At 73.4% G+C, this 54,204-nt stretch carries 55 protein-coding genes (1 of these 55 cut by a window edge); 33 read left to right on the top strand and 22 right to left on the bottom strand.

All coding sequences use genetic code 11. The annotated features are described in order from the left end of the window. Window positions 1-78, bottom strand: partial view of a hypothetical protein gene (locus tag ACZ6SQ_RS09015; RefSeq protein ID WP_469558306.1) — the start only. The gene continues 777 nt to the left of window position 1, outside the view; 78 of the gene's 855 nt are visible here — the first part of the coding sequence; it begins with the start codon at window positions 76-78; the stop codon falls past the left edge of the window. A gap of 241 nt (window positions 79-319) precedes the next feature. Here ACZ6SQ_RS09015 and ACZ6SQ_RS09010 point away from each other — a divergent pair, with 241 nt between their 5' ends. The 3 genes from ACZ6SQ_RS09010 (at window position 320) to ACZ6SQ_RS09000 (ending at window position 2,215) form a co-directional block, all read left to right on the top strand. Then, window positions 320-700 (top strand): anti-sigma factor antagonist, encoded by a 381-nt coding sequence (locus ACZ6SQ_RS09010; protein WP_469558301.1) that lies wholly within the window; start codon window positions 320-322, stop codon window positions 698-700. 193 nt (window positions 701-893) lie between these two features. Beyond that, complete coding sequence (locus ACZ6SQ_RS09005) at window positions 894-1,571, top strand: DUF4230 domain-containing protein (RefSeq protein ID WP_469558298.1); 678 nt, start codon at window positions 894-896, stop codon at window positions 1,569-1,571. Window positions 1,572-1,633: 62 nt separating this feature from the next. Then, a complete protein-coding gene (locus ACZ6SQ_RS09000) occupies window positions 1,634-2,215 on the top strand; it encodes a VanZ family protein (protein ID WP_469558296.1) in 582 nt (193 codons plus the stop codon). Here the strand turns inward: ACZ6SQ_RS09000 and ACZ6SQ_RS08995 are convergent. Next, window positions 2,196-2,432 carry a hypothetical protein gene (locus ACZ6SQ_RS08995; protein ID WP_386380048.1) on the bottom strand — a complete coding sequence of 79 codons (237 nt, stop codon included), beginning with the start codon at window positions 2,430-2,432 and terminating at the stop codon, window positions 2,196-2,198. The genes ACZ6SQ_RS09000 and ACZ6SQ_RS08995 overlap by 20 nt on opposite strands. 173 nt (window positions 2,433-2,605) lie before the next feature. Here ACZ6SQ_RS08995 and ACZ6SQ_RS08990 point away from each other — a divergent pair, with 173 nt between their 5' ends. Beyond that, window positions 2,606-3,637: a PHP domain-containing protein gene (locus tag ACZ6SQ_RS08990; RefSeq protein ID WP_469558293.1), complete on the top strand. Its 1,032-nt coding sequence runs from the start codon at window positions 2,606-2,608 to the stop codon at window positions 3,635-3,637. A 259-nt stretch (window positions 3,638-3,896) separates the two neighbouring features. On the opposite strand, the gene ACZ6SQ_RS08985 is transcribed toward ACZ6SQ_RS08990, so the two are convergent. Then, window positions 3,897-5,519 (bottom strand): helix-turn-helix domain-containing protein, encoded by a 1,623-nt coding sequence (locus ACZ6SQ_RS08985; protein ID WP_469558291.1) that lies wholly within the window; start codon window positions 5,517-5,519, stop codon window positions 3,897-3,899. Between the two features lie 173 nt (window positions 5,520-5,692). Here ACZ6SQ_RS08985 and ACZ6SQ_RS08980 point away from each other — a divergent pair, with 173 nt between their 5' ends. After that, window positions 5,693-6,721, top strand: a complete 1,029-nt coding sequence (locus ACZ6SQ_RS08980) for an SDR family oxidoreductase (protein ID WP_469558288.1) — start codon at window positions 5,693-5,695, stop codon at window positions 6,719-6,721. A gap of 45 nt (window positions 6,722-6,766) precedes the next feature. On the opposite strand, the gene ACZ6SQ_RS08975 is transcribed toward ACZ6SQ_RS08980, so the two are convergent. Together ACZ6SQ_RS08975 and ACZ6SQ_RS08970 are read right to left on the bottom strand one after the other, a co-directional pair. Beyond that, window positions 6,767-7,000 (bottom strand): hypothetical protein, encoded by a 234-nt coding sequence (locus ACZ6SQ_RS08975; protein WP_469558284.1) that lies wholly within the window; start codon window positions 6,998-7,000, stop codon window positions 6,767-6,769. Between the two features lie 99 nt (window positions 7,001-7,099). Continuing rightward, entirely contained in the window at window positions 7,100-8,389 is a 1,290-nt protein-coding gene (locus ACZ6SQ_RS08970) for an ROK family protein (RefSeq protein ID WP_469558281.1), read from the bottom strand. A gap of 293 nt (window positions 8,390-8,682) precedes the next feature. On the opposite strand from ACZ6SQ_RS08970, the gene ACZ6SQ_RS08965 reads away from it, so the two are divergent. The 4 genes from ACZ6SQ_RS08965 (at window position 8,683) to ACZ6SQ_RS08950 (ending at window position 12,898) form a co-directional block, all read left to right on the top strand. Continuing rightward, window positions 8,683-9,177, top strand: a complete 495-nt coding sequence (locus ACZ6SQ_RS08965; protein WP_469558279.1) for an FBP domain-containing protein — start codon at window positions 8,683-8,685, stop codon at window positions 9,175-9,177. A gap of 42 nt (window positions 9,178-9,219) precedes the next feature. Beyond that, on the top strand, window positions 9,220-10,491 hold the full coding sequence (locus ACZ6SQ_RS08960; protein WP_469558274.1) for an FUSC family protein: 1,272 nt from the start codon (window positions 9,220-9,222) through the stop codon (window positions 10,489-10,491). Between the two features lie 86 nt (window positions 10,492-10,577). Then, on the top strand, window positions 10,578-11,603 hold the full coding sequence (locus tag ACZ6SQ_RS08955) for a hypothetical protein (protein ID WP_469558272.1): 1,026 nt from the start codon (window positions 10,578-10,580) through the stop codon (window positions 11,601-11,603). Window positions 11,604-11,677: 74 nt separating this feature from the next. Further along, window positions 11,678-12,898 carry a lactonase family protein gene (locus tag ACZ6SQ_RS08950; protein ID WP_469558269.1) on the top strand — a complete coding sequence of 407 codons (1,221 nt, stop codon included), beginning with the start codon at window positions 11,678-11,680 and terminating at the stop codon, window positions 12,896-12,898. On the opposite strand, the gene ACZ6SQ_RS08945 is transcribed toward ACZ6SQ_RS08950, so the two are convergent. Next, a complete protein-coding gene (locus ACZ6SQ_RS08945; RefSeq protein ID WP_469558266.1) occupies window positions 12,866-13,591 on the bottom strand; it encodes a DUF2470 domain-containing protein in 726 nt (241 codons plus the stop codon). The two genes, ACZ6SQ_RS08950 and ACZ6SQ_RS08945, sit on opposite strands and share 33 nt — an antisense overlap. 384 nt (window positions 13,592-13,975) lie before the next feature. Further along, window positions 13,976-14,584 (bottom strand): TetR/AcrR family transcriptional regulator, encoded by a 609-nt coding sequence (locus ACZ6SQ_RS08940; RefSeq protein WP_469558264.1) that lies wholly within the window; start codon window positions 14,582-14,584, stop codon window positions 13,976-13,978. Window positions 14,585-14,693: 109 nt separating this feature from the next. On the opposite strand from ACZ6SQ_RS08940, the gene ACZ6SQ_RS08935 reads away from it, so the two are divergent. Continuing rightward, window positions 14,694-16,172, top strand: coding sequence for a cytochrome P450 (locus ACZ6SQ_RS08935; RefSeq protein ID WP_469558261.1), 1,479 nt, complete (start codon window positions 14,694-14,696; stop codon window positions 16,170-16,172). Window positions 16,173-16,301: 129 nt separating this feature from the next. Next, the gene (locus tag ACZ6SQ_RS08930) at window positions 16,302-16,502 is read left to right on the top strand and encodes a DUF5999 family protein (protein ID WP_386380035.1); all 201 of its coding nucleotides are present in this window, start codon (window positions 16,302-16,304) and stop codon (window positions 16,500-16,502) included. A 78-nt stretch (window positions 16,503-16,580) separates the two neighbouring features. Here ACZ6SQ_RS08930 and ACZ6SQ_RS08925 read toward each other — a convergent pair whose 3' ends face one another. The 3 genes from ACZ6SQ_RS08925 to ACZ6SQ_RS08915 form a co-directional block, all read right to left on the bottom strand. Beyond that, complete coding sequence (locus tag ACZ6SQ_RS08925) at window positions 16,581-17,501, bottom strand: sigma-70 family RNA polymerase sigma factor (RefSeq protein ID WP_469558258.1); 921 nt, start codon at window positions 17,499-17,501, stop codon at window positions 16,581-16,583. 30 nt (window positions 17,502-17,531) lie between these two features. After that, window positions 17,532-18,272 carry a PIG-L deacetylase family protein gene (locus ACZ6SQ_RS08920; protein WP_469558256.1) on the bottom strand — a complete coding sequence of 247 codons (741 nt, stop codon included), beginning with the start codon at window positions 18,270-18,272 and terminating at the stop codon, window positions 17,532-17,534. 135 nt (window positions 18,273-18,407) lie between these two features. Then, window positions 18,408-19,709 (bottom strand): alpha/beta fold hydrolase, encoded by a 1,302-nt coding sequence (locus ACZ6SQ_RS08915; protein ID WP_469558737.1) that lies wholly within the window; start codon window positions 19,707-19,709, stop codon window positions 18,408-18,410. Window positions 19,710-19,998: 289 nt separating this feature from the next. Between ACZ6SQ_RS08915 and ACZ6SQ_RS08910 the strand changes: the two genes are divergently transcribed. Genes ACZ6SQ_RS08910 through ACZ6SQ_RS08900 form a run of 3 tightly spaced genes read left to right on the top strand, consistent with a single transcriptional unit; the run spans window position 19,999 to window position 22,870 of the window. Then, window positions 19,999-20,754, top strand: coding sequence for a (Fe-S)-binding protein (locus ACZ6SQ_RS08910; RefSeq protein ID WP_469558254.1), 756 nt, complete (start codon window positions 19,999-20,001; stop codon window positions 20,752-20,754). Next, on the top strand, window positions 20,751-22,229 hold the full coding sequence (locus ACZ6SQ_RS08905) for a LutB/LldF family L-lactate oxidation iron-sulfur protein (protein ID WP_469558251.1): 1,479 nt from the start codon (window positions 20,751-20,753) through the stop codon (window positions 22,227-22,229). The genes ACZ6SQ_RS08910 and ACZ6SQ_RS08905 overlap by 4 nt, the downstream gene beginning before the upstream one ends. Then, entirely contained in the window at window positions 22,226-22,870 is a 645-nt protein-coding gene (locus ACZ6SQ_RS08900; protein WP_469558249.1) for a LutC/YkgG family protein, read from the top strand. Before ACZ6SQ_RS08905 ends, ACZ6SQ_RS08900 begins: the two co-directional genes overlap by 4 nt. Window positions 22,871-22,925: 55 nt before the next feature. Here the strand turns inward: ACZ6SQ_RS08900 and ACZ6SQ_RS08895 are convergent, their stop codons facing one another. Next, a complete protein-coding gene (locus tag ACZ6SQ_RS08895) occupies window positions 22,926-23,318 on the bottom strand; it encodes a winged helix-turn-helix transcriptional regulator (RefSeq protein WP_469558247.1) in 393 nt (130 codons plus the stop codon). Window positions 23,319-23,449: 131 nt separating this feature from the next. Here ACZ6SQ_RS08895 and ACZ6SQ_RS08890 point away from each other — a divergent pair, with 131 nt between their 5' ends. Together ACZ6SQ_RS08890 and ACZ6SQ_RS08885 are read left to right on the top strand one after the other, a co-directional pair. Continuing rightward, on the top strand, window positions 23,450-24,295 hold the full coding sequence (locus ACZ6SQ_RS08890) for an SDR family oxidoreductase (protein ID WP_469558245.1): 846 nt from the start codon (window positions 23,450-23,452) through the stop codon (window positions 24,293-24,295). Window positions 24,296-24,349: 54 nt separating this feature from the next. Next, entirely contained in the window at window positions 24,350-25,033 is a 684-nt protein-coding gene (locus tag ACZ6SQ_RS08885; RefSeq protein WP_469558242.1) for a VOC family protein, read from the top strand. 54 nt (window positions 25,034-25,087) lie between these two features. Here ACZ6SQ_RS08885 and ACZ6SQ_RS08880 read toward each other — a convergent pair whose 3' ends face one another. Further along, on the bottom strand, window positions 25,088-25,678 hold the full coding sequence (locus ACZ6SQ_RS08880; protein WP_469558240.1) for a TetR/AcrR family transcriptional regulator: 591 nt from the start codon (window positions 25,676-25,678) through the stop codon (window positions 25,088-25,090). Window positions 25,679-25,854: 176 nt separating this feature from the next. Here ACZ6SQ_RS08880 and ACZ6SQ_RS08875 point away from each other — a divergent pair, with 176 nt between their 5' ends. Together ACZ6SQ_RS08875 and ACZ6SQ_RS08870 are read left to right on the top strand one after the other, a co-directional pair. After that, on the top strand, window positions 25,855-26,712 hold the full coding sequence (locus ACZ6SQ_RS08875; RefSeq protein ID WP_469558238.1) for an AAA family ATPase: 858 nt from the start codon (window positions 25,855-25,857) through the stop codon (window positions 26,710-26,712). Beyond that, window positions 26,709-28,067, top strand: a complete 1,359-nt coding sequence (locus ACZ6SQ_RS08870) for a vWA domain-containing protein (protein WP_469558236.1) — start codon at window positions 26,709-26,711, stop codon at window positions 28,065-28,067. Before ACZ6SQ_RS08875 ends, ACZ6SQ_RS08870 begins: the two co-directional genes overlap by 4 nt. Window positions 28,068-28,131: 64 nt before the next feature. Here the strand turns inward: ACZ6SQ_RS08870 and ACZ6SQ_RS08865 are convergent, their stop codons facing one another. The 4 genes from ACZ6SQ_RS08865 to ACZ6SQ_RS08850 all read right to left on the bottom strand — a co-directional run bounded on the left by ACZ6SQ_RS08865 (window position 28,132) and on the right by ACZ6SQ_RS08850 (window position 31,301). Next, window positions 28,132-28,833 carry an SDR family oxidoreductase gene (locus ACZ6SQ_RS08865; protein ID WP_469558233.1) on the bottom strand — a complete coding sequence of 234 codons (702 nt, stop codon included), beginning with the start codon at window positions 28,831-28,833 and terminating at the stop codon, window positions 28,132-28,134. Between the two features lie 218 nt (window positions 28,834-29,051). Further along, a complete protein-coding gene (locus ACZ6SQ_RS08860; RefSeq protein WP_386384172.1) occupies window positions 29,052-29,417 on the bottom strand; it encodes a cupin domain-containing protein in 366 nt (121 codons plus the stop codon). 208 nt (window positions 29,418-29,625) lie between these two features. Further along, window positions 29,626-30,612, bottom strand: coding sequence for a threonine ammonia-lyase (locus ACZ6SQ_RS08855; protein ID WP_469558230.1), 987 nt, complete (start codon window positions 30,610-30,612; stop codon window positions 29,626-29,628). Continuing rightward, window positions 30,609-31,301 (bottom strand): helix-turn-helix transcriptional regulator, encoded by a 693-nt coding sequence (locus ACZ6SQ_RS08850; protein WP_469558735.1) that lies wholly within the window; start codon window positions 31,299-31,301, stop codon window positions 30,609-30,611. The genes ACZ6SQ_RS08855 and ACZ6SQ_RS08850 overlap by 4 nt, the downstream gene beginning before the upstream one ends. Before the next feature lie 330 nt (window positions 31,302-31,631). On the opposite strand from ACZ6SQ_RS08850, the gene ACZ6SQ_RS08845 reads away from it, so the two are divergent. The 4 genes from ACZ6SQ_RS08845 to ppk2 all read left to right on the top strand — a co-directional run bounded on the left by ACZ6SQ_RS08845 (window position 31,632) and on the right by ppk2 (window position 34,800). Continuing rightward, window positions 31,632-31,907, top strand: a complete 276-nt coding sequence (locus ACZ6SQ_RS08845; protein ID WP_469558228.1) for a DUF1876 domain-containing protein — start codon at window positions 31,632-31,634, stop codon at window positions 31,905-31,907. Between the two features lie 108 nt (window positions 31,908-32,015). Further along, window positions 32,016-32,600 carry an Rv1733c family protein gene (locus tag ACZ6SQ_RS08840; protein WP_469558226.1) on the top strand — a complete coding sequence of 195 codons (585 nt, stop codon included), beginning with the start codon at window positions 32,016-32,018 and terminating at the stop codon, window positions 32,598-32,600. A gap of 24 nt (window positions 32,601-32,624) precedes the next feature. After that, window positions 32,625-33,941 (top strand): phosphoribosyltransferase family protein, encoded by a 1,317-nt coding sequence (locus ACZ6SQ_RS08835; RefSeq protein ID WP_469558224.1) that lies wholly within the window; start codon window positions 32,625-32,627, stop codon window positions 33,939-33,941. 43 nt (window positions 33,942-33,984) lie between these two features. After that, a complete protein-coding gene (ppk2, locus tag ACZ6SQ_RS08830) occupies window positions 33,985-34,800 on the top strand; it encodes a polyphosphate kinase 2 (protein ID WP_469558221.1) in 816 nt (271 codons plus the stop codon). Between the two features lie 37 nt (window positions 34,801-34,837). Here the strand turns inward: ppk2 and ACZ6SQ_RS08825 are convergent, their stop codons facing one another. The 3 genes from ACZ6SQ_RS08825 to mftE all read right to left on the bottom strand — a co-directional run bounded on the left by ACZ6SQ_RS08825 (window position 34,838) and on the right by mftE (window position 38,815). Continuing rightward, window positions 34,838-35,524 (bottom strand): TetR/AcrR family transcriptional regulator, encoded by a 687-nt coding sequence (locus ACZ6SQ_RS08825; protein WP_469558217.1) that lies wholly within the window; start codon window positions 35,522-35,524, stop codon window positions 34,838-34,840. A 218-nt stretch (window positions 35,525-35,742) separates the two neighbouring features. After that, window positions 35,743-37,815, bottom strand: coding sequence for a SpoIIE family protein phosphatase (locus tag ACZ6SQ_RS08820; RefSeq protein ID WP_469558214.1), 2,073 nt, complete (start codon window positions 37,813-37,815; stop codon window positions 35,743-35,745). 199 nt (window positions 37,816-38,014) lie between these two features. After that, the gene (mftE, locus tag ACZ6SQ_RS08815; protein ID WP_469558211.1) at window positions 38,015-38,815 is read right to left on the bottom strand and encodes a mycofactocin biosynthesis peptidyl-dipeptidase MftE; all 801 of its coding nucleotides are present in this window, start codon (window positions 38,813-38,815) and stop codon (window positions 38,015-38,017) included. A 114-nt stretch (window positions 38,816-38,929) separates the two neighbouring features. Here mftE and mftR point away from each other — a divergent pair, with 114 nt between their 5' ends. From mftR to ACZ6SQ_RS08780, 7 genes are all read left to right on the top strand, one after another. After that, window positions 38,930-39,568 (top strand): mycofactocin system transcriptional regulator, encoded by a 639-nt coding sequence (gene mftR, locus ACZ6SQ_RS08810; RefSeq protein ID WP_469558209.1) that lies wholly within the window; start codon window positions 38,930-38,932, stop codon window positions 39,566-39,568. Window positions 39,569-39,815: 247 nt separating this feature from the next. Beyond that, window positions 39,816-40,985 carry an ROK family protein gene (locus ACZ6SQ_RS08805; protein WP_469558207.1) on the top strand — a complete coding sequence of 390 codons (1,170 nt, stop codon included), beginning with the start codon at window positions 39,816-39,818 and terminating at the stop codon, window positions 40,983-40,985. Between the two features lie 456 nt (window positions 40,986-41,441). Further along, window positions 41,442-42,998, top strand: coding sequence for a sugar ABC transporter ATP-binding protein (locus tag ACZ6SQ_RS08800; protein ID WP_469558204.1), 1,557 nt, complete (start codon window positions 41,442-41,444; stop codon window positions 42,996-42,998). Continuing rightward, a complete protein-coding gene (locus tag ACZ6SQ_RS08795) occupies window positions 42,995-44,005 on the top strand; it encodes an ABC transporter permease (protein ID WP_469558202.1) in 1,011 nt (336 codons plus the stop codon). The genes ACZ6SQ_RS08800 and ACZ6SQ_RS08795 overlap by 4 nt, the downstream gene beginning before the upstream one ends. 23 nt (window positions 44,006-44,028) lie before the next feature. Further along, entirely contained in the window at window positions 44,029-45,075 is a 1,047-nt protein-coding gene (locus ACZ6SQ_RS08790) for a substrate-binding domain-containing protein (protein WP_469558198.1), read from the top strand. Window positions 45,076-45,169: 94 nt separating this feature from the next. After that, a complete protein-coding gene (locus ACZ6SQ_RS08785) occupies window positions 45,170-46,405 on the top strand; it encodes a Gfo/Idh/MocA family protein (RefSeq protein ID WP_469558196.1) in 1,236 nt (411 codons plus the stop codon). Beyond that, entirely contained in the window at window positions 46,402-47,406 is a 1,005-nt protein-coding gene (locus ACZ6SQ_RS08780) for a sugar phosphate isomerase/epimerase family protein (RefSeq protein ID WP_469558192.1), read from the top strand. Before ACZ6SQ_RS08785 ends, ACZ6SQ_RS08780 begins: the two co-directional genes overlap by 4 nt. Window positions 47,407-47,467: 61 nt before the next feature. Here the strand turns inward: ACZ6SQ_RS08780 and ACZ6SQ_RS08775 are convergent, their stop codons facing one another. After that, on the bottom strand, window positions 47,468-48,433 hold the full coding sequence (locus tag ACZ6SQ_RS08775; RefSeq protein WP_469558189.1) for a pirin family protein: 966 nt from the start codon (window positions 48,431-48,433) through the stop codon (window positions 47,468-47,470). A 113-nt stretch (window positions 48,434-48,546) separates the two neighbouring features. On the opposite strand from ACZ6SQ_RS08775, the gene ACZ6SQ_RS08770 reads away from it, so the two are divergent. Both ACZ6SQ_RS08770 and ACZ6SQ_RS08765 read left to right on the top strand, forming a co-directional pair. Then, window positions 48,547-49,044 (top strand): MarR family winged helix-turn-helix transcriptional regulator, encoded by a 498-nt coding sequence (locus tag ACZ6SQ_RS08770; RefSeq protein ID WP_469558187.1) that lies wholly within the window; start codon window positions 48,547-48,549, stop codon window positions 49,042-49,044. Continuing rightward, the gene (locus tag ACZ6SQ_RS08765; RefSeq protein ID WP_469558185.1) at window positions 49,041-49,496 is read left to right on the top strand and encodes a MarR family transcriptional regulator; all 456 of its coding nucleotides are present in this window, start codon (window positions 49,041-49,043) and stop codon (window positions 49,494-49,496) included. The genes ACZ6SQ_RS08770 and ACZ6SQ_RS08765 overlap by 4 nt, the downstream gene beginning before the upstream one ends. 79 nt (window positions 49,497-49,575) lie before the next feature. Here ACZ6SQ_RS08765 and ACZ6SQ_RS08760 read toward each other — a convergent pair whose 3' ends face one another. After that, the gene (locus ACZ6SQ_RS08760) at window positions 49,576-50,994 is read right to left on the bottom strand and encodes a PepSY-associated TM helix domain-containing protein (protein WP_469558181.1); all 1,419 of its coding nucleotides are present in this window, start codon (window positions 50,992-50,994) and stop codon (window positions 49,576-49,578) included. A gap of 179 nt (window positions 50,995-51,173) precedes the next feature. Between ACZ6SQ_RS08760 and ACZ6SQ_RS08755 the strand changes: the two genes are divergently transcribed. Next, window positions 51,174-51,818 (top strand): peptide deformylase, encoded by a 645-nt coding sequence (locus ACZ6SQ_RS08755; protein ID WP_469558179.1) that lies wholly within the window; start codon window positions 51,174-51,176, stop codon window positions 51,816-51,818. Between the two features lie 321 nt (window positions 51,819-52,139). Here ACZ6SQ_RS08755 and ACZ6SQ_RS08750 read toward each other — a convergent pair whose 3' ends face one another. Then, window positions 52,140-53,573, bottom strand: coding sequence for a dihydrolipoyl dehydrogenase family protein (locus ACZ6SQ_RS08750; RefSeq protein WP_469558176.1), 1,434 nt, complete (start codon window positions 53,571-53,573; stop codon window positions 52,140-52,142). Window positions 53,574-53,714: 141 nt separating this feature from the next. Between ACZ6SQ_RS08750 and trxA the strand changes: the two genes are divergently transcribed. Further along, entirely contained in the window at window positions 53,715-54,098 is a 384-nt protein-coding gene (gene trxA, locus ACZ6SQ_RS08745; protein ID WP_469558173.1) for a thioredoxin, read from the top strand. The last annotated feature ends 106 nt before the right edge of the window (window positions 54,099-54,204 follow it).

Raw genomic sequence — 54,204 nt, 5'->3', positions numbered from 1 at the left:
CTCGCCCCCGGCATCGCAGCCCGTCAGCGTCACCGTGGCCGCAAGTGCCGCACCCGCCATCAGAATCCCCCCGCGCATGGCGCTCCCCCTCTGTCCGACGCCGTCGTGTCCCTCCTACGACGTGGCAGTGGCCCGAACCGTTCGATCACGTTCCCGTCACGGCCGCACGGACGCCGCACCACGAACGGACGCCGGGGACGATCTCGGTCGCGATTCGACGACATATGTCAACCGAACATGCTGCAGATCGGGTGTTCGAGGGTAACTTGCAGAGCAGAGAACGGAATTGGGCCCGGTCCGCGTTGGAGGCGAAGTCGTCGTGCAGCACGATCCCCCGCCGATCACCCGGCATCTTCGCCTCCGGTCGGACCGCGGACACACGGTCCTGGAGTTCCGCGGCGAGATCGACATCGCCGCGACGGCGGAGATCCTGCCGCATCTGGACGCCGCCACTGCGCGGCCCGGCGCACGGGTCGTACTCGACCTCGGACGGGTGGAGTTCTTCGACTGCTCCGGGCTGCGGCTGCTCGCCCGTGCGAGATCCCGCGTACTGGAGGGCGGCGGGCAGGTGCACCTGGTGTGCACACATCCACTGACCCTGCGGGTCCTGCGGGTCACGGGGATGAGCCTGCTGCTGCCGCCGCGGCCGACCCTGGACGCCGTCCTGGAACAGCCCGAGACCGCGACGGGTTCATGGTGAGCCGTACCGCGCGACCGGTGTGAGATCTCGTACAGCCCTTGCCGTGGACGCCACTTGAGACACCGCTCGGGGCCCCGCGCCAGGTGCGGCCGTGCCGGGGGCGCACGGAGCACGCCTCCTTCTTGCTTCAACTGGTCGGTCTGGAAAGCCCGTTGACGGGCAGACGGACTGCACCGGACGAAGGAGGACCCCCGTGACGACGACTCGCGCACGCCTGCCCCGCCGCCTGTCCGGCGGGGTCTGGGCGGCCGCCGCCGTGCTCCTGGTACTGATGCTGCTGGCCGCCGGACTCGCCCTGAGCGCGCTGCCGGGGCTGAGGGACGTCTTCGGCACCGAGACCCGCGACCGCTCCGGTCCCGTCCTGCTGGAGTCGATCAAGGACATCAGCCGCTACGACGCCGCCTCCGGCTCCTTCCAGGTGGTGGTCGACCTGGAGAAGGACGCGAAGTACCTGCCCGACGCGGTCCGCGGCACCCGCACCCTGTACGTGGGGGCCGGCAGCGTCGACGCGTACGTCGACCTCGGCATGGTCGGCGAGGACGACATCACGGTGGACGAGGACCGCACCTCGGCCACCCTGCGGCTGCCCCACGCCGCCCTCGGCACGCCCGCGCTCGACCCCGACCGCTCCTACGCCGTCTCCAAGCAGCGGGGCCTGCTGGACCGGCTGGGCGATCTGTTCTCCGACAACCCCAACGGCGAACAGGCCGTGCAGCAGCTCGCCGTACGGCACATCGCGGACGCGGCGAAGGAGAGCGAACTGACCACGCGGGCCGAGCGGAACACCACCGACATGCTCTCGGGCCTGCTGCGCTCGCTCGGCTTCACCGAGGTCCGCGTCACCTACGGCACCTCGAAGGCAGGAAGCTGACCCCCCGGACGGCCCGCGCGCAACAGCCCCGCACCGCACCGCAGTCGAGAGTGGAGGAACCCATGGTCCGTGTCCTGCCGCCCGCACGCCCGCGGGCCCGTTCCCGCCCCGCCGCCCGTGAGGGCCTGCCGCTCCCGGTCCGGCTGCTGGCCATGCTGCTCGCCTTCGCCTGCATGGTGGCCTTCGCGGTCGTCCTGGCCCGGCTCACCCTGGACCCCTCACCCGCCTCGGAGGCACTGACCCACAGCAACGTCCGGCCGGGCAGTTCGCTGCGCGCCTACCTCGACGGCCCGGACCCGGTGGACGCGGTCCGGCAGATCGGCGGGAACCTGCTGCTCGGGGTCCCGTTCGGGATCCTCGTGCCGGTCCTCGAGCCCCGCCGGCACCGGATGCTGCGCGTGCTGCTGCTCACCGCGACGGTCATGCTGCTGGTCGAGCTGACGCAGGGCGCTCTGGTCACCGGGCGGGTCTTCGACATCGACGACGTCCTGCTGAACACCACGGGCGCGCTGCTCGGCCATGTGCTGCTCGGGCGCCGGCTGGGCCGGGCCGTGCACGCGCGACGGCACCGGACACCGGACCAGCGGCCGGGCTCCGCCGCCAAGGCGTCCGGGGACGCCCGCCCTAGTGGAGCCTCCAGGTGAACTTGTCGCCGCCCACCCAGCGGACCACGTCCGGGTCGTCCAGGTCGTGGACCGTGATGCCCCAGGCGGCGGCCGCCTGCAGCACGTCGGTGACGGCCTTCGCCTCACCGACGACCTCTCCGTCGATCTCCACGATCCGGAACGGAGGGGTACCCGGCTGGACGCCGAGCACCATGATCCGCGGACGGGAGATGTGCGGGCTCGCGATTTCGGTCATGCCATAGAGCGTAGAGCGGAATCGGCCGATATGACTGGATCGGGTGTGCGAGAGCCGGGATCGGCGCTTCGGCGGAGGCGGGATCGACGGCGGACCGTGCCGCGGGCGCCGCGTTCCGGCGGACCGTCGTGCGGGGTGCCGTGCGGCGGGCAACCCTGGAGGGGGAGGTGGGCATGGAACCCGTCCAGGCACTGGAGCAGATCGCCCTGCTGCTGGAGCGCTCGCTCGCGCCCGCCTACCGGGCCCGCGCCTTCCGCACCGCCGCGCGGACCTTGCGCGAACTGGGCCCGCCGGAGGTACGGCGGCGGACCGAGGCGGGCACCCTGGAGTCGCTCAAGGGCATCGGCCCCAAAACCGCCCAGGTGGTGCGGGAGGCACTGGCCGGACAGGTGCCCGAGTACCTCACCAAGCTGGAGTCGGAGGTCGTCCCCGCGGCACCCCGCGAGGGCGGCGAGGAACTGCGGGCGCTCCTGCGCGGCGACTGCCATCTGCACTCCGACTGGTCGGACGGCGGCAGCCCGATCGAGGAGATGGGCCGGGCCGCCGCCGCGCTCGGCCACGAGTGGGCCGTGCTCACCGACCACTCGCCCCGGCTCACGGTGGCCCGCGGCCTGTCCGCCGAGCGGCTGCGCGAGCAACTGGACACGGTGGCCGCGCTGAACGAGACCTGGGCACCCTTCCGGCTGCTCACCGGCATCGAGTGCGACATCCTCGACGACGGCTCCCTGGACCAGGAGCCTGAGCTGCTGGCCAGGCTCGACGTGGTCGTCGTCTCGGTGCACTCCAAGCTGCGCATGGACGCCCGCGCGATGACCCGCCGCATGGTGCGGGCCGTACGGAATCCGCACGCGGACATCCTCGGGCACTGCACCGGGCGGCTGATCACCGAGCGGGGCCGCCCGGAGTCGCAGTTCGACGCGGACGAGGTGTTCGCCGCCTGCGCCGAGTCCGGAACGGCCGTCGAGATCAACAGCAGGCCCGAGCGGCTGGACCCGCCGCGCCGGCTGCTGCGCCGGGCCGTGGCGGCGGGCACGCTGTTCTCGGTCGACACCGACGCGCACGCGCCGGGCCAGCTGGACTGGCAGATCTTCGGCTGCGCGCGGGCCGCGGAGTGCGGGGTTCCCGCCGAGCGGGTGGTCACCACCTGGTCAGCGGATAGACTTCTCACATGGGCACGAGGTGACGCACCTCACGCCAAACGGTGACATTCGGCGGAACACTCCGGGGTGGTTGCCCGTTGAACTGACCGTGGGTGCGGACGGGACAGTGTCCCCGGGCCTCACCTCTACAGCCCACAGGGAAGATCGTCCGGCTGAAGCCCTGTGGAGCCCTCGCCGAGAGGCGACCGCCGTCCGTGCCCACGACAGAGCCGCCCCGGCCGTGATTCCCCCGTCGCGGCCGGGGCTCTTTACTGCCCCGGCGAGCGGTCCGGATCGTTCACGCCCCCGGTGGCCGAAGCCTCGGTCAGCTCTCCGGATCGCCCGCCGCCGCGGGATCGACGTCCTCGCCGACGGTGTAGACGTCCTTGATCTTCACCTCGGACACCCCCCGGCCCTCCGGGAAGACCCGCCGCCAGTCGCCGACCAGGTGCAGCTCGTCGGTGCCCATCGCGCGGACCACGAGCAGGCCCTCCTCGTGCGCCTTGTACGCCTTCATCCAGAGGTTGGCGAAGGCCTGGGAGCGGACGATGTGCATCCAGTCCGGGCGGTACAGCTCCCGGTTGTAGTGGGACTCGCCCATGGTCGAGACGAACTTCGAGTACATCGCCTTGACGTACTCCAGCGTCACCTCGTCGTCCTCGGCGATGGCCCGGTCGCGGGCGTCCTTCAGGGCGACCCGGAACTTCTCCAGGAGGTTCTCGGTGGCGCCCGAGGTGAACGACTCGTGGATCTCCGGCGGGTCGCACAGCCCGTACTTCGGCCCGGACAGCCGCAGCAGCAGCCTCAGGGTGGGCTCGGTGACCCACAGCGGGCCCGGCTCGTCACGGTTGCCGATGGGGTTCGGCAGGTCCTCGCCGTGCTCCCAGGCGGGCGGGGTGATCAGATGGACGCCCGCCCGGCGGCGGTCGTGCTCGAAGCCGGTGGAGTGCTCCAGCTGGCCGATCGGCAGATGCGTCTTCAGCGCCGACAGATAGGCGCCGTTGACGTCGAGCGCCGTCACCTCGTGCGCCCCGGGCGGCAGCGCCGGGCGGGCCCACTTGGGGCGGGCCTCCCAGATCTGGTCCGCGCCGCGCGTGGTCTGCTTGCGCAGGATCTCCGGGATCCAGGGGTGGGCCACGACGTCGTAGCGGCCGCCCTTGCGGGTCTCGTCCAGCAGCGCCATCGCGTCCGGGATGGCCCGCTTGACCAGGGCCGCCGTCGCCGCCTCCAGGTCGCCGCCGTGCTTGGCCAGCGCCGCGGTCACGGCCTCGCCCACGAGGTCGGGCCCGTCGTCGGCCGCGGTACGCATCCGGCGGCCGACGGGCACGAGCCGGACGGACTTCGGCTGCGCCCGGCCGGACGCCCGGGGGCGCTCCGGGGCGACGGGGCCCGGCTGCGGGGCGGCCGGTGCGGCGGGGGCCTGCTCCTGGGCGGGCCGGGGCGGCGCCGGGGCCGTACCGCAGTCGGCGGGGTCGAGGTGCTGCGGGAATCCGGCGACCTGGTGACGGGCGGGGGCGCCGCACAGCACACAGGGGCGGGGGGCGGAGAGGGCCTCCACGTCGTCCGCGGCGTCGTCCGGGCCGTCGGCGTCCTGGGGCCGCGTCGCGGGCGCCCGGCCTTGCCCTGCCGCCTCACCCTCGGACAGATCGGCGTCGGACTCGCCGGTGTCCTCGGCCGTCGGCGCCGCCGTGGCCGCGCGGGACCGCTCCGCGAGCTTCGTACGGGCCCCCTCGAGGAAGTACGCGTACCTCTCGCGCACCTCCCCGCCCGGGTCACGTCCCGTCTCCCAGCCGGCGACCGTGGACGGGCTGACGCCGAGGGCCTCGGCCAGCTGGGCGCGGGAGACGTTCAGGCCCTCGCGCAGCGGACGGCGTTCGCCGGCCGGGGGCAGCGGTACCTCCTGGCGGGCGTTGGCCAGCAGCGCGTCGATCGCGTCGAAGCCGGTCATCGGGTCACCGCCCGCGTCAGGCGCCTCGTCCGTGCCGGGGCGGCGGCCGACGTTCTCACCCGTGCTCCCAAGTTCCGTGCCACGCCACGCACCCTACCCACTGGCGCGTTCACGGCGCCGCCGCCGGGTACTCGGTCGGCCCGTCCAGAGCGAACGGCCGAGAGGAGCCGACAGTGAGCGGCACAGCGGGCAGCAGGATCGTCGTCACCGGGGCGACCGGGAACGCCGGTACGAGTGTGGTGAGACTGCTCTCGGAGGATCCGCGCATCGGGTCGGTCCGCGGGCTCGCCCGGCGGCGTCCCGCCTGGTCGCCCGCGAAGACCGAGTGGTCGGCGGTGGACGTCGCGGACGAGGGGGCGGATCTGGCCGGGGAGTTCGCGGGCGCCTCCGCGGTGATCCATCTGGCCTGGGCCTTCCAGCCGACGCACGACCCGGCGGCCACCTGGCGGACCAACGTCCTGGGGTCGATCCGGGTGTTCGACGCGGTGGCGGCGGCGCGGGTGCCGGTGCTGGTGCACGCCTCGTCGGTCGGCGCGTACTCGCCGGGGGCGCAGAACCTCGTGGTCGACGAGTCGTGGCCGACGCACGGGTGGCCGGGCGCCGCGTACTGCCGGGAGAAGGCGTATCTGGAGCGGGCGCTGGACGCGTTCGAGCGGGAACGTCCCGAGGTGCGGGTCGTGCGGATGCGGCCGGCCTTCCTGTTCAAGCGGGAGGCGGCGAGCGAGCAGCGGCGCATCTTCGGCGGTCGGCTGCTGCCGGGTCCGCTGGCCCGCCCGGGGCTGCTGCCGTTCCTGCCCGACATCCCCGGGCTGCGGGTCCAGGCGCTGCACACCGACGACGCGGCCGAGGCCTACCGGCTGGCGGTGCACCTCGATGTGCGCGGGGCGTTCAACCTGGCGGCGGAGCCGGCCGTGGACGCGGTGCTGCTGGGCGAGATGACGGGCACCCGCACGGTGCGGATCTCGCCGACGGCCGTACGGACGGCGATGGCGGCGGCCTGGGGCATCCGGCTGCTGCCCGCCTCGCCGCATCTGTTCGACGCGGTGCTGCGGCTGCCGCTGATGGACTGCACGCGCGCGCGGACCGAGCTGGGCTGGGAGCCGAGGCGCTCGGCCACCGAGGCGGTCGAGGAGTTCCTCGAGGGGCTGCGGCAGGGGGCGGGGGCGGACACGGAGCCGTTGCGGGGACGCAAGGTGGGGTGAGGGCCCGGCCGGTCCGCCCCACCTCGGTCCCGGGACCGGCGGCCGCTACCCCGACGGCTCGTCGGGGACCGGCTGGTCCGGGTGGGTGCCCGCGCTGTGCGGGCCGCCGCGGCGGCCCGTGCCGGCCTCGTCCGTGTCGGGCACGTCGTCGTCCGCGCCCGGGTCGTCGGGATCGACGGGAGCGTTCCAGCGGTCCCGGTGCCCGGCCTCCTGGTCCGGCATGTCCCGGGGTGTGGGCGTGCCGTCGCCGCCCGGCGTCTCGTCCCGGTGGTCGTCCATGACCTGCTCCTTTCGCCCGGAGTGCGCCCGGAGTGCGTGTCTCCCCGGCGCGCTCTCGCGGGTACCGCGACGCGCGCCGGGCGAAACTCCGGGGGCGGCTCAGTGCAGGGCACGCTCCTCCAGGGCCGCGCGCCAGGCCGGTGCGGGCTCCTCGGGGGTGGGCTCCTGGCGGCGGCCGCCGCGGGCGAAGAAGTCGGCCAGGGGCAGGATCGCGGCGCCGACGGTGACCGCGTCCGGGCCGAGGCGGCCGAGTTCGACGGTGACCTTCTCGGCCGGGTGGCGCAGGGCGTAGGAGACGGCGTGCCGGCGTACCGCGGGGAGGATGTGCGGGCCGAGCTGGAGGCCCGCCCAGCCGCCGATGAGGATGCGCTCGGGCTGGAAGAGGTTGATCAGGTCGGACAGTCCGGCGCCGAGGTACTCGGCGGTCTCCTCCAGCACGGCGAGGGCGACCGGGTCGGGCTCGGCGCCGGCCTCGGGGTAGCCGACGGCGAGCATGGCGGTGAGGGCGGTCTCCTCGTCGGTGCCCTCGGGCGGCTGCCCGCCCGCCTCGCGCCAGCGTTCGAGGAGGGACTCGGCGCCGGCGTAGGCCTCCAGGCAGCCGAGCGCGCCGCAGCGGCAGCGGCGGCCGCGGACCCGCACGGTCAGATGGCCCCATTCGACGGCCCGGCCGTGCTCCACCTCGGGGGTGACGATGCAGGCGCCGACGCCGGAGCCGAAGAGGACGACGACGGCGTTGCGGGCGCCGCGGCCGCCGCCGAACCACATCTCGGCCTGGCCGAGGGTGCGGGCGCCGTTGTCGATGAAGAACGGGACGGAGTCGGGCAGGCGCCAGCCCTCGCGCAGCAGCGCTTCCAGCGGGACGGCGTTCCAGCCGATGGTCTGGCCGTGCACGACGGCGCCCCGCGCGGACGTGTGCTCGACGATGCCGGGGACGCCGATGCCGACGCCGAGGAGCCGGTCGGCGTCGATGCCGGCGGCGGTGAGGACCTCGTCGATGCCGTCGCGGATGTGCCCGGCGACCACGTCGGCGTCGTAGTGCTGGGGAACCAGCGGGCGCTCGGTGCGGGCCAGTTCGGTGAGGGTGAGGTCGAACAGCTCGACGCGCACCCGGGTCTCGCCGACGTCCACGCCGATCATGTGGCCGCTGCCGGGGGCCACGCGCAGCAGGGTGCGCGGGCGGCCGCCGTCGGAGTCGACGCTGCCGGCCTCCTCGACCAGACCGTCGGCCACCAGGTCGGCGACGACGTTGCTGACCGAGCCGGAGCTCAGTCCGGTGGCCGGGCCTAGCTCGAAGCGGCTGAGCGGTCCGTCGAAGTAGAGCCGTTGCAGTACGGCCGTGCGGTTGGCCCGCCTCAGATCGCGTACCGTACGCCCGTTCCGCCCCGCCATGTGGCTCCCTTCGCCCCCTGCCCGACCTGCAACATACCTCTGTGACCGGGCTGGACGCGATATCCACCGGCCCTTAATTCACGTACTGAGCGAAGCGCGCTCCGGACTCCGGAACGCCGGCTCGCGCCGTCCGCGCGCCCATGGGCGTCACGAACCGGGCGAGGGTATCGCGCGCCGATGGGCGGCCCGCACGGACGGCCCGGGCCTCGCGGCGAATTCGGTTGGACCGTGCCGCCCCGGCTGCCTACCCTAGGTCTGTTCCTAAAAGCTTTAGGTTTCTGGAGGCGGCCGCCATGAGGGCACTCACCGAGCACGACATCCGCGACTCGTTCGTCAACTGCTCCAAGGGCGAGGCGAAGCGTCTCGCGGTGCCGCGCGACCTCGACGAGCGCCCCTGGGACGACCTGGACTTCCTCGGCTGGCGGGACCCGGGGGCGCCGGACCGGAGCTATCTGGTGACCGAGCGGGAGGGACGGCCGACCGGCGTCGCGCTGCGCCACCCGCCCTCCCGGCACGGATTCCTGCACCGCAGCATGTGCTCGCTGTGCCTGACCACCCACCCGGGCGGCGGCGTGTCCCTGATGACCGCGCGCAAGGCGGGCACGGCGGGCCGCGAGGGCAACTCGGTCGGGCTGTACATGTGCACCGATCTCGCGTGCTCGCTCTACGTCCGGGGCAAGAAGGCACCCCAGCCCGGCGGCCGCTTCCAGGAGAGCCTGACGGTGGAGGAGCAGATCGCCCGTACCGCCGGACATCTCTCCGCTTTCTTGGACAAGCTGTACACCTGAGGGGGCGTTCGTGAGGCGGCCCGACGGGGAACAGCCACAAGGATGCGCGTGGTACGTGAGTTGCCCGAGCCCCTCGTGCGCATGGCGAGGCGGCACAATGAACCCTTGGTCGTGCAGGCGGTGCGGTCGACCGCCGCCGCGACGATCGCCTACGTCATCGCCCTGCATCTGAGCCCCGAGGACGCGCCCCCGCTCACCGCGCCCCTCACCGCGCTCCTGGTCGTCCAGGTCACCCTCTACGCCACCCTCACCAACGGCATCCGCCGGGTGAACTCCGTGGTCGCGGGCGTGCTGGTGGCCATCGCGTTCAGCCTCCTGGTGGGGCTGACGTGGTGGAGCCTGGCGCTGCTGATCGTGGCCTCGCTGGCCGTGGGACATCTGGTCCGGGTCGACGAGTACGTCCCGGAGGTGGCGATCAGCGCCATGCTGGTGCTGGGCGTCACCGCGGTCGGGGACACCGCCTGGGCGCGGGTCCTGGAGACACTGATCGGCGCGGTGGTGGGGATGGCCGTCAATGTGCTGCTGCCGCCACCGGTGTGGGTGGGCGAGGCGGGCGAGTCCATCGAGGGCCTGGCCCGCCGGGTGAGGCAGCTGATGCTGCGCATCGGCGAGGAGGCCTCCGGCCGCACCCCGCACGCCCGCGCGGCGGCCCGGCTGCACGAGGCGCGGCGGCTGGACCACGACATCGTCGGGGTGGACGCGGCCCTGCGGCAGGCCGAGGACAGCCTGCGGCTGAACCCGCGCGTGCGCGAGGGGCTGCTGTACCGGATCGTGCTGCGCACCGGGCTGGACACGCTGGAGATCTGCACGGTCGTGCTGCGGGTGCTGGCCCGCACGCTCACCGACCTCGCCAAGGAGCGCGAGCCCGAGCCGCTGTTCCGGGAGGAGACCGGAGCCGTCCTGGAGCAGCTGCTGTCCGAGATCGCCGACGCGGTGGTCAGCTTCGCGGTGCTGGTCACCACCCATGTGAGCGTGAGCGCCGAGTCCGCCGAGGCCCGGCTCACCGCCGAACTGCGCCAGGCCGGCACCACCCGCGACAAGCTTGCGGCGCTGCTGCTGGAGGACGTGCGCGAGGACGCCGAGCAATGGCAGCTGCGCGGGGCCGTGCTCACCGAGGTCAACCGCATCCTCGACGAGATGGACACCGAGCACCGCTCGCGCCGGCTGCTGGAGGAACTCGACCGCTGCGCGACCGAGCAGCGGGAGCGCATGCCCTGGCTGGCCTCGCTGCGCGAGCGCAGGCGCCTGCTGCGGCGGAAGTGGCTGGGCAGGCTGCGGCGGAACCGGGCGACGGGCGGCAGGCGTTCTTCCTGAGGAACGTGCCCGGCCGTCCCGCACGGACGGACCGGGCCCATGAACCGGGCTCGCGGGCCGGGGTTCCGGCACAGGAGGGGGCGCACATGAGCGTGCGGATCGACGGGAACACACTACGGCTGCCTGGCGGAGTGGCGGTGCGGTTCTTCCGTACCCTGCGGCTGCCCGAGAAGGGCACGCATCCGCTGCCCCCGGGGATCGGCGAGTTCCCGCTGCGCCGCGTCACCGACTACCCGGACACCGCGCCCGCCGAGTGGCTCGCGCGCGGCGGTGTGATGCTGCCGGTGTATCTGCGCGAGGCGATGTGGCTGAGCTTCGCCGGGACCACCGGGCCGGCCGCGCTCCAGGTCGGGGTGGGCAAGGTCTGCGCGGTGTCCGGCAAGCCCTGGAGCGACCGGCTGCGGCGGGACCCGCAGAACTACCTCGTGCTGCCGCGCCAGCCCTGGCTGGACGGCATCAACTCCGGCAAGGGCACGGTCCGCCAGTTCGTGGCCGTACCGCTGGGGCTGGGGGCGACCGTGGAGGGGCAGGTCACCGGTGAGGAGTCGTGGGGCGGGGTGCAGCTGCGGTCGTTCCCGCTGACCGAGGAGGCGGCGGCCGCCTGGCGGGAACAGCAGCGGCTCCTGGCACAGCGGCCTGCGCTCGCCTCGCCGGGGTACGGCGCGGCCGGTTCCTTCCCGCCGCCCGCCCCGGGCGCGGCGCCCGCCCCCGCGGGGGCCCGGCCGCGGAGCGCGGCGATGGGCCTCGGCGTGGGCGGGTCGATGCGGCAGGAGGTCTACCGCGACGACCGTCCGGCGACGGACTGGGACGCCGAGGCCTCGGGCCGGGTCTTCGTGCATCTGGTGACGCCTCCGGAGTGGCGCCGCATCACCGGTGAGCAGCCTCCTCCCTCTCCCGTGGACCGGGCCGCCTACACGCGCGCGGGACTGCCCTGGTTCGACTACTACGACGACGAGGCCGACGACCTGGCGCCCACCGACACACTCGCCGCGGTCAAGCCGGTCGGGGACTGGCTGGGCGAAGACCACGAACCCTGGCAGCCGCCCGCCCCTCACCAGGTGAAGCAACTGGGCGACGCCCCCGGGCAGCCGGTGCGGGACGGCGACTGGTGACGGACCCGGTTTTGCCCCGGGGCGCCCGGCAGGCCAAGGTGGCTGTCACCTTCCGAGACGGGCGGGGTGCGGGCATGGGCAGCAGCAGGGCCGGGAGCTGGAGCAGGCGGCGTTTCGTGGCGGCCGCCGCGGCGGCCCTGCCGCTCACCGCGTGCGGGACCGGGTCGCCGCCCGCGGGCGCACCGTCCGCGAGCCCGCCCCCGGCCGGCTCGCAGCCGGGCCGTACGCCCTCGCCCCGTCCGTCGTCGCCGGAGTCCGGGGCGTCCGGCCCCCGCCCGTTGTATCTCGGCACGTACACCTCGGCCGAGGGCGGCGGCCGAGGTGTCGGCCTGGCCTCGTACGACCCGGAGACCGGCCGGGTCGGTCCGGTCGGCCTGCTCTCGGAGGTCGCCGACCCGTCGTATCTCGCCGTGCATCCGGACGGGCGGACGCTGTACGCGGTGAGCGAGCGCGAGGACGGCGCCGTGATGGCCGTACGGCTCGCCGACCGCAAGGTGCTGGGCAGCCGCGGCACGGGTGGGGCGGGGCCGTGCCAGGTGTCGGTGCATCCGGACGGGCACTGGCTGCTGAGCGCGAACTACGCGTCGGGCAGTGTGGCCGTACATCCGATCGAGGCCTCGGGCGCGATCGGTGAGCGCACGGACGTCGTCACGCACTCCCGTCCCGCGCCCGGCCCCGGGCAGCAGGGCCCGCACGCGCACCAGTTCGTGACCGGGCCCGACCCGTCGACGGTCCTGGCCGTGGACCTCGGCACGGACACGGTCTACAGCTACCGCCTCGATCCGCGCAGGGGCACCCTGGAGGAGATCGGCCGGGCGCGCACCAGGGCCGGGGCCGGCCCGCGCCATCTGACCTTCCATCCCGGCGGCGCGTACGCCTATCTGGCCAACGAGGCCGACAACACCGTGGCCGTCTGCGCCTGGGACGGGGCGAACGGGCGGCTGACCGTGGGCGATCCGCAGCCCACGGCGACGGGGGCGGGCACGAACTATCCGGCGCAGTTCGCGGTCACGGCGGACGGCGCCTTCGCCTATCTCGCCAACCGCGGCCACAACAGCGTGACCCGCTACGCCGTCGAGGAGGCGGGGGCCCGGCTCAGGCTGCTGGACACGGTGCCGGTGGGCGGGGACTTCCCGCGGCATCTCGCCCTGTCGCCGGACGGGCGGCTGCTGTTCACGGCGAACCAGCGGTCGTCCACGGTGAGCGTGTTCCGGGTGGACGCGGCGAGCGGCGGACTGCGGCTCGCGGGGCGGCCGTCCGCGTCACCGGTCGCGGTCTGCGCGCTGCCGCTGTAGGGCGCGGGGGCAGGCGGCGGCAGCGGCCTGTCCGAGCAGCACATGGACCCGCTCGGTGAGCTGGGCGACGGTGTCGGCGGGGGCATGGAACGGCAGGCGTACGTCGCCGTGGGCGCGGGCGCGTTCGATGCGCAGGGTGAGGCCGTGCCGGTCTACGGCGAGAGGGCGGACCCGGACGGCGCCGTGCAGGCTGTCGGGTTCCACGAGCCGGGTGAGCCGCTCGACGGCGTCGGGGTGGGCGTCGGCGAGGTGGGTGAGCAGCTGTGCCTCGGCGAGGGCCAGCGGGTCGGGCGCGGCGGCGGTGAACTCTTCGAGGTCGACCAGTTCCGCCCCGGACGGGCGGCGCAGCACCACGCGGGTGGGGCGCAGCGCGAGGCCCTCGCCCTCGGCGGCGAACCAGCCGGCGATCCAGAGCCGGGCCCGGATGCGGTTGCGCAGCGGGACGGGGGCCACGTCGGCGAACTCCAGCACGGCGGACGGCTCGCCCCGCGGGGCGAAGATCGCGGCCCTGAGCAGCGCGCTGTCCTCGGGGACCTGGAGGTGTACCCGGCCGTCCTCGCCGACGGTGTGCGCGCCGACGAGCTCCTCACGGCCGCCGTCCGCGGTCACCGCGCAGGACCAGGCCGCGGCGAGCACCGACCGGGCCTGCTCCGCCGCGCCGGGCACGGCCGTCCAGGTGGGGCTGTCACCCATCCGTACATCCTCCTTATTAGGTAAGGCTCACCTAACCTATCGGAGATCACGGCCGCCGCCAAGCAGGGGTCACCCGGGGCAGTGGGCGCCGCCCCTCCCGGGGGCGCGAGGAACCGCGCGACCAGCCCACGACAACCCGCACCCGCCGCGAACCGCCGTCGACCTCGCGCCGACAGCAGGCCCGGCGGACCGCGCCGCCCGGGCGCCCACCGCGCCGAGCAGGATCACCCTGGGCAGTGGGCGCCGCCCTTCCCGGGGGCGCGGGGAACTGCGCGACCAGCCCACGACAACCCGCACCCGCGCCCGCTGCGAAACCGCCGCCGACAGCAGCCCCGGCGGACCGCGCCGCCCGGCGGACCGCCATCCGGCGGCCACCGCGGCGGCTCAGTCGCCCACGACTCCCAGCAGTGCCCGCGCGCACAGGTCGCGCACCTGTTCCCGGGTCAGCTCCGAGCCGCGCAGCCACTCCAGACAGACGGCCGTGAGGAAGGCGAGCCAGCCGCGCACCGCGAGCGGCAGGTCGGGGCGGCCGGCGAAGCCGGGCCCGAACTCGGGGTCGGCGGCCAGGGCGGCGAGGATCTGCCGCTCCTGCGCGGCGAGGGCTCGCCGGTAGACACGGCGTACGGCCTGGTCGCCGGCCGCCTCCGCGCGGTGGAAGGCGCGGAAGCCGTGGGCATGGGTCTCCACGTACTCCAGCAGGACGTCCAGACCCGCTTTCAGCTGCCCGCGCACGGGGACACCGGGCACCGCCTCGGTCATCCGGAGCATGCGTTCGCTCTCGCGCTCCACGACAGCCGCGAAGAAGTCCCTTTTGGTCGGGAAGTAGTGGTACAGCAACCCCCGGGAGACACCGGCGATCTCGGCGACCTGCTCGATCCACACCTCGTCGAACGGACTCTCCGAGAACAGCTTCGCACCGACCGACAGCAGCTGCTCACGGCGCTCCTCGGTGCTGAGCCGACGGCGTGTGCGCCCACCCTGGTTCGCGGCCATGCGCGCACTCTACTTGACGCGGATTCAACAAGGGGCCGAGACTGTGGCCGTTGTTGAACCCACGTACAACACCGGCCCAACGCGTCGGTGGGTCAAGGGAGATCACGTCATGGCGGAGACGACACCGGACGGGCTGCCGAGCGGATTCCGCAGCGCCGAGCACGGCTGGCCGCAGCTGCACCGCATCCCGCACCCGCCGCGCCGGCTGCCGCTGCTGGGCGATGTGATCGGCGCCAGCCGGCACACCCCGGTCCAGGACTCGCTGCGCTACGCCCGTGAGCTGGGGCCGGTCTTCCGGCGGCGGATCTTCGGCCGGGAGTTCGTGTTCGTGTGGGGCGCGGACCTGGTCGCCGACCTGGCGGACGAGTCGCGGTTCGCCAAGCACGTGGGCCTCGGCATCGCCAATCTGCGGCCGGTCGCAGGGGACGGGCTGTTCACGGCGTACAACCACGAGCCCAACTGGCAGTTGGCGCACGACGTGCTGGCGCCCGGTTTCAGCCGGGAGGCGATGGCGGGCTACCACCCGATGATGCTGGACGTGGCCGGGCGGCTGACCGACCACTGGGACACCGCGGCCGGCGCCGGCCGGTCCGTGGACGTCCCCGGGGACATGACCAAGCTGACGCTGGAGACGATCGCCCGCACCGGCTTCGGCCATGACTTCGGCTCCTTCGAACGCGACCGCCCGCACCCCTTCGTCAGCGCCATGATCGGCACGCTCAGCTACGCCCAGCGGCTCAACACCGTGCCCTCGGCGCTGCTGCTGCGGCGGGCCTCGCGGCAGAACACGGCCGACATCGCCTACATGGAGCGCACGGTCGACCGGCTCGTCGCGGAGCGGCGCGCCTCGGGCGAGACCGGCGGCGGCGATCTGCTGGACCTGATGCTGCGCACCGCCCACCCGGAGACCGGCGAGAAGCTGTCCGCGGAGAACGTCCGCCGCCAGGTGATCACCTTCCTGGTGGCGGGCCACGAGACCACCTCCGGCGCGCTCTCCTTCGCCCTGCACTATCTGGCCCTGCATCCCGAGGCCGCCGCCCGCGCCCGCGCCGAGGTCGACCGGGTGTGGGGCGACGCGGACACCCCGGGATACGAGCAGGTGGCCAAACTCCGTTATGTACGAAGGGTGCTGGACGAGTCGCTGCGGCTGTGGCCGACGGCGCCCGCGTTCGCCCGCGAGGCACGGGAGGACACCGTGCTCGCCGGGACGCACCCGATGCGGCGGGGCGCCTGGGCGCTGGTCCTGATCGCCTCGCTGCACCGCGACCCCGAGGTGTGGGGCCCGGAACCCGAGCGCTTCGACCCGGACCGCTTCGACGCGGCCGCCGTACGGGCCCGGCCGCCGCACGCCTTCAAGCCGTTCGGCACGGGCGCGCGGGCCTGCATCGGGCGGCAGTTCGCGCTGCACGAGGCCACGCTGGTGCTCGGACTGCTGCTGCGCCGCTACGAGTTGGAGCCCGACCCGGCGTACCGGCTGCGGGTGGCGGAGCGGCTGACCCTGATGCCGGAGGGGCTGCGGATGCGGCTGCGGCGGCGCGGGGCCCCGGCGGCCGGACGCGAGCCCGCCGGAGCGCGAACTCACCGCTGAGTTCCAGGCCTTGTGGGGGTCTCCTCATCCGGACGAAAACAACGTCGGCTAGGACTGTGGGAAGGGCCCGTCCGACGGGCCCCGGCAGCCGAGCCGACGCGGGAAGACCACGGGTCGAGGAGAGACGTCATGTGCAGCCACCAGCCGCAGTGCCCCACCGCCGACAGCCCTCGTCATGACGGCGCGGCCGTCGTCACGGCCCGTCCCGAGCAGGGCTGGAGCCTGCTGTGCAACGGGACGATCGTCTTCGACGACACCGGTGAACTCCTGCCGGACGGAAGGGTGGTGGATCCGCACCGCGCTCCCGGAGCGATGGCCGCGGCCGCCTGAGACGTCCCCGGCCCGCCCCGGTCCGGGGCGGGGCGGCGGGCCGGGGCGGCCGGCCCGGATCGATGGCGCCGGGGGCGGTCAGTCCGCGCCGAGCGCGGCCGGGTGCAGCCGGGCGAGCCGCTCGGGGTCGGCCAGGATGTACATCCCGGTGATCCGGCCCCCGGCGACCGTGACCCCCATGACCGACTGCACCCGACCGTCGACCAGGTTCGCCACCCCGATCCCGTCGTTGACCAGCACGAGCCGGCCGTAGGGCACGAACTGCCGGAAGGTGATGGCCTGTTCGGCGACCGGGCGGGCACCGCGGACCACCTTGGACGCGGCGGCGCCGCCGAGCAGCGGACCGGAGTCCGCGCGCAGCACGATGTCCGGGTCGAGCACGGCGACCAGCGCGTCGAAGTCGCCCTCACGGGCCGCCGCGAGGAAGGCGTCGAGCACCTTGCGCTGCCGCCCGAGGTCCGGGTCGGCCGACGGGGTCGCGCCGCGCACCCGCCGCCGGGCCCGGCTGGCGAGCTGCCGGGTGGCGTCCGTACTGCGCTCCACCACGGGCGCGATCTCGTCGAACGGCACGGCGAACAGGTCGTGCAGCACGAACGTCAGGCGCTCGGCGGGTTCCAGGGTCTCCAGCACCACCAGCAGGGCGAGCCCCACCGCGTCGGCCTGGAGCACCTCCTGCTCCGGGTCGATCTCCGACAGGGGGCGCACCACGGGGTCGGGCACGAACGCCTCGTCCATGGACTGTTCGCGCCGCGCGGTGCGCGAGCGCAGCAGGTTGAGGCAGACCCGGCTGATCACCGTGGTCAGCCAGCCGCCGAGGTTGCGCACCTCCCCGACGTCGGCGCCGCTGTACTTCAGCCAGGCCTCCTGGACGGCGTCCTCGGCCTCGGCGAGCGAGCCGAGCATGCGGTACGCCACCGCCCGCAGATGGCCGCGGTGTTCCTCGAACGCCCGCGTGGAAGAGTTCTCGTCGTGCACGCCCGTTCCCCCGTTCGTGATCATGACTGTGCGGTGACTGCCGGCGGATGACCGTCAGCGGGCGAAGACCTCGAAGGCCACCGCGGGCCGCCCGCCGAACCGCTCGGCGACGGCCTGGGCGTTCCCGGTGAGGAAGCCCCGCACGTAGGTCTCCGGGTCCTCGCTCGTCAGGGCTTCGATGTAGCTGCGGTGGGCCAGCAGCGAGCGTGTCGCGTGCTCCAGGCCCTCGGGGGTGGCCCCGACCGCGTGGGTGGGCGTGCTGGAGCCCGCGACGGCCACCCAGCGGACGCCGTTCCAGGGCTTCAGGCCCTCGGCGGCCAGTTCGGGGAAGATCCAGCGGTTGCCCGCGTCGGCCGCGGCGTCCAGCACGGCCCGGCCCACGGCCACGTGGTCGGGCGTGTTCCAGGCGACGCCGCCCCAGGTGTCCCGGTGGTTGAGGGTGATCACCAGTTCCGGCCGGTGGCGGCGGACCGCGGCGGCGATGTCCCGGCGCAGCGCCGTGCCGTACTCGATCACACCGTCCTTGTGGTCCAGGAAATCGACCACCCGGACACCGACCGCCTCCGCACTGGCCCGCTGCTCCCGCTCGCGCAGCGGGGCGCACTTCTCCGGCTCCAGACCGTCGATGCCGGCCTCGCCGCGCGTGGCGAGCACGTAGGCGACCTCGCGGCCGGCGGCGGTCCACTGCGCGATGGCCGCCGAGCAGCCGTACTCGAGGTCGTCGGGGTGGGCCACCACCGCCAGTGCGCGCTGCCAGTCCTCGGGCAGGGGCCGGAGCTGAGCGATCTCTGTCATGACCGGCAGCGTAGCCCGGCGGCGTGAACTGCCGCGTCGCGTCCGCCGGTTCGCGGCGGCGTGCCGCGGGGTTCCCCCGGACGGGTGGGGCCGGGGCGTGTTCCGCGCCGCGGACGGGCGGAACACGCCCCGGGATCACGCCTCGTCCCGTACCAGCGCCAGCAGCCGGTCCAGGACGCGCGGGCCGCCCGCCCGGACGCCGTCGTGCTCGAACTCGTCCGTCACCCAGGTCCGCAGGCCGCGGATCGCACGGGCCGTCTCCAGGGAGTGGGCCGTGTCCACGTACATGTCGTCGTGGTAGACCGCGGCGGCGACGGGCACCTCGTTGGCGGCCAGCCGGGCCGGGTCGTACAGCGGCTTCCAGTCGGTCCGCGCGGCGAGGAGCGCGGCCGTCTCGCGCAGGGGGCGCAGGGCCGGGTCGCAGTCGAACATCCAGGGGTGGATGGTCTCGCCGGTGAACAGCACAGGGCCGTCGCCGGTGAGCGTCTTGGCGGCGTCGAACTGCGGGAACTCGGCCCGCACCCGTTCGGCCGACCAGGCGGTGGGGCGGGCGTCCTGGCCGTAGATGGCCTCGTGGACGAGCGCGTACAGCGGGTGGCCGGCGAACGACAGCAGGCCCTGGACCTCCTCCTGGAAGGCGTCGGAGAGGGCAGGGCCCTGCGGGGTGGGCACGAAGGCGTGCTCCAGCAGGAAGTGCAGCCGGTGGCTGCCGTCACCGCCGCCGAGGAGGATGCCGAGGGACTGGAAGGCCTCGACGGTGAGCAGATAGCCGTTCGGCAGGCGCACCTCGTGCTGGAGGAGGTGGTCGGCGATACGGCGGGCTCGCTCGGCGTCCTGCGGGTAGCGGGCGTAGTGCGCGGCGACCTTGCGCTCGATGCGCGGGTAGGCGGCGCGGTAGACGTCGTCGGCGTGGGCGTGCAGGGAGGGCAGGCCGCCGGTGACGAGGGCGGCCGTCAGGCCCTCGGGCGCGGTCGACAGGTAGTTCACCGTGCAGAAGCCGCCGAAGCTCTGGCCGAGGACGGTCCACCGGGCGCCGCCGGTCACCTGCGGCCGGACGACCTCGCAGTCGCGCACGATCGAGTCGGCGCGGAAGTGGGTGAGGTAGTCGGCCTGCTCGGCGGGGCCGCCGCGCAGCGGCAGCGTCTGACGGTTCACGGGCGTGGAGTGGCCGGTGCCGCGCTGGTCCAGCAGGAGGACGCGGTACTCCTTCAGGGCGCGGCCGAGCCAGGCCGGGCGGCCGATGAAACGGTTCGCGCCGAAGCCGGGGCCGCCCTGGAGGTAGACCAGCCACGGCAGGTCCTGCCGCTCCTTGTCGCTCGCCACGACCTCACGGGCGTACAGCTCGATCGTCTCCCCCGCCGGGTCGGCGTGGTCGAGCGGCACGGTGAAGCGGCGGTCGGTGAGGACGACGCCGGGCTGGCGGTAGCTGACGGTCAACGGTGCTCCCGGTGCGGTCGGAGTGCTGGTCACGTCCCCGGGCGGTACCCGGGTCGCGTCCCAGTTCAGCACATGGGAACGCGCTTGCCGACCCCGGGGATCACGAGGCTCTACTGAACCGCCGCTCAGCGGACGGACGGGCCGGCGCGGCGAGAGGGGCCGGCCGCGCGGGCGCTCGCGCACGGGTTCTCGCCGCGCGAGCCCGCCCCGCGCCCGGTCCGCCGCCCACTAACCTGCAACCGTCCGACGACCGACCACACCGTCCGACGACCGATCACGAGGAGCCGAGATGCGTGTCGCCCTGTTCCTGACCTGCGTCAACGACACGCTGTATCCCAGCACCGGGCGGGCGGTGGTGAGGCTGCTGACCCGGCTCGGCGTGGAGGTCGACTTCCCGATGGCGCAGACCTGCTGCGGGCAGGCGCACTACAACACCGGCTACCGCCACGAGACGGAGCCGCTGGCCCGGCACTTCGCCGAGGTCTTCGGATCGTACGAGGCGATCGTGACGCCGTCCGGGTCGTGCGGGGCGATGGTGCGGGAGCTGTATCCCCGGCTCGGGGAGCGGGCACGGGCCGAGGGGCGCGGAGACGCGCTCGCGGCGACGCTGGCGCCGGTGGTGCCGAGGACGTACGAGCTGACGGAGTTCCTGGTGGACGTACTGGGCGTGACGGACGTCGGGGCGTACTACCCGCACCGGGTGACCTATCACCCCACCTGCCACGGACTGCGTGGGCTGGAGCTCGCCGACCGGCCGCGGCGGCTGCTGGAGGCGGTGAGGGGCCTGGAGCTGGTGGAGCTGCCGGGCGCGGAGGAGTGCTGCGGGTTCGGGGGCACGTTCGCGCTGAAGAACGCGGACGTGTCGGCGGCGATGGGCGCGGACAAGGTGCGCAACGCCGCCTCGACGGGAGCGGACGTGCTGTGTGCGGCCGACAACTCCTGCCTGATGCACATCGGCGGCACGATGGCGAGGCTGAGCACGGGGATGCGGCCCGTGCACCTCGCGGAGATCCTGGCGAGCACGGAGAAGGAGCCGGCGGTATGAGCGGCACGTTCGTGGGGATGCCGGCCTTTCCAAAGGCCGCGCGTGAGGCGGTGCGCGACCGGACGCTGCGGGACAATCTGCGGCACGCCACGCACACCATCCGCGCCAAGCGGGCCAGGGCGGTGTCGGAGCTGTCCGACTGGGCCGATCTGCGCGAGGCCGGACAGCGCGTCAAGGACCACACGCTGCGCCATCTCGACCGCTATCTGGTGCAGTTGGAGGAGGCGGTGACGGCAGCGGGCGGCGTCGTGCACTGGGCGTCCGACGCGGACGAGGCGAACCGGATCGTGACTGCCCTGGTGAAGGCGACCGGGGAGTCGGAGGTCGTCAAGGTCAAGTCGATGGCCACGCAGGAGACCGGGCTGAACGAGGCCCTGGAGGCGGCGGGCATCCGGGCCTACGAGACCGATCTCGCCGAACTGATCGTGCAGTTGGGCGAGGACCGCCCCTCGCACATCCTGGTCCCCGCCATCCACCGCAACCGCGCCGAGATCCGGGACATCTTCCGCTCGCGGATGGCCGCGTGGGGCTGCCCGGCCCCCGAGGGCCTGACCGACACCCCTGCCGAGCTCGCCGAGGCCGCGCGGCTGCATCTGCGCGAGAAGTTCCTGCGGGCCAAGGTGGGTGTCTCCGGTGCCAACTTCATGGTCGCCGAGACCGGCACGCTCGTGGTCGTGGAGTCCGAGGGCAACGGACGCATGTGCCTGACCCTGCCCGAGACGCTGATCTCGGTCGTCGGCATCGAGAAGGTCGTGCCCACCTGGCGCGACCTGGAGGTGTTCCTCCAGACCCTCCCCCGCTCCTCCACCGCCGAACGTATGAACCCCTACACCTCGACATGGACCGGCACCACCGACGAGGACGGGCCGCGCGCCTTCCACCTGGTGCTACTGGACAACGGCCGCACCGACACCCTCGCCGACGAGGTCGGCCGCCAGGCCCTGCGCTGCATCCGCTGCTCGGCCTGCCTGAACGTCTGCCCCGTCTACGAACGGGCCGGCGGCCACGCCTACGGCTCCGTCTACCCCGGCCCCATCGGCGCCATCCTCAGCCCCCAACTGCGCGGCACCGCCAGCGAGATCGACGCCTCGCTGCCGTTCGCCTCCTCCCTCTGCGGGGCCTGCTACGAGGTGTGCCCGGTCGCCATCGACATCCCCGAGGTGCTGGTGCATCTGCGGGAACGGGTGGTGCAGGGCGGGCCGGTGACCCGTGCGGGCAACAAGGTGGTGCTCAAGCCCGCGAAGGGGCACGGCGCCGAGCGCGCGGCGATGCGCGCGGCCCGCTGGGCGCTGGGCCGGCCGGGCGCCCTGCGGGCCGGACAGCGCCTCGCCTCGCGGACCCGGCGGCTGCATCCCGGGACGCTGCCGGGGCCGGCGCGCGCGTGGAGCGACTCGCGGGCACTGCCACCCGTGCCGCCGGAACCGTTCCGCGACTGGTGGCAGCGTACGAACGGCGGGAAGGGCGGGGCCGAGTGAGCGGCAGGGAGCGGATTCTGGGCCGGGTGCGGCGTGCGCTGGCCGAGGTGGAGCGCGACGAGAGGCCGTACGAGCAGGCGGTGCCGCGCGGCTATCTGCGTGAGCACGGCGCGCTGGACGCCGGGGAGGCGGTGGAGCTGCTCGCGGAGAATCTGGCGGACTACCGGGCGGTCGTGCACCGGTGCACGGAAGGGGAGTTGCCCGGTCTGCTGGCGCGGCTGCTGGCCGAACGGGGCGCGCGGACCGTGCTGGTGCCCCCAGGCCTGCCGCCGTCCTGGCTCGGGGCCGTCGAGGCGGCCCGGGTCGACGATCTCGCCGCCGACACCGCGCACGAGCTCGACCGGGTCGACAGCGTCGTCACCGGCTGCGCGCTGGCCGTCGCCGAGACCGGCACGATCGTCCTCGACGGCTCGCCCGACCAGGGCCGGCGCCGCATCTCCCTGATCCCCGACCACCACATCTGTGTCGTCCGGGTCCCCGGGCAGGTCGTCGCGTCCGTGCCCCATGCTCTCGAACGGCTCGATCCCCTACGGCCGTTGACCTGGATCTCCGGGCCGTCCGCGACGAGCGACATCGAACTGGACCGGGTGGAGGGCGTACACGGCCCGCGCACCCTGGAAGTCGTGCTGGTCGGGTACTAGGACCCTTCGGCGCGTGCCAGGCGTCGCGGGGCGGGCGAGATTTTCGAGGAACGCCCTATTCGGCGCGGTCGTACGCCTCGCGGGCCCGCTCGACCGTCGGCAGGTTCTCCGTGGTCCAGTCGGCGAGGTGCGCGAACAACGGGCCGAGGCTCCGGCCGAGTTCGCTGATCTCGTACTCGACGCGGGGCGGGACCTCCGGGTGGTAGGTGCGCACGACGAGTCCGTCCCGCTCCAGTTGGCGCAGCCGCTGGGTGAGCACCTTCGGGGTGATGCCGGTGATCCGGCGCTCGATCTGGACGAAGCGCTGGACGCCGTAGGTGTGCAGCACCCACAGGATCGGGGTGGTCCAGCGGCTGAACACGATGTCCACGACCGGGCCGATCGGGCAGGCGAGCTGCGGATCGGCACCGGCGGGTGCGATCGGCATCGGGTCGGTGGCCATGCGCATCCCTTCGAGGTAGTCACTTTCCTCTAGGTACCTACTATATCGGCGCTGTTAGCGTCGTCCCGGCGGCGCGGGGAGCGGGTTCGCCCCCGGTCGGACGCCCTCAATCACCTTTGACTACACAGGAGTTGTACATGATCGTGGTGACGGGAGCGACGGGGAACGTGGGGCGGGCGCTGGTGCGGACGCTGGCGGCGGCCGGGGAGCGGGTGACCGCCACCTCGCGCGGTGTCGCGCAGGGCGATGTCCCGGCCGGTGTCCTGGCGCGCCGGGCGGATCTGACGGACGTCGCCGGGCTGCGTCCGGTGTTCGACGGCGCCGACGCGCTGTTCCTCCAGAGCGGCGGCCCGAGCGCCCATCTGCTGCCCGCGGCCGCGCTGTTGGAGGCGGCCGCGGCCGGGGGTGTGAAGCGGGTGGTGCTGCTGTCCTCGCAGGGTGTGGCGACCCGGCCGGACTCCGCCTCGCACGGCGGGGTGGCGCGGGCGATCGAGGAGGACGTACGGGCGTCCGGGCTGGAGTGGACGATCCTGCGGCCGGGCGGCTTCGCGTCCAACTCCTACGCCTGGGCGGAGTCGGTGCGCACGGCACGGACGGTCGCCGCGCCCTTCGGTGACACGGGGCTGCCCGTGGTCGACCCGGACGACATCGCCGAGGTGGCCGCGGTGGCGCTCCGCGCGGGCGAACACGGCGGCCGGGTCTACGAGTTGACCGGCCCGGCCCTGGTCACGCCCCGGCAGCAGGCCGCGGCGATCGGCGCCGCACTCGGGGAGCCGGTGCGGTTCGTGGAGCAGTCGCGCGCGCAGGCGCTGGCCGTGCTGACGCGGTTCATGCCGGAGCCCGTCGCCGAGACGACGCTGTCGATCCTGGGCGAGCCGAACGAGGCGGAGCGGCGGGTCGGCGCCGATGTGGAACGGGTGCTCGGCCGGCCGGCGGGGTCGTACGAGGAGTGGGCGCGGCGCAACGCCCCGGGGTTCCGGTGAGGGTTTCCTGCGTCGCGCTGGGCCGTGGGCGGTGCGCGCTGCGAGCATGACCCCATGGAGACTCTCGGCAATCGTGACATCGTCAAGGCGATCGGCACCGGCCTCGGTGACTGGCGGAAGCTGGCCCAGCCGCTGGCCGCGCGCTTCCGGCCCGTCGACCGTGTGATGGGGGCCGTGTTCGTGGCCGCCGTGGCGAAGGCGGCGGGGGACGCCGGACTGGAGCCGGACATCCGCTGGGGGCGCGGCGGCGTCGACGTGACGCTGTCCACGGTGGACGGCGCCACCGGCAGGCGCGGCGTCACCGCGGCGGATCTGGAGCTGGCCGGGGCGATCAGCGACCTGGCCCGGGAGCACGGGCTCACCCCCGTACCCGGCGAGGTCACCCAGATCGAGCTCGCGCTAGACACCGCGGACCACTCGGCGCTGTCGCCGTTCTGGTCGGCGCTGCTCACCGGAGACAGCGGCAACGCGCGGGGCGACGAGGTCCTCGACCCCACCGACCGGGTGCCCCCGATGTGGTTCCAGTCCACGGACCCGCACGAGCCGCCCCGCCAGCGCTGGCACCTCGACGTGTGGCTCGCCCCCGAGGTGGCCGACGCCCGCGTCGAGGCGGCCGTCGTGGCGGGCGGTACGGTCGTGGACGCCTCCAACGCCCCCTCGTACACGGTCCTGGCCGACCCGGACGGCAACCGGGTGTGCGTGTGCACGGCCCTGGACCGCGACGGGGCGGGCGACTAGGCGGCCTCCCGGACGGACCGCGGGCGGCGGGCGGCCCGATCCGGGTGGCGGCAGTCAGCCGACCCCGGCCGCGTCCAGCAGGGCCGCGGCCGTCACGGCGGCCAGGCCGTCCTGGAGGCTCTCCACACCCGCTCCGGCGCGGGCGCTCGCGCCGTCGAAGACCAGGACCAGCTGACGGGCGAGCAGCCCGGCGTCGCGGGCACCGCCGCGCTCGGCCTCGCCGCGGAACGCGGCGAGCAGCCGCTCCTTCGCCGAGCGGGCGACCTGGCCGGCCGGGTGGCCGGGGTCCTTCAGCTCCACCAGGGCGGCGAGGTAGGGGCAGCCGTGGTAGTCGGGCTCGGCGGCGGCCTCGGCCAGTCGGCCGAAGACGTACAGGATGCGCTCGCGCGGTGTGCCGGCCTCCTCCGCGGGGGGCCGCAGCCGCTGCTCGTAGCCGGGCAGGCGCCGCTCCAGACTGGCGGCGAGGACCTCGTCCTTGCCGCCGAACAGCTGGTACATCGACCGCTTGGAGACTCCGGCCTCCCGGCACAGCGCCTCGACGCCGACGGAGACGCCTTCCCGGTAGAAGAGCGCGCCCGCGGCGTCCAGCAGCCGGTCCCGGGGGGAGGCCTTGTCCGTGGCCGCGGCGGCCTTGTCCGTGGTCATACGGCGAGGCTACCGCGCGGCGGAACGAGACGGAAACCGATCGGTGTACACACACCGCCCCCGCCCCGCGCATCCCTCCCGCGGCGGGCGCCGGGCAACCAGGTGACACGAGCAGTGAACAAGCGCTTAGATAGGAGGGTCAGAACCCTGTACGCCCATGACCGCCGGAGGCCCGGTTGTTCACTTCCGTCGACGACGTCTCCGCCCGCCTCGCCGAGGTGGGGTACCTCGCCTCCCCTGCCGTGGCCACGTCCGTGTTCCTCGCCGACCGGCTCGGCAAGCCGCTGCTGGTCGAGGGTCCGGCGGGCACCGGCAAGACCGAGCTCGCCAAGGCCGTGGCGGCGGTCGCGGACGCCAGGCTGGTCCGGCTCCAGTGCTACGAGGGCGTGGACGAGTCCCGCGCGCTGTACGAGTGGAACCATGCCAAGCAGCTGCTGCGGATCAGCGCCGGCCGCGACGAGTCCTGGGACGAGGCCCGCACGGACATCTTCAGCGAGGAGTTCCTGCTCCCCCGGCCCCTGCTGACCGCGATCCGCGGCGACGACCGCAAGGTCCTGCTGATCGACGAGACCGACAAGGCCGACGTCGAGGTGGAGGGCCTGCTCCTCGAGGTGCTCAGCGACTTCCAGGTGACCGTTCCCGAGCTGGGCACGGTCACCGCGACCCGCCGCCCGTTCGTCGTGCTCACCTCCAACGCCAGCCGCGAGCTGTCCGAGGCCCTGCGCCGCCGCTGTCTGTTCCTGCACATCGGCTTCCCCGAGGAGGAGCTGGAGCGGCGGATCGTACGGCTGAAGGTGCCCGAGCTGGACGAGGCGCTGGCCGCGTCCGTGGTGCGGGTGGCGGGCGCGCTGCGGGCCATGGACCTCAGGAAGGTCCCGTCGGTCGCCGAGACCATCGACTGGGCGCGCACCCTGCTCGCGCTGGGCGCCGGCACCCTGGACGAGACTGTCGTACGGGACACCCTGGGCGTGGTCCTCAAGCACCAGGACGACGTACTGAAGGCGGCCGCCAAGCTCGACCTGGACGCCGTGTGACAGCCGCGTCGGACGTCACCGCCCGGCTGACCGGCCTGGTGGACGCGCTGCGGACGCACGGGGTGCGCATCGGCACCGGCGAGACCCTGGACGCGGCACGGGCGGCGGCCGAACTCGGCTTCGCCGACCGCGAGCTGCTGCGCGAGGGCCTGGCCGCGACCCTGCTGCACACCCACGCCCAGCGGCAGGTGTTCGACCCCGTCTTCGATCTGTACTTCCCGCGCGCGGTCGGCGGTCCCCAGGAGCGCTCGGCGGGCCGCGAAGAGCTCCGCGAGCGGCTGGCGGCGGCGCTGGCCGACGACGACCGGGCGGCGCTGGCCCGGCTCGCGGTGGAGGCGGTCGACGGGTTCGGCGGCTACGGCGGCACCTCCGGCTCGGACGGCTGGTCCTCCTACCAGGCACTGGAACGCATCCGCCCGCAGACCCTGCTGGCCCGCGTCCGCGACGACGTCCGGGCCCGCGGCGGGCAGAGCGGGTTCACCGGCCGGCTGCTGGAGGACGAGATCCGGCGGCGCATCGAGTCCTTCCGGCGGCAGGTGTCCGACGAGGCGCGGCGCCGGGTCGCCGAGCGCCGCGGCCGCGAGGAGATCGCCCGGCGGGCCGTCGCCACGACCGCCGACCGGGTCGACTTCCTGTACGCGGGCAAGGACCGGCTCGCCGAACTGCGGCGCACGGTGCACCCGTTGGCGCGCAAGCTCGCGACCCGGCTGGCCGCACGCCGCCGCCGGGCCGCGCGCGGCACCATCGACCTGCGGCGTACGCTGCGCGGTTCGCTGTCCACGGGCGGGGTGCCGATGCGTCCCGTGCTGCGCCGACGCCGCCCGGCCCGGCCCGAACTGGTGCTGCTGTGCGATGTGTCGGGCTCGGTGTCCGGCTTCTCCGACTTCACGATGCTGCTGGTGCAGGCGCTGCACGACCAGTTCAGCAAGGTGCGGGTGTTCGCCTTCGTCAACCAGGTCGACGAGGTGACCAAAATGCTGGTGCACGGCCACGCCGATCCCGAGGGCCTCGGGGCCCGCATCGGCGCCGAGGCCAGGCTCACCGGCTGGCACGGCAGCAGCGACTACGGCGTGGCGCTGGGCGAGTTCGCCGAGCGTTACGGCGACGCGGTCGGCCCGCGCACCACCGTGTTCGTGCTCGGCGACGCCCGGACGAATCTGAGCGACCCCAACCTGCCCGCCGTACGGCGCATCGCGCGGCAGGCCCGGCGGGTGTACTGGCTCAATCCCGAGCCGCGCCCGCAGTGGGGCACGGGCGACTCCGCCGCGCCGGAGTACGCGGAGCTGGTGGAGATGCACGAGTGCCGCAACGCCCGGCAGTTGGGCGAGATCGTCGGCAGGCTGCTGCCGATCTGAGGCGGCGGGAGACCGCGGACACGCCCCCGCCCGACCGGGGACCGGGCCGGAAGCCGGTGGCCGGTCAGACGGCGAGCTGCGGGTACAGCGCGGTGAGGTCGGCCGAGAGTCCCGCCTTGACCTGCCGGGTCAGCTCGTCGGCCAGCACCTCGGGGGCGTTCACCGCTATGCCGTCCAGCGCCTGGGCGGCCACGCTCTCCGGGGTGGACTTGGGCGCGTCGACGCCGGCCGCCATGTCGGTGTCGACGTACCCGACGTGCAGGCCGGTGACCTCGATGCCGCGCGGCTTCAGATCCAGGCGCAGGGAGTTGGTCTGCGACCACAGAGCGGCCTTGGACGCGCTGTAGGAGCCGCCGAGCGCCAGCCAGGACAGCACGGAGTGGACGTTGAGCAGATGGCCGCCGCCGTTGCGCTCGATGACGGGCACGAAGGCCCGGGTGACCAGGAGCGGACCGAAGAAGTTGGTCTCGAACTCGCGGCGTACGTCGTCCACGGCACCGTCCAGATAGGAGGCGTTCACCGCCGCGCCCGCGTTGTTGATCAGGATCGTGACGTCCTGGGCCTGTGCGGCCGCGGCCGCCACGGACGCGGGGTCGCTCACCTCCAGGGCCAGCGGCACGGCGTCGGGATGGGTGACGGTGCGCGGGTCGCGGGCGGTGGCGTACACCTTCTTCGCGCCGCGCTCGTACAGGGCGGCCACCAGGGCGCGGCCGATACCGCGGCTGCCGCCGGTGACCAGGGCGATGGCGCCTGCGATCGTCGTCATGGGTCTCTCCGGGGTGCGGGCGGGCCCGAGGGCGCGCGAGGGCACGGACACGACGGAAACCGATCGGTTTACCGACGCCGTCAGAGTAAACCGATCGGTTTCCACCGTGCAAGGCGAGGTGCGTCCGGGCGGGCGGCACGCTCGGGGTCAGGCTGCGCCCCCAGGTGCCGTGCCGCTCCGGCTTCCGGCACCCCGGCGCCTTCGGCCCTCCTGTGCCGTCAGCTCCCCTGTCCCTTGGCGAACTCCTTGGCCGTCTGGCCCTCGAAGTCGAAGGCGACACACGCCTCGTCGCCGACGACCCAGGCGTCGTGCCCCGGCGAGCACACGAACACATCGCCCGGACCGGCCTCGGTCTCGCTGCCGTCGTCCATGAGGATGTGGATCCGGCCTTGGACGACATAGCCGTTGTGGTTCATCTGGCAGGTCTCGGTGCCCGCGATCGGTCCGACGGACTCGGACCAGCGCCAGCCCGGCTCGAACGTGGCCACGGAGAAGTCGCACCCGGGGAGGTGGACCGCTTCGAGGTGGCCACGGGGGAACTCGCGCTGCTCGTCCGGTTTGTCGAGCGCCTTCACTTCCAGCATGACGCTCCTCCTTTCCGGCCGTCCCGGACGGCCGGGTCCGGCCCCGCCTGCCGCTCCCGGGCCGGGAACGGACTCCGGTACGGGCCGGGCCACTCCCTCTCATCGTCCGCCCGTCGAGGCGGGGGCCGCCAATCGGGTGACTCACTCCCGGCGGGGTCTCCCGGCGCGGAGTGGCTCACTTCCCGCGGGATCTCCGTCGCGGTGCGGCTCACTTCCCGCCGGATCTCCCGGCGCACAGCTCGGCGAAGCGGTCGGCGTCGATGTTGCCGCCGGAGAGGATGAGACCGGTGCGGCGCGACGGTCCGGCCGTGCGACCGGCCAGCAGGGCGGCCAGCGGGGTCGCGCCGCTCGGCTCCAGCACGATCTTCAGCCGCTCGAAGGCGAACCGCATCGCCGCCCTGATCTCGTCGTCGCCGACCAGCGCGATGTCGTCGACCAGCCGCCGGTTGACGGAGAAGGTCAGCTCACCGGGGGTGTGCAGGGCCTGTCCGTCGGCGATGGTGTGCGGCACCGGGATGCTGACGCGGTGGCCCGCCGCCAGGGACCGCTTGGTGTCGTCGCCTTCCTCCGGCTCCACGCCGACGACCCGGATGCCGGGGTGCAGGCCCTTGGCCGCGGTGGCGCTGCCGGCGATCAGCCCGCCGCCGCCGACCGGCACCACCAGCGTGTCCAGCTCACCTGCCTCGGAGAGCAGTTCCAGTGCCGCCGTGCCCTGTCCGGCGATGATGTCCGGGTGCTCGTAGGGCGGGATCAGGGTCAGGCCGCGCTCCGCCGCGAGCGCCTCGGCGAGGGCGACCCGGTCGCCGGTGTAGCGGTCGTAGGTGACGATCTCGGCGCCGTAGCCCTCGGTCGCCGCCCGCTTGGAGCGGGGTGCGTCCTCGGGCATGACGATCACCGCGGTGGTGCCCAGCTCGCGCGCGGCGAGCGCCACGGCCTGGGCATGGTTGCCGGAGGAGTAGGCGGCGATGCCCCGGGCGAGCTGCGGCGGGGTGAGCCGGGAGGCCGCGTGATAGGCGCCGCGGAACTTGAACGCGCCCACCCTCTGGAAGTTCTCGCACTTCAGGAAGACCTCGCCGCCCACCAGGGCGTCGAGGGTGCGTGAGCGCAGCACGGGCGTGCGGTGGACGACGCCCTCGATCCGGGCGGCGGCGGCACGGACGTCCTCGAGCGTCACGACGGGGGTGGTGGCCGTCACGGGTGGGCTCCCTTCGGGGTCGGGCCGGGTCCGGCGTCGTCCGGGCCCGAGGCTCTGGCCTGGGCCAGGTAGTGGTAGGCGGAGGCACGCGAGATGCCGAGGCGGGTGGCGACCTGCTCGACGGACCGGCGGACGGCGAAGACACCCTGCTCGTCCAGGCCGCGGAACAGCTCGAGGCGTCCGGCGCGGTCCAGCCCGGCCCAGTTCTGGTGCCGGTGGAGCTGTCGGGTGTCGACCATGGCGTCGACCACCGAGTCGATGTCGTTGCCGAACGTGGTGACGGGCAGGCCCGCCGACGGGGTGCCGCCGAGGCCGGCGAGCGCGCCGAGCAGGGCGTGGGCCTGGGAGACCGCGCCGATGTCCAGGTTGAGACAGAGGGCGCCGAAGACCGCGCCGGTGGAGTCGCGCAGCAGCACGGTGGACGACTTCACGAGCTGTCCGTCGCGGGTACGTGTGAGGTAGTTGAGCTCGTCGGCCGCCTCGTCGCCGCGGGCCAGGGCGCGCAGGCCGATCTCGCTCATCGCGCCGCCGACCGCGCGGCCGGTCACCGAGCCGGCCACGGCGACCACGGACTCCTCCGGCCGCCGGTAGTCGTGCAGCACCGCTTCGCAGACCGGGCCGAAGGTCGCGGCGATCCCCGCCACGGCCGGGGTGAACGCGGCGATGATCGCGTCCCGCTCGCGCTCCAGATCCTCCGCGCCCCGCGGATCCTCATCGCGCCCCAGATCCTCCCCGCCCCGCGGATCCCCGTCACGGTCCAAGTCCTCTTCGCCCCACAGCCTCTCCTCGCGCCCCACGTCGTCTTCGGCTGCCATGCGCCCACTCCCCTTCCCGCTGCCTCCGTCACGTCACCAGCCCCTCCCACCGTCTGGACGGACAGTCCAATCCCTGTACGAATAGTCTAGGCATCAACGGCGCCGGGTCCGCAAGTCCTCCGTTCGGGTGGCTCGGGGCCGCGAACGGGGCGCAGTCTGTACCCAGGGGCGTATTCCGCACGGGAGTGCACGGGAGTGATCGCGATGCCGGACAAGCAGTGGAATGTGCAGATCTACATCACCGAGGACGGCGACGACACACGGGCGCGAGCCGTCCTGACCACGGGCGACATGGACGGCAACGGCGAGACCGACACCGTCACCGGCCGGGGCACGGCCCGGCGCAGCCCGCTCGACCGGCCCGTCCCCGAGATCGGCGACGAACTCGCCGCCAGCCGGGCCCTGGAGGACCTCGCCATCCGGCTGCACGACGTGGCCGCGGACGACATCGTCGAGCTCTCCGGACCGATCAGCACGTGACGGGCGGGGACCCCGCCCCGGCCCGGGCGGGGTCCCCGCGACAGCTCCGTCACCCAGAGGTGGCCCCGCCGCTCCCGCGGTGTGACCCTGTTAGGGAGGTGCGAACCGATGCGCGACAGCAGGAAGTCAGCTCAGTGGCTGTGGCGGTGGCGGAACAACCCGCTGCGGCGGCACGACGATGTAGTCGAGGCCTGGATCCTGCTCGCCGTGTGGCTGGTCGCCCTCGTCGGCGGGATCGTCGCCGGGGTCGTCACGGCCCACGCCGCGGACGCCACGTTCGCCCGGCAGCGCGCCGAGCGCACCGCCGTCCAGGCCGTCGTGACCGGCGGTGCGCCGTCCGACACCCCGCGCGCGGGCACCGTCTCCGACCAGGTCAGGGCGAAGGTCAAGTGGACCGCCCCGGACGGCACCGCACGTACCGGGATCGCCCTCGTGGACGCCGGGCACCCGACCGGTTCCAAGGTCGTGGTGTGGCAGGACGCGCAGGGCACGCTCGCCGCCGCGCCGCCCACCGGGGCCGAGGCCTCGGTCGAGGCCGGACTGCTCGGCACGGCCGCGGCGGTCGCCTTCGCCGGCACGGCGCTCGCCGGCGCCGCGCTCACCCGGTGGCGGATGGACAAACGGCGCATGGACCGCTGGGACCGCGAGTGGGAACTGGTCGGCCCGCGCTGGGGCGGCCACATGACGGGCTGACGACACGACGAGGATGGGGGCCGCATGCGCTTCGAGAACCGGGTCGACGCCGGACTTCAGCTCGCGGACGCCCTGGAGGGCCTGCGCGGCACGGACGTGGTCGTGCTCGGCCTGCCCCGCGGCGGCATCCCGGTCGCCTACCAGGTGGCCCGCTGTCTGCACGCCCCGCTCGACGTCCTCGTCGTCCGCAAGCTCGGGGTGCCCTGGCAGCCGGAGCTCGCCTTCGGCGCGATCGGCGAGGGCGGCGTCCACGTGCTCAACGACGACGTCGTGGCCGCGACCGGGGTGACCCCGCAGGAACAGGCCGAGGTCGAACAGCGCGAACGCGCCGAACTCGTGCGGCGGGTCTCGGCCTACCGCGCCGGACGCCCGCCCGCCCCGCTCGACGGCCGCACGGTCGTGGTCGTGGACGACGGCCTGGCCACCGGGGCCACCGCGACGGCCGCCTGCCAGGTGGTGCGCGGGCAGGGCGCGGCCCGGATCGTGCTGGCCGTCCCGGTGGCCCCCGACCGTATCCCGGCACGGCTGAGCGAGGTCGCCGACGAGGTGGTGTGCCTGGAGACGCCGAGCGGGTTCGGCTCGGTCGGCGCCTGGTACCACGACTTCGAGCAGACCGACGACGCCGAGGTCGGCGCGCTGCTCGCCCGCGCCATCCGTCCGGCGCCGGACGCCGGTGACCTGCCGCCCGACCCCGAGGTGGAGGTGCCCGCCGACGGGGTGCGGCTCGCCGCGCGGTTCGCGCTGCCGAGCGGCGCCCCGGCCGTGGTGGCGTTCGCGCACGGCAGCGGCAGCAGCAGGCACAGCCCGCGCAACCAGTACGTCGCAGCCGAGCTCAACCGCGCGGGCCTGGGCACCCTGCTGCTGGACCTGCTCACCGAGGACGAGGAGAACGACCGGGGCAATGTCTTCGACACCGTGCTGCTGGCCCGCCGGCTGCGGGCCGCCGCGGACTGGCTGCGCCAGGAGACCGGGCTGCCCGTGTCGTACTTCGGCGCCAGCACCGGAGCGGCCGCGTGCCTGGAGGCCGCGGCCGACGACGACGGCATCCTGGCGATCGTCTCCCGCGGCGGCCGGCCCGACCTGGCCTCCACCGCCGTCCTGGCGCGCGTCCGGGCGCCGACACTGCTGGTGGTCGGGAGCCTGGACACCGAGGTGCTCAGCCTCAACCGGCTCGCCGCGGACCGGCTGCACTGCGAGCACCGGCTCGCCGTGGTCCCCGGCGCGACCCACCTGTTCACCGAGTCCGGCACCCTCGCCGCGGTGTCCTCCCTGGCCCGCGACTGGTTCACCTCGCACCTCACCCGGCCCGACAGCGCCGTACGGCATCCCAGTCCGGCGTGACGTACGGTGGCGTCCAGGTGAACGACCGGCAGTGGAGCGGCACATGGGCGACAAGAAAGCGGCGAACGGGACGGCGAAGCTGAGCCGTAAGACGTACGACGACGAACTGCTGCGCCTTCAGACCGAGTTGGTGAAACTCCAGGAGTGGGTGCGGGCCGAGGGGGCGCGGCTGGTCGTGGTCTTCGAGGGCCGGGACGCGGCCGGCAAGGGCGGCACGATCAAGCGGGTCACCGAGCATCTCAACCCGCGCGTCGCCCGGATCGCCGCCCTGCCCAAGCCGACCGAACGGCAGCGCAGCCAGTGGTACTTCCAGCGCTACGTCGAGCATCTCCCGGCCGCGGGCGAGATCGTGCTGTTCGACCGGTCCTGGTACAACCGGGCCGGTGTCGAGCATGTGATGGGCTTCTGCACCAAGGAGGAGCACCAGCGCTTCCTGCGCCAGTGCCCGATCTTCGAGCGGATGCTCGTGGAGGACGGCATCCTGCTGCGCAAGTACTGGTTCTCCGTCAGCGACGCGGAGCAGCAGGACCGTTTCCGGCGCCGGCTGGAGGATCCGCTGCGCCGCTGGAAGCTCTCCCCGATGGACCTGGAGTCGATCACCCGCTGGGAGGCCTACTCCCGCGCCAAGGACGAGATGATGGTCCACACCGACATCAGCGAGGCCCCCTGGTACCTGGTGGAGAGCGACGACAAGCGGCGGGCCCGCCTCAACATGATCGCCCACCTGCTGAACTCGGTGCCGTACGAGGACGTCCCGCCGCCCGTGCTGGAGTTGCCGAAGCGGCCGCCGTCCACCGGGTACGAGCGCCCGCCGCGCGATCTCCAGACCTACGTCCCGGACCACTCGTCGAGTCTGTGAGTCTGTGAGTCACCTGTTCCCACGCCGTGGCGCGGGGTCAGCGGCCGGGCGGGCTCTCCATGACACGTCTCAACGACGGCAGCAGTGCCTCCAGGTCCTGCCCGGAGCGGAACGCGATCACGGTGGTGCCGCCGTCGAGGGCGCCCACGCCCGTCGAGGGCGCCGGGAACAGATCGAGCACCTCGCGCATCGCCTCGTCGATCTCGGTGACCGGGTCGGCGGACTCACCGCGCAGCCACCGCCGCAGCACATGGTTGTGCGCCGCGACGACGGAGGCGGCCATCAGTTCGGCGCGCAGCGAGGCACGGGCGGTCGGGTCGCCCATCCACTCGGCGATGAACTCCCTGAACAGCCGCTGGTAGCGCGCCACACTGGCGATCTCCCGGTCGCGCAGCACGGCGACCTTGCTGGTCAGCGCGTAGCGGCGGCGGGCGAGGTCGCCCTCGTCGATGTAGTGCAGCAGCACCAGCCGGACCGCGTCGGAGACGGCGACCAGCGCGGTGCTGTGGCTGGAGGTGGCCAGCCGGTCGCGGATGAGGTCGAGCAGCCGGTCGTGGTCGGGGAAGATCACCGCTTCCTTGGACCCGTAGTGCCGGAAGAAGGTCGTACGTCCGACTCCGGCTCGCTCGGCGATGTCGTCGACGGTGGTCTGCTCGTAGCCGCGCTCGTCGAAGAGCGCCAGGGCGGCGTCGGCCAGGCGGATCCGTGCGGGTGGCTTGCTCATGACCGCCCATCCTCTCTTGATCTCACGGACCGGGACTACCTGCCCCACGCAATGGTACTGAGCTCCGGACATGGGAGTCTCAGTACCTTCATGACAGGGGGCGGGCGCGCGGGCGGGCCACGGTCGGCGAGGCGCCCGTGCGCGGGTCGGAGAGCGGGCGCGCGATTCTCGCCCGACGTCGGCCGGCCACCGGGCCCCGCTCCCCCGCCGGCCGGTCCTCACAGCAGGGTCATGAGGTCGAACTCCGCCGGTGCCAGGGACTGTTCGGTCCAGATGGTCTTGCCGTGGCGGCCGTAGCGGCTCCCCCAGCGACGGCTGAGCTGGGCGATGAGGAACAGGCCGCGGCCGCCCTCGTCGCTCCAGCGGGCCCGGCGCAGCCTCGGCTGGGTGTTGCTCGGGTCGGTGACCTCGCAGATCAGCGCGTTCTCACGGATGAGCCGCAGGCCCACGGGGCCGCCCGCGTAGCGGACCGCGTTGGTGACCAGCTCGCTGATGATCAGCTCCGTGGTGAAGGCCATGTCCTCCAGGCCCCAGGTGGCCAGCTGCTCGGCGGCGACCCGGCGGGCGGTGGACACCACGCTCGGCTCGGCCGGGAACTCCCAGCTCGCCATGTGCTCCGCGGCGACGCTGCGGGTACGGGCCAGCAGCACGGCGATGTCGTCACGGGGCGGCGCCCCGTCCAGGTCGGCGAGCAGCGCCTGGCCCGCGTCGTCCAGGGGACGGCCGGGGCGGCAGGAACCGGCGAGGGTGTCCATCAGCCAGCGCAACCCGCCCTCGCCGTCGCTGTCATGACGTTCGATCAGGCCGTCGGTGTAGAGGGTGAGGACGCTGTCGGGCGCGAGGTCGACGGCCGTCGTCTCGAAGGGCATGCCGCCCACGCCGAGGGGCGGTCCGGGCGTGACCTCGATCGGCTCGGTGCTGCCGTCGGGCCGGGTCACGACCGGCGGTGGGTGCCCGGCGCTGGCCAGCGAGCAGCGCCGGGTGACCGGGTCGTAGACGGCGTACAGGCAGGTGGCGACGAACGGGCCCGCCGGGTCGGCCTCCTTGCCGAACTGCTGCACCAGGTCGTCCAGATGGGTGAGCAGCTCGGTGGGGTCGAGTTCGAGGTCGGCGAGGGTGCGTACGGCGGTGCGCAGCCGGCCCATGGTGGCGGTGGCGTACAGGCCGTGGCCCGCGACGTCCCCGACGACCAGGGCGACACGCAGCGAGGGCAGCGGGATGACGTCGTACCAGTCGCCGCTGATCCCGGCCCCGCTGCGGGTGGGCAGATACAGGCCGTGCGTCTCGGCCGCGGGCGCGTCGGTGGTCGGCTCGGGCAGCAGCCGCTGCTGGAGGGCGAGCACCGAACGGTGTTCACGGGTGTAGCGGCGGCCGTTGTCGATGCTGAGCGCGGCCCGCGTGGCGATCTCCGTCAGCAGGTCGGCGTCCCTGTCGTCGAAGGCGTCGAGCTGGTCGGTGCGCCAGACGGAGACGGTGCCGAGGATCAGGCCACGGGCGAGGAGCGGCACCCAGAGGGCGGAGTGGCCGCGTTCGGGGATGGCGAGCCGGTGCTGTTCGGGCGTGTCGAACAGGGCGGCCACCTTCTTCGCCGAGAACACGACGGCCCGGCCGTTCTCGACGTCGCGCGGTTCGCTCGTGGAGAGCGCCGGGGGAATGAGCCGGCCCGGCTGGGTGAGGTGGGCGGGCCAGATCCCGCCCGCCGCGGCAGCGGCGGTACGGCGCAGATGCAGATCCCCGGCGCCGGCGATCATCGGCGGTTCGATGCCTTCCAGGACGCCGTCGGCCAGGTCGACGCTGGCGAGGTCGCCCAGGGCCGGGACGAGCACGTTGACGAGGTCCTGGGAGGTGCGCGCCGCGTCCAGGGAGCCGCCGATCCGGGTGGCCGCCGCGTGCAGCAGATCACGCTCGCGGCGGGCGCGGCGCTGGGCGCTGGTGACGGCCGGGAAGGTGTGCGGGACGTGCGCGTCCCCGTCCGCCGCCGCACTCAGCGGGGCGAGCAGCACGAGGACGTCGGTGGAGGGCTCCTGCGGCACCGTCCGCAGGGTGACGTCGACCCGGCCGCCGGTGCGGTGCCGCAGCCGGCAGGTGCCCGTCGCCGGGAGCTCGTCCTCGCCGGGGGCGTCCTGGAGCACACGGAACCGTCTGCCGCAGACCTCGTCGGCGGTCCGGCCGAGCAGCGCGGCGGCGGCGGCGGACCAGCGCACGACCGTGCCGTGGGCGTCCAGCAGAACCGTCGCGACAGCCGTGAGCGGGATCGTCGAGCCCGCGTCACCGGTGGTGGACCCGCCCATCTCGCTCCTCTCCACCGCGCTCGCCTCTGTTCCTCACGGTACGTCGGCGGTCCCCTTCCCACCATGGAAGGCCCGACAGCGGCCGGGAGCGGGGCGGGACCGGCCGTACGAGGGCACTGACTCGTCGGCGAGGTGACCGGGGGCGTCCTCCCGGCGGGGCCGGGGGCTCCGGGTCGACCGGGCGGCAGCGGGCCCGGGGCTACGGGTCGGTCAGCCGGCCGTGCCGGTCGACCGTGTCGTGGACGATCCGGCGGACCGCCCCGGCCACCATCGCCGCCACCAGCCGGGCGCCCTCCTCGGCGTCGGCACCGGTCGGGTCGCCGAGCACTCCGCTGGGCGAGACCGCGAGTACCCCGCGTTCGACGAGTTCGGGCAGCACGGTGGCCAGCGGCCGGGTGTCGCCGACGACGGCGGCGTCCATCCGTACCTGCTCGGGGGCCAGGTGCAGCATCACCGAGGTCTCGGTGCGGCCGGCGTGCGCGTCGCCGCCCGGGACCTCGCAGCCGGTCCAGGCGACGTCATGGCCTTCGGCGCGCATCCGGGTGACGGCGACGGCGAGGGTACGGGTGTTGCCGCCGTGGCCGTTGACGAAGACCACCCGGTCGGCCCACAGGGACAGCGACCGCACGGTCTCCACCAGCACCGTCAGCAGCGCCTCGTGCCCGATCGAGATCGTGCCCGGGAAACCGGCGTGTTCGCCGCTCGCGCCGTAGGCCAGGACCGGCGCGACACGGGGCGCACCGTTTGGCCCGGGCGGGAGCGCCTCGGCCACCCGCTCCGCCACGGCGGCCGCGACGGCGCTGTCGGTGTGCAGCGGCAGATGCGGGCCGTGCTGTTCCGTCGACCCGACGGGTACCAGGACCAGCGCGCCGACGGGAACGTCCGGCCAGGCGGCCCGCGCCAGGTCGCGTTCCGTCGGCGGATGTGCCGGCAGGTCGCTGGGGGCCGGGGGCGGCAGGCGCGGCTCGGCCACCGTCTCGAACCGTCCGCCGTCGCCCATCGGGCCTCCCTGCGGTTCCCGACCGGAGATTCAGTGACCTGAAGACTCAGTGACATCCGGTGCCGAAATGATGTGTGTGCCAAACTAATGGCACTCGGTGCCGAAAGGAAAGGTGTGACTCCCACTCCGCCCGCACGCGCCACCGGCCCCGCCCCGCGGATCGGGCGCAGGCCGGTGACCTCGCGCGCCGAACTCGAGCGCCACGCGCTGGAACTGTTCACCGCACGCGGCTTCGAGCGGACCACCGTCGAGGACATCGCGGCCGCGGCCGGAATCGGACGGCGCACGTTCTTCCGGTACTACAGCTCCAAGAACGACGTGGTGTGGGGCGACTTCGACGGCGAACTGGACCGTATGCGCGCCTGGTTCGCCGCCTGTCCGTCCGCCACCCCGCTGATGGAGGCGCTGCGCGGGGCGATCGTGGCGTTCAACCGCCTGGAGCCCGGCCAGGTCCCCCGGCACCGGCAGCGCATGGCGCTGATCCTCACCGTGCCGGAGCTCCAGGCGCACTCCACGCTGCGCTACGCCGCCTGGCGTGCCGTGGTCGCCGAGTTCGCCGCCCAGCGGCTGGGGCAGTCGGTCGACGCGCTGATGCCCCAGGTCGTCGCCCACACCGCGCTGGGCGCCGTGGTCGCCGCGTACGGGCACTGGCTGCGCGAGGAGGGCTCCGATCTGGAACGGCTCCTGGACGAGGCCCTGCGCCACGTGTCCGCCGGCTTCCGCACCGGCCCCGGCGACGGCCGTCGCCCTTGAACTTCCGGCCCTGGAGCCGGTGGAGGACGGCGTCGCCGGGCCGATGCCCGAGGACGTGCTCGCGGCGGCCGCGTTCCCTCTCTGGGCCGGATTTCGATGATCCAGGGTCCTACTTCCGCCGTTTCACATCGGATCTCCCGCATGGACGTGACACTGGAAGCGACTTAAGTCTACCGTCGGACAAAAGTCCCGCCCTGGCTATGCTTTATCCGGCGACACCGGCGTCACGACACGAGGAGATGCGGAGTTGACCATCGACGCGGCAGGCGCGGGCGCTCTTCTGGCGATCCTGCGCAACGGACAGGCGCGGACCCGCACCGAACTGATGCAGCTCACCGGTCTCGCCCGGTCCACGGTGACCCAGCGGCTCGACGCCCTCCTCGGCCATCAGTGGATCGTGCCGACGGGCGACGCCGTCTCCTCGGGCGGCAGGCCAGCGGTGTCCTTCACCTTCAACGCCGGGGCGAGGGTCGTCCTCGCCGCCGATCTGGGCGCGACGCACGCCCGGCTCGCCGTGACCGACCTGGCCACCCGGGTGCTGGCCGAGCGCGGCCAGGACATGGCCATCACCCAGGGCCCGGAACGCGTCCTGGAGTGGCTGGTCACGGAGTTCGAGAGCCTGCTGGCGGAGGCCGGGCACACGCTCGCCGACGTGTGCGGCATCGGCATCGGCCTGCCCGGACCGGTCGAGCACTCGACGGGCCGTCCGGTCAACCCGCCGATCATGCCCGGCTGGGACGGCTTCGACGTACCGGGATGGCTCGAACCGCGGCTCGGGGCCCCGGTGCTCGTGGACAACGACGTCAACATCATGGCCCTCGGCGAACACTGGGCGGTCGGTCCCGAGGTCGCCCACCAGCTCTTCGTGAAGGTCGGCACCGGGATCGGCTGCGGCATCATCACCGAGCACCGCCTTCACCGCGGCGCCCAGGGAGCCGCAGGCGACATCGGCCACATCCAGGTCACCGCGGCGCCCGACCGGGCCTGCCGCTGCGGCAACACCGGCTGCCTGGAGGCCGTGGCGGGCGGCGCGGCCCTCGCGGAGCAACTGCGCGCGGCGGGCGAGGACACGGCCGACGGCCGGGACGTGGTCGCTCTGGTCCGGGCGGGCAACCCCGCCGCCATCCAGATGATCCGCCAGGCCGGCCGGGACATCGGAGACGTGCTGGCATCGCTGGTGAACTTCTTCAACCCCGGCACCATCGTCATCGGCGGCGACCTCTCCGACGCCGGTGAGCACCTGCTGGCCGGTGTCCGCGAGCTCATCTACAGCCGTTCCCTGCCCCTCGCCACACAGCACCTGACCGTCCGGGTCCGCCAACTCGGCGACCGGGCCGGTGTGATCGGCGCGTCCGTCATGGTCATCGAGCACGTCCTCAGCCCCACGGCGGTCGACCGCGCGGTCGCGGGCGAGTAGCTCACCCGGCGCCACTGCGGCCTACACCTGCAGCGCGCTGCCAGCCGGTTCGGGGCAGCGCGCCTCAACTCATGGCCACATAGGCGCACTTGAACGCCCGCGAGCCACCTGCCGCGCCGCGCCACACCCCACCGCCGATCCGGCCACCCCGCCCCACCACCCGACACCCTGTCACATCGATCACCCGACAGGACTTTGTCTCAGAAGAATCAGAAGTCGCGAATACTTCTTACCTAAGTCCTTCCCTCACCCGCAAGGCACTGCTAGCTTCCACCGCAGCAAGCACCGAAGGCCGGATCCAGTCGGCGAGAGGGTGGAGGCGAGGCGTATGACGGCACGGCCCGGCAGCGCCCCTCACGACACCGGCTCCGCCGCGTATCCGCACACCCGTTGCCTCAACAACCCCACCTCGTGCGCACCTTGACCCCGTATCACCACGGAACCGAGGGACCACCCATGCCGTCACCGTCCCCTGACACCCCGACAGCCGACTCCCCCGCCCCACTGCTCAGGATGGCCGGGATCACCAAGTCCTTCCCCGGCGTCCGCGCCCTGTCCGGCGTCGATCTGACGGTCGTCGAGGGCGAGGTGCACTGTCTCCTCGGCCAGAACGGCGCGGGCAAGTCCACGCTCATCAAGGTCCTGGCAGGCGCCCATCAGCCCGACAGCGGAGAGATCGTCTGGCAGGGGCGACACGCCCGGCTGAAGTCCCCCATCGACGCCATACGTCTCGGCGTCGCGACCATCTACCAGGAGCTCGACCTCGTCGAGCACCTCTCCGTGGCCGAGAACGTCAGCCTCGGTCACGAGCCGACCCGCGCCGGATTCCTCGTCCGCACGGGGGTGGCCCGCCGGCGCGCGGCCTCACTGCTGCACCGGCTCGGCCACGACGAGATCGACCCGGCCGTCCCCGTCGCCGAACTCTCCTCCGCGCAACGGCAGATCGTCTCCATGGCGCGTGCCCTGTCCCGCGACGCCCGGCTGATCGTGATGGACGAGCCGTCGGCCGCCCTGGACCCGGACGAGGTGAGCAACCTCTTCCGTGTCGTGCGCACCCTGACGGGCGACGGCGTCGCGGTCGTCTACATCTCCCACCGGCTGGAGGAGATCCGTACCATCGGCGACCGCGTGACCGTCCTCAAGGACGGCCGGTCCGTCGCCGACGCGCTGCCGGCCCGGTCCACACCCACCCGTGACATCGTCACGCTGATGACGGGCCGCTCCGTGGAGCGTGTCTTCCCCTCCTCCCGTACGGCCGGCCCGGTCGACTCCGGAGCACCGCCCGTGCTGAAGGTGGAAGGGCTGGGCCGTACGGGGGAGTTCGAGCCGCTGGACCTGGAGGTCGGCGCCGGGGAGATCGTCGGCCTGGCCGGACTGGTGGGGTCCGGCCGGTCCGAGATCCTGGAGACGGTCTACGGGGCCCGGCGGCCCACCTCGGGCCGGGTGCTCGTGGACGGCCGGGAGGTACGGCCCGGGAACGTCCGGGCCGCGGTGCGCGCGGGTATCGGCCTGGCGCCCGAGGAGCGCAAGGCCCAGGCCCTGCTGATGCTGGAGCCGGTCACCCGCAATGTCTCCCTCTCCACGCTCGGCCGCTTCTCCCGCCTCGGCTGGATCGACCGGTCCGCGGAGCGCGTCTCGGCCCGGCGGGCCACCCGGGACCTGGCCCTGCGGCCGGACAGTCCGGAGATGCTGGTCAGGAACCTCTCCGGGGGCAACCAGCAGAAGGCCGTCCTGGCCCGCTGGCTGCTGCGGGGGTGCCGTGTCCTGCTCCTGGACGAGCCCACCCGAGGTGTGGACATCGGGGCGCGCGTCGAGCTCTACGCGCTGATCAGGCGACTGGCCGACGACGGGCTCGCCGTTCTCGTGGTCTCCAGCGAGATCCCCGAGGTGCTCGGCCTCGCCGACCGCGTCCTGGTGCTCCGCGAGGGCCATGTCGTCCACCACGCCCCCGCGGGCGACCTGGACGAACACCGCGTACTCGATCTCGTACTGGAAGGGAACCACGCATCATGACGCAGTCCGCGGCCGTACCCGCGGCCGAGAAGCCCGCGCCCGCCGCGCCCCCGCCGCGCACCCCCGCGCTCGGCCTGCGGTGGGACGTCCGTACCCTGTCGCTGCTCGGTGTGCTGGCGATCCTGGTGCTCGTCGGCGGTGCCACCAAGCCGGACGAGTTCCTCGCCCTGAGCAATCTCCAACTGGTGCTCACCCAGGCGTCGGTGATCGGTGTGGTCACGGTCGGCATGACGCTGGTCATCATCAGCGGCGGCATCGATCTGTCGGTCGGCGCGATCGTGGCGCTGGCCTCGGTGTGGGCCACGACGGCGGCGACCCAGGAATTCGGCTTCGGCGGCGTCCTGTTCACCGCGCTCCTGGTGGGTGTGGGCTGCGGCCTGGTGAACGGGGTGCTGATCGCCTACGGCCGGCTGGTCCCGTTCATCGCCACCCTCGCCATGTTCGCCTCGGCCCGCGGTCTCGCGCTCCAGATCACCGACGGGCGCACCCAGATCGTCACGATCCCCGGCATCCTCGACCTCGGCGAGAAGGACGCGTTCGTCCTCGGTGTGCCGCCTCTGGTCATCGTGTTCGCGGTGGTCGTCGTCCTCGGCTGGCTGCTGCTGAACCGCACGACGTTCGGTCGGCGCACCGTCGCCATCGGCGGCAACCCGGAGGCCGCCCGGCTCGCCGGGATCGACGTCCGCCGCCAGCGGCTGTACCTGTATCTGCTGTCCGGGCTGTGCTGCGGCATCGCCGCGTTCCTGCTGATCGTGCTGGCCGGCTCCGGCCAGAACACCAACGGCAACCTCTACGAACTCGACGCCATCGCCGCCGCGATCATCGGCGGAACCCTGCTCAGCGGGGGCCGGGGCACCATCACCGGCTCCGTCCTCGGCGTCCTGATCTTCACCACCATCACCAACATCTTCGCGCTCAACAACCTCCAGAGCGCGACCCAGCAGATCGCCAAGGGCGCGATCATCGTCGCCGCCGTACTCGTCCAACGCCGCTCCGCCCACGAGTGACGCGCCAGTCAAGGAGACCCACCATGGCACTGCAAGTGGACCCCATCCGCAGAAGGCTGCTCTTCGGTTCGGCGGCCGTGTCGGCCGGCGCGCTGCTCACCGCGTGCACCTCCAACGACACCGACTCGAAGGGCACTTCGGCCGAACAGGCGCCCGTCGCCGACGACAGGCCCGGCAAGCACGTCACCATAGGCTTCGCGGGCCCGCAGGCCGACCACGGCTGGCTCAACGCCATCAACGTCAACGCCCGTGAGCGCGCGAAGAAGTACCAGGACGTCACGCTGGAGATCACCGAGGGCTCCAACGACACGGCCGTGCAGATCGGCCAGATCGAGACCCTCATCAACAAGAAGGTCGACGTGCTGGTGATCCTGCCGGCCGACGGCAAGGCACTCACCCAGGTCGGGCTCCAGGCCGTGCGCTCCGGCATCCCCGTCGTCAACCTGGACCGGATCTTCAACTCCCCGCAGGCGTACCGCTGCTGGATCGGCGGCGACAACTACGGCATGGGTCTCAACGCCGGGCACTACATCGGCGAGAAGCTCAAGGACAAGCCGAACGCGCGGGTCGTCGAACTCGCGGGCATGGACACCCTGGAGCTGACCAGGCAGCGCACCCAGGGCTTCGACGACGCGCTGAAGAACTACCCGAACATCAAGAAGGTGGCCCGGCAGGCGGCCGAGTTCACCGTCGAGACCGGTCAGGCGAAGATGGCCGCCCTGCTCCAGGCCAACAAGCAGTTCGACGCGCTGTGGAACCACGACGACGACCAGGGCGTGGGCGCGCTGCGGGCCATCGAACAGGCCGGGCGGGACGACTTCTTCATGGTCGGCGGCGCGGGCGCGCTCTCCGCGTTCCAGGCGATCAAGGCCGACAACAGCGTCCTGAAGGCGACCGTCCTGTACCCGCCGACCATGGCCGCCTCGGCGGTCGACCTGGCGCGGGCGCTCGGCCAGGGCAAGGGGATCGGCGGCATGGCGGAGTCCGAGATCCCGACCTCCGTCACCCTCTACTCGGCGGCCGTCGACAAGTCCAACGTCGACCGCTACATGGCGACCGGGTTCAACTGAGCCGCTCCCGCAAGCCGGCCCCACCAACGCCGAGGGCCGGGGCCGGCCCGCGGTTCCGCGCCTGCCCCGGCCACGTCAAGGAGGACACGCGTACATGGAAACAGCGCACGAGGAAGCCCAGGGCAGTGGATCCACCGCCGTCCGCAAGCCGGATCTCGGCATCGGCATGGTCGGCTACGCCTTCATGGGCGCCGCGCACTCACAGGGCTGGCGCACGGCGGGCCGGGTCTTCGACCTGCCGCTCGCGCCGCGGCTGACGGCGGTGTGCGGGCGCGACGGGCGGGCGGTACGGGCTGCCGCGGACCGGCTGGGCTGGGCGTCCTGCGAGACCGACTGGCGGAAGCTGATCGCACGCGAGGACATCGGCCTCGTCGACATCTGCACCCCCGGCGAGAGCCACGCGGAGATCGCCGTCGCCGCGCTCGACGCCGGCAAGCACGTCCTGTGCGAGAAGCCGCTGGCCAACACGGTCGAGGAGGCGGAGGCCATGGTCGCCGCGGCGGCGCGCAACCCGGGCCGGATCGCCATGGTCGGCTTCAACTACCGCCGTACGCCCGCCGTCTCGCTGGCCCGGTCCGTCATCGCGGCCGGCCGGCTCGGGGCGCTCCGGCACATCCGCCTGGCCTATCTCCAGGACTGGCTCGTCGACCCCGAGTTCCCGCTCACCTGGCGGCTGCGGCGGGAGGCGGCCGGCTCGGGCGCGCTGGGGGACCTGGGCTCGCATCTCGTCGACCTCGCCCAGTTCCTGGCCGGGGAGCCGCTGGCCGGTGTCACCGCGGTCACCGAGACCTTCGTGGCCGAGCGCCCCCTGCCGGCCGACACCACGACGGGCGCCCCGGCAGGCCGCGACCGCGGCCGGGTCACCGTCGACGACGCGGCCGTGTTCACCGGCCGCTTTCCGTCCGGCGCCCTCGCCTCCTTCGAGGCCACCCGATTCGCCGGCGGCCGCAAGAACGCGCTGCGGTTCGAGGTCAACGGCGAACACGGCTCCCTCTGCTTCGACTTCGAGCAACTGAACGAACTGCACTTCTTCGACGGCACCGGGCCCGCCACCGAGGCCGGTTTCCGCCGGATCCTGGTGACCGAGCCCGAACACCCCTACCTCTCCGGCTGGTGGCCGCCCGGCCATGGACTCGGCTACGAGCACACCTTCGTCCACCAGGCCCGCGACCTCGTCCACGCCGTCGCCGACGCCGCCACGCCCGCCCCGTCCTTCGCCGACGGTCTCCAGGTGCAGCGCGTGCTCGCCGCCGTCCAGGAGAGCGCGTCCAAGGACAGCGTCTACACCCTCGTCTCCCCCTCCGGCCTCGGCGAAGGACGTACGTCATGACCCATCGCTTCACCCTGTTCACCGGCCAGTGGGCGGATCTGCCGCTGGAGGAGGTCTGCCGGATCGCCCGGGACGCCGGGTTCGACGGTCTGGAACTCGCCTGCTGGGGCGACCACTTCGAGGTCGACAAGGCGCTCGCCGACCCCGGCTATCCGGACTCCCGGCGCCAGCTCCTGGAGAAGTACGGCCTGGAGTGCTGGGCCGTTTCCAACCATCTGGTCGGCCAGGCCGTCTGTGACGCGATCATCGACGAGCGGCACCGGGCGATCCTCCCGCCCGAGGTCTGGGGCGACGGCGACCCCGAGGGCGTACGGCGGCGGGCCGCCACCAGGATGGAGGACACCGCCCGTGCGGCCGCCGCGTTCGGCGTGAACACCGTGATCGGGTTCACCGGTTCGGCGATCTGGCATCTGGTCGCCATGTTCCCGCCCGTCACCGAGGCCATGGTCGAGCGCGGCTACCAGGACTTCGCCGACCGCTGGAACCCCGTCCTCGACGTCTTCGACGCCGAAGGCGTCCGCTTCGCCCACGAGGTCCACCCCGGCGAGATCGCCTACGACTACTGGACCACCGACCGCGCGCTGCGCGCCGTCGACCACCGCCCCGCCTTCGGCCTCAACTTCGACCCCTCGCATTTCGTCTGGCAGGACATCGACCCGGCGGGCTTCCTCTACGACTTCCGCGACCGCGTCTACCACGTCGACTGCAAGGAGGCCCGCACCCGCCTCGACGGGCGCGGTGGCCGCCTCGGCTCCCACCTGCCCTGGGGAGACCCCCGGCGCGGCTGGGACTTCGTCTCGGCCGGCCACGGCGACGTCCGCTGGGAGGACGTCTTCCGCATGCTCCGCTCCATCGGCTACGGCGGCCCGGTCTCCGTCGAGTGGGAGGACGCCGGCATGGACCGTCTGCACGGCGCGCCCGAGGCTCTGGCCCGCCTGAAGGAGTACGACTTCTCTCCCCCGTCGGCCTCCTTCGACGCGGCCTTCGGGGGAGGCCGCTGAGCCGGCCGCCTGACGGGACGGGGTCCGCTCGACACTCCTCGGCCGCCGTGTCGTCAGCGGCTCAGCGCGTCCTCCCCCGCGGCTTCAGTGGCGTCACCGGCAGCGCGGGGGCCGGAACGGGGTCGCCGTCGTACCCCTTCACCTCGCCGAACCTCGTCCCTTCCATCCAGTCCTCGCGCGCCTGGACGATCTCCTCCTGGGACCGTCCGATCCAGTTCCAGAACATGATCAGCTCCTCCTCGAACGGCTCACCGCCGAGGAGCATCAGACCGGCGTCGGAGGCGGCGCGCAGGGGGAGTTCGGTGCGGCCGCAGCCGAGGTAGAGCATGGAGCCGGGCAGGACCGGGACGCCGTCGACATGGGCCTCGCCGGACATCGACAGCACGGCGTACTCGAAGTCCGGGTCGAGGGGCAGCCGGACGTCGGCGCCGCCGGTGAGGGCGAGGTCGGCGCCGACGATCGGGGTGTAGGCCGTGCCGGGTGAGACGGCCCCGTCCAGGGAGCCGAGGAGGAGCGTGGCGCGCAGGCCCGGTGCGGTCACCACGGGCAGTTCGGCGTGGTGCTCGAAGTGCGGGTCGGTGTGCCGGTGGCTGTCGGGCAGGGCGACCCACAGCTGGGCGCCGTGCAGGAGGCGGGCGTGCGGGCGGGGGCTCTCCTCCGAGTGGCTGATCGCCCGGCCGGAGGTCATCAGGCCCAGTTCGCGCGGGCGGACGGTCTGGAGACTGCCGGTGGAGTCGCGGTGCAGCACCTCGCCCTCGTGCAGCCAGCTCACGGTCTGGAGGCCCATATGGGGGTGCGGGGGCACCTGCATACCGGGCTCGTCGGCGATGTCGTCGGGGCCGTAGTGGTCGATGAAGCACCAGGCCCCGACCATCCGGCGGCCCAGGTTCGGCAGCAGCCGGCGGACCTCGGCCGACTCGCCGAGCCTGACGGTGCGGGGGCTGAGAAGTTCGCGTACGGGTTCCGCCACCACGAAGCCGCGGCCACCGCACACGGCGGGAACCGCCTCGCGGTCGAGATTGCTCATGCCGGACAACCTAGCCCCGCCGGGACCCTTCCGTCAGTGCGTCGTCCGGGCGACGGAGGGACTTCGAACAGAAATAGTAGCCATGGATATAATAGCCATGTAATGTATTCAGCATGAGCAACGGTTCCGAGGGCGCGACGCCCGGATTCCTGGTCTGGCGACTGTCCATGAAGTGGCGCACCGCGGTGGACCGCGCGGTGGCCCCGCTCGGACTCACCCACGCCCAGTACTCGCTGGTCGCCTCGCTGCACGGCATGCACCGCGGCGGTGATCAGCCGAGTCAGCGGCAGCTCGCCGACCACACCGGACTCGAACCGCTGTACGTGTCCAAGCTGGCGCGCTCCCTGGAGAGCGCCGGGCTGGTGCGGCGCGAACGCGACCCGCGCGACCCGCGCGCGGTCCGGCTCTCGCTCACCGAGCGGGGACACGAGACCACCCGCGCCGCCATCGAGGTCGTGCACGCCCTGCTGGAGCAACTCCTCGCCCCGCTGGGCGGACTGGATGCCGAACGCACCCGGCGGCTCGGCCGCGACCTCGCCGCCCTGCTCGACGCACCGCTCGATCCACCCCGGCCGACCGGGACCCACGAGAACAGGCAGGAGCAGTCATGACCACCACCGCAGCCCCCTCCGTCGACCCCCGCGTCATCGGGCTCGCCCACTACGCCGGACGAGCCGTGCTCGAACACGTCCTGGACCGCCACGGCGCCACCTTCCAGCAGCAGATCACGCTGCGTCTGGTCGTCACCGCCGAGGCGCCCGTCGAACGGGCCGCGCTCGCCGGGCAGGTGACCGCGTCCCTGAAGATCCCCGAGGCGGCGGTCCTCGCCGTCGTCGACGGGCTGGTCGGGCGCGGCCTGGCCGCCGCGGAGGGCACCGCCGTCCGGGCGACGGACGCCGGGCGCGAGCTGTACGCCACGACGACCGCGGAGACCGCCCCGGTCTCCGCGCGGATCTACGCCGGGATACCGGCCGAGGACCTCGCCGTCGCGGGCCGTGTGCTGACCCTGATCACCGAGCGCGCCGACGCGGAACTGGCAGCCCTGAAGGCGGCCCGGCCGTAGCGGCCCCGTCGCGACGGGAACGCCGAAGGGCCCGGCATCCCCCCGGATGCCGGGCCCTTCGCCCTGTCGGCCGCGGCTGTCACGCCCGCGCGGCCGTGTCCGTCGCGTGCCCCCGCTTCCCCCGCCGGTACGCGATCTCCCCCAGGGTCACGTCCACGGCGACGAAGAGGGCCAGCGGAATGCCGAACAGCGGTACGAAGTAGCCGAGGACGGCGACGACGGCCAGCAGCGGCACCAGGATCTGCGGCGGCGCCTGGGCCCACGCCCCGCGCGGCAGGGGCCTGCCGAAGGCGGAGCCGCGGCCGCGCTTCCACCACATCCAGTAGCCGAGCACGATCAGCGCGACCAGGACGAGCGCGAGGCCCATCAGCAGGATCTGGTTGGCGAGCCCGAACAGCGTGCCGGTGTGGAAGTCGATGCCCCAGCGGGTGAGTTTGGCCAGGAAGGGATAGTCGTCGAAGCGCAGGACGTCGATCACCTGCCCGTTCGCCGGGTCGACGGCGACCGAGTCCTGCTTCACCGGCCAGGTGCGCTGGATCTGCTTGACGACGTACGCCGAGGACGCGTCGGCCGGCGGGACGATCTCCACCGGGTCGCCGAGGCCCTCGGCCCGCGCGGCGGCGAGGACCCGGTCGAGGCCGACGTCGGCGCCGGTGCCGCCCGCCGCGTCCCCGCCCTGCCCGGCCCCGCCCCCGTGCCCGCCGTGGTCCCCGCCGGCCGCGGCGGAGAGCGAGGGCGTGGAGTGGCCCACGGCCGTGCGCAGTTCGTCGATGCTCGCGCCCGCGTAGGCGGACCAGGTCAGGCCGGTCGCGGAGAGGAACAGGAAGCCGACCGCGGCCCAGGCGCCGAGGGTGCCGTGCAGGCCCAGCGCGCGGCGGCGGCCGGTCGTGCCGCGCAGCCGGCGCCGGGCCCGCGAGAACCACAGCACGAGCCCGGCGCCCGCCACGGCCCACAGCCAGCTCGCCGAGAGTTCGCTGTACAGTCGGCCGTTCTCGCCGAGGAACAGATCGCGGTGGAGTACGTCGATCCAGGTGCGCAGCGGCAGCGCGCCGGTCGAGCCGTACTGCTCCAGGGATCCCCGCACCTCGCCGGTGTACGGGTCGACGAACACGGCGAGCTTGTGCTCCTCGTCCACGCCCGGGACCCCGGACAGCAGCACCCGTGTACTGGCGTCGTCCTCCGGCGAGGGCCGTACGGCGGCGACGGCGCCCTCGGGGTGCGCCTCGAGGGCGGCGGCGACCTGCCGGGAGAGGGGCAGCCTGGTGTCGCCCACGGAGACGGTCGTCCGGTCGGCGTAAAGGATCTTCTCGGCCTCGAACGAGGCGGCGTAGAGGAAGCCGGTCAGGGCGGAGACGAGCAGGAAGGGGGCGACGAGCAGGCCGGCGTAGAAGTGCAGGCGCAGCATCAGGGGGCGCAGGGTCGCCCAACCACCCGGCTGGGCGGGCGGGTTGGCGCGCGGTGGGGCCTCGTCCGTGACGGGCGAGGGAGCGGTGGTCATCGGTGGGTCTCTCCGTGGCTGGGTGAACGGTTCTGTCGGCCGTTCCGGTGCAGGGGTCGGGAGAGCGGAAGGGCGAGTTCCCGACGGGTGAGGTGACCTGCGCCACAGGGCCGGTGCGGGAGGTGACAGGTGTCAGGTTCGGGTGTCAGGCGTCTGACCGGGCGTGACATGCTGGCCGGATGACAACTCCCGCCGCACGCGCACCTCTTGCCGAACAGGTCGAGCAACTCCTGTCCCAGGAAGGTCCGTTGGCCATCGTCCCGGCGGGCGAACCGGTGCTTCGGCAGGGCATCGAGCCGTACGACGGGCAGTTGGGCCCCGCGTTGCTGGGGCGGCTCGTCGCGGCGATGCGGGTGGCCATGCGGGCGGCGCCGGGTGTGGGTCTCGCGGCGCCTCAGGTGGGTGTGCCGCTGCGGATCGCCGTGATGGAGGACGCGGCGACCGTGCCGGAGGAGGTGCGGCTGGCCCGGGGGCGGGTGCCGCAGCCGTTCCGGGTGCTGGTGAACCCCTCGTACGAGGCGGTCGGTTCCGCGCGTGCGGCGTTCTACGAGGGCTGTCTGAGTGTGCCGGGCTGGCAGGCGGTGGTGGCGCGGCCGGTGATGGTCCGGCTGACCGGTGCGGACGAGGACGGGCGGGCGTTGGACGAGGTGTTCACCGGGTGGCCCGCGCGGATCGTCCAGCACGAGACGGATCATCTCGACGGGACGCTGTATCTCGACCGCGCGGAGCTGCGGTCGCTGGCGTCCTCGCGGGCGATGGCGGAGCGGTGGGGTGCGGCTACGCCGGTTGTTGCGGCTCGGGAGCTGGGGTTCGAGTTGCCGTGACGCGTCTGCGGGGTTGGCGGGGGGTGTGGGGGGTGCCGGGGTTTGTGGGTGCGGGTTGAGTGTGGTTGCTCGCGCAGTTCCCCGCGCCCCTTCAAGGGGGTTGCCCTCTGCGGCCGTGGATGAGGCCCGGGGGCCGGGGGGTTTCGGGTGCCGGTTGAGTGTGGTTGCTCGCGCAGTTCCCCGCGCCCCTTCAAGGGGGTTGCCCTCTGCGGCCGTGGATGAGGCCCGGGGGCCGGGGGTTTCGGGTGCCGGTTGAGCGTGGCTGGTCGCGCAGTTCCCCGCGCCCCTTCAAGGGGGCGGGGAACGGGGCGGGGGTGTGGGTCAGGTGTCTCGGTTGGTTTCCAGGAGGCGTAGCCAGATCTCGCTGAGGGTGGGGTAGGAGGGGACGGCGTGCCAGAGGCGTTCGATGGGGACCTGGCCGGCCACGGCGACGGTGGCGGAGTGGATGAGTTCGCCGACGCCGGGGCCGACGAAGGTCACGCCGCGCAGGATGCGGTCGTCGAGGTCGACGATCATGCGGGCGCGGCCGCGGTAGCCCTCGCCGTACAGACCCGCGCCCGCGACGGAGGAGAACTCGACGTCGACGGCCCGCACGCGGTGGCCGGCCCGTTCCGCCTCGGCCAGGGACAGGCCCACGGCCGCGGCCTCGGGGTCGGCGAAGACGACCTGCGGCACGGCGAAGTGGTCGGCGGTGGCGGCGTGGGCGCCCCAGGGGTCCGACTCCAGGATGGGCACGCCCTGCGCGCGGGCCGCGATGACGGCGCCCGCGATACGGGCCTGGTACTTGCCCTGGTGGGTGAGCAGGGCGCGGTGGTTGACGTCGCCGACGGCGTACAGCCAGTCCGTGCCGGTGACCCGCAGGCTGTCGTCGACGGACAGCCAGGAGCCGGGTTCCAGGCCGACCGTGTCCAGGCCGATGTCCTCGGTGTGCGGGACCCGGCCGGTGGCGAAGAGGATCTCGTCGGCCTCCAGTTGCTCACCGGTGTCGGTGGTGACGGTCACCGTGCCGTCCCGGCGGGTCACCGACGTCACGGAGGTGCCCGTGCGGACCTCGACGCCGGCTTCCTTCAGGCCCTCGGCGACCAGCTCGCCGGCGAAGGGCTCCATCCGGTTGAGCAGGCCCTTGCCGCGGACGAGGAGGGTGACCCGGGAGCCCAGGGCCTGCCAGGCGGTCGCCATCTCGGTCGCCACGACGCCGCCGCCCACGACGACCAGCCGGCCCGGAGCCGCCTTGGCGCTGGTCGCCTCGCGGCTGGTCCAGGGGCGTACGTCGGCGAGGCCGGGCAGGTCGGGGAGCAGGGCGCGGGTGCCGGTGCACACGGCGACCGCGTGCCGGGCGGTGAGGGTGCGGCGGGTGCCGTCCGGGGCGGTGACCTCCACCGCGCGGGGGCCGGCCAGGCGGCCGTGGCCCCGGTGGAGGTCGGCGCCGATCCCCTCCATCCAGCGGACCTGGCCGTCGTCCTTCCAGTCGGAGGTGAAGTAGTCGCGGCGGGCGAGCACCAAGGGTGTGTCGAGCGGGCCCCGCACCGAGTCGCTCAGGCCGGGGAGGCGGCGGGCGTCGGCCTGGGCGATGACCGGGCGCAACAGGGCCTTGCTCGGCATACAGGCCCAGTAGGAGCACTCACCGCCGACGAGTTCGCTCTCCACGACCGCGGTGGACAGGCCGGCCGCGCGGGTGCGGTCGGCGACGTTCTCCCCCACGGGCCCGGCTCCGAGCACCACGACGTCGTAAGCATGGGAATCCGATTCCGTCATGGGGTCAGTCTTGCGGGTGGTGTGCGGCGCGGCCACACGGGTACGCGCGCGGTACGTGACTGTGCGCGCACGGAATACCCCCGCCTCCCCTGGCGTTGGTGCGGACGGCTCACCCCGACAGCAGGAAGAGGGATCAACGCCATGAGCAGCACTGTGGAGCTCACCAAGGAGAACTTCGACCAGATGGTGAAGGAGAACGACTTCGTTCTCATCGACTTCTGGGCGTCGTGGTGCGGCCCGTGCCGGATGTTCGCGCCGGTGTACGAGAAGGCGGCGAAGGACAATCCCGACCTGGTGTTCGGCAAGGTCGACACCGAGGCGCAGCCGGAGCTGGCGGCGGCGTTCGGCATCCAGTCGATCCCGACGCTGATGATCGTGCGTGACCAGGTGGCCGTCTTCGCGCAGCCGGGCGCGCTGCCGGAGACCGCGCTGACGGATGTGATCGGGCAGGCGCGCAAGCTGGACATGGACGAGGTGCGCAAGGCGGTGGCCGCGCAGCAGGCGGCCGGGGCCCAGGGCGAGTGATCCGGGGTACCGCTTGCGGGCGCGGGGGGGAGGGGGGGGGGGGGGGGGGGGGGGGGGGGGGGGGGGGGGAGGGGGGGGGGGAGGGGAGGGGGGGGGGAGGGGTCGT

It is taken from the genome of Streptomyces sp. NPDC048600, from assembly GCF_055587025.1.
The sequence above is the reverse complement of the archived record's forward strand: the minus strand, read 5'-3'. Positions and strand labels throughout refer to the sequence as shown.

Coding starts and splice junctions, on each gene's coding strand:
- ACZ6SQ_RS08865 (WP_469558233.1), bottom strand. CDS start 28,833: ATGACGACGATCGCAGGCGCCATCGCCCTGGTCACCGGCGGCAGCCGC.
- ACZ6SQ_RS08820 (WP_469558214.1), bottom strand. CDS start 37,815: ATGGGCGGGTCCACCACCGGTGACGCGGGCTCGACGATCCCGCTCACG.
- ACZ6SQ_RS08955 (WP_469558272.1), top strand. CDS start 10,578: ATGAGCGTGCGGATCGACGGGAACACACTACGGCTGCCTGGCGGAGTG.
- ACZ6SQ_RS08835 (WP_469558224.1), top strand. CDS start 32,625: ATGCGCTTCGAGAACCGGGTCGACGCCGGACTTCAGCTCGCGGACGCC.
- ACZ6SQ_RS08950 (WP_469558269.1), top strand. CDS start 11,678: ATGGGCAGCAGCAGGGCCGGGAGCTGGAGCAGGCGGCGTTTCGTGGCG.
- ACZ6SQ_RS08790 (WP_469558198.1), top strand. CDS start 44,029: ATGGCACTGCAAGTGGACCCCATCCGCAGAAGGCTGCTCTTCGGTTCG.
- ACZ6SQ_RS08965 (WP_469558279.1), top strand. CDS start 8,683: ATGAGGGCACTCACCGAGCACGACATCCGCGACTCGTTCGTCAACTGC.
- ACZ6SQ_RS08990 (WP_469558293.1), top strand. CDS start 2,606: ATGGAACCCGTCCAGGCACTGGAGCAGATCGCCCTGCTGCTGGAGCGC.
- ACZ6SQ_RS08975 (WP_469558284.1), bottom strand. CDS start 7,000: ATGGACGACCACCGGGACGAGACGCCGGGCGGCGACGGCACGCCCACA.
- ACZ6SQ_RS08750 (WP_469558176.1), bottom strand. CDS start 53,573: ATGACGGAATCGGATTCCCATGCTTACGACGTCGTGGTGCTCGGAGCC.
- ACZ6SQ_RS08880 (WP_469558240.1), bottom strand. CDS start 25,678: ATGACCACGGACAAGGCCGCCGCGGCCACGGACAAGGCCTCCCCCCGG.
- ACZ6SQ_RS08890 (WP_469558245.1), top strand. CDS start 23,450: ATGATCGTGGTGACGGGAGCGACGGGGAACGTGGGGCGGGCGCTGGTG.
- ACZ6SQ_RS08885 (WP_469558242.1), top strand. CDS start 24,350: ATGGAGACTCTCGGCAATCGTGACATCGTCAAGGCGATCGGCACCGGC.
- ACZ6SQ_RS08770 (WP_469558187.1), top strand. CDS start 48,547: ATGAGCAACGGTTCCGAGGGCGCGACGCCCGGATTCCTGGTCTGGCGA.
- ppk2 (WP_469558221.1), top strand. CDS start 33,985: ATGGGCGACAAGAAAGCGGCGAACGGGACGGCGAAGCTGAGCCGTAAG.
- ACZ6SQ_RS08995 (WP_386380048.1), bottom strand. CDS start 2,432: ATGACCGAAATCGCGAGCCCGCACATCTCCCGTCCGCGGATCATGGTG.
- ACZ6SQ_RS08800 (WP_469558204.1), top strand. CDS start 41,442: ATGCCGTCACCGTCCCCTGACACCCCGACAGCCGACTCCCCCGCCCCA.
- ACZ6SQ_RS08775 (WP_469558189.1), bottom strand. CDS start 48,433: ATGAGCAATCTCGACCGCGAGGCGGTTCCCGCCGTGTGCGGTGGCCGC.
- ACZ6SQ_RS08765 (WP_469558185.1), top strand. CDS start 49,041: ATGACCACCACCGCAGCCCCCTCCGTCGACCCCCGCGTCATCGGGCTC.
- ACZ6SQ_RS08920 (WP_469558256.1), bottom strand. CDS start 18,272: ATGACAGAGATCGCTCAGCTCCGGCCCCTGCCCGAGGACTGGCAGCGC.
- ACZ6SQ_RS08940 (WP_469558264.1), bottom strand. CDS start 14,584: ATGGCCGCGAACCAGGGTGGGCGCACACGCCGTCGGCTCAGCACCGAG.
- ACZ6SQ_RS08845 (WP_469558228.1), top strand. CDS start 31,632: ATGCCGGACAAGCAGTGGAATGTGCAGATCTACATCACCGAGGACGGC.
- ACZ6SQ_RS08795 (WP_469558202.1), top strand. CDS start 42,995: ATGACGCAGTCCGCGGCCGTACCCGCGGCCGAGAAGCCCGCGCCCGCC.
- ACZ6SQ_RS08840 (WP_469558226.1), top strand. CDS start 32,016: ATGCGCGACAGCAGGAAGTCAGCTCAGTGGCTGTGGCGGTGGCGGAAC.
- ACZ6SQ_RS08860 (WP_386384172.1), bottom strand. CDS start 29,417: ATGCTGGAAGTGAAGGCGCTCGACAAACCGGACGAGCAGCGCGAGTTC.
- ACZ6SQ_RS08895 (WP_469558247.1), bottom strand. CDS start 23,318: ATGCGCATGGCCACCGACCCGATGCCGATCGCACCCGCCGGTGCCGAT.
- ACZ6SQ_RS08905 (WP_469558251.1), top strand. CDS start 20,751: ATGAGCGGCACGTTCGTGGGGATGCCGGCCTTTCCAAAGGCCGCGCGT.
- ACZ6SQ_RS08785 (WP_469558196.1), top strand. CDS start 45,170: ATGGAAACAGCGCACGAGGAAGCCCAGGGCAGTGGATCCACCGCCGTC.
- mftE (WP_469558211.1), bottom strand. CDS start 38,815: ATGGGCGACGGCGGACGGTTCGAGACGGTGGCCGAGCCGCGCCTGCCG.
- ACZ6SQ_RS08930 (WP_386380035.1), top strand. CDS start 16,302: ATGTGCAGCCACCAGCCGCAGTGCCCCACCGCCGACAGCCCTCGTCAT.
- ACZ6SQ_RS08935 (WP_469558261.1), top strand. CDS start 14,694: ATGGCGGAGACGACACCGGACGGGCTGCCGAGCGGATTCCGCAGCGCC.
- trxA (WP_469558173.1), top strand. CDS start 53,715: ATGAGCAGCACTGTGGAGCTCACCAAGGAGAACTTCGACCAGATGGTG.
- ACZ6SQ_RS08755 (WP_469558179.1), top strand. CDS start 51,174: ATGACAACTCCCGCCGCACGCGCACCTCTTGCCGAACAGGTCGAGCAA.
- ACZ6SQ_RS08760 (WP_469558181.1), bottom strand. CDS start 50,994: ATGACCACCGCTCCCTCGCCCGTCACGGACGAGGCCCCACCGCGCGCC.
- ACZ6SQ_RS08780 (WP_469558192.1), top strand. CDS start 46,402: ATGACCCATCGCTTCACCCTGTTCACCGGCCAGTGGGCGGATCTGCCG.
- ACZ6SQ_RS09000 (WP_469558296.1), top strand. CDS start 1,634: ATGGTCCGTGTCCTGCCGCCCGCACGCCCGCGGGCCCGTTCCCGCCCC.
- ACZ6SQ_RS08925 (WP_469558258.1), bottom strand. CDS start 17,501: ATGATCACGAACGGGGGAACGGGCGTGCACGACGAGAACTCTTCCACG.
- ACZ6SQ_RS08910 (WP_469558254.1), top strand. CDS start 19,999: ATGCGTGTCGCCCTGTTCCTGACCTGCGTCAACGACACGCTGTATCCC.
- ACZ6SQ_RS08985 (WP_469558291.1), bottom strand. CDS start 5,519: ATGACCGGCTTCGACGCGATCGACGCGCTGCTGGCCAACGCCCGCCAG.
- ACZ6SQ_RS08960 (WP_469558274.1), top strand. CDS start 9,220: ATGCGCGTGGTACGTGAGTTGCCCGAGCCCCTCGTGCGCATGGCGAGG.
- ACZ6SQ_RS08970 (WP_469558281.1), bottom strand. CDS start 8,389: ATGGCGGGGCGGAACGGGCGTACGGTACGCGATCTGAGGCGGGCCAAC.
- ACZ6SQ_RS08825 (WP_469558217.1), bottom strand. CDS start 35,524: ATGAGCAAGCCACCCGCACGGATCCGCCTGGCCGACGCCGCCCTGGCG.
- ACZ6SQ_RS08945 (WP_469558266.1), bottom strand. CDS start 13,591: ATGGGTGACAGCCCCACCTGGACGGCCGTGCCCGGCGCGGCGGAGCAG.